The following is a 55754-nucleotide window of genomic DNA, read 5'->3' as shown; positions in this document are numbered from 1 at the left end:
CGGCGGACAAGCGCTTCGTCACCCAGCCGGCCTTCAGCCGGCGCATCCGCAGCCTGGAGGCGATGCTCGGCCTGACCCTGGTGGATCGCTCCTGCACCCCCATCGAACTGACCGAGGCCGGGCGGCTGTTTCTGGTCACCGCGCGCAGCCTGGTCGAGCAGCTCGGCGAAGTGGTGCGTCATCTGCACAATCTGGAGGGCCAGCAGGGCGAGGTGTTGTCGATCGCCGCTGCCCACTCGCTGACCCTGGGCTTCTTCCCCGAATGGATCGCCCGCCTGCGCCGCGAAGGCCTGCCACTGACCACCCGCCTGGTGGCGACCAACGTCGGCGAGGCGGTGCACTCGCTGCGTGAAGGCGCCTGCGACCTGATCCTTGCCTACTACGACCCTGACGCTGCATTGCAGATGGACCCGGAGATCTTTCCCTCGCTGCACCTGGGCACCACCTCCATGCTGCCGGTGTGCGCGGTTGGCGAGGCCGGCGCGCCGCTGTTCGACCTCGACGGCGGGCAGAGCGTGCCTCTGCTGGCCTACAGCGCCGGTGCCTTCCTCGGTCGCTCCGTCAATCTGCTGCTGCGCCAGCGCGCCCTGCGCTCGACCACGGTGTACGAGACCGCCATGGCCGACAGCCTCAAGAGCATGGCGCTACAAGGCATGGGCGTGGCCTGGGTGCCGCGGCTGTCGGTGACGGCGGAACTGGGCCGTGGCGAGCTGGCGATCTGCGGCGGCGAACACTGGCAGATCCCGCTGGAAATCCGCCTGTACCGCTGCGCCCTGGTACGCAAGGCGGCGGTGCGCCTGCTGTGGCGCAAGCTGGAGGGTGGCCTGGCCATGTAGGTGAGCGGCGGGAGCCGGATAGCTGGTGCGCGCGGCGCACCCTACGGCCTGGCGCCTAGGTCGCGGCAGCACGCTCTCGTAGGGTGTCGCGGGGCCGCCTAGGCCATGTGCACCACAGGCGACCGGATATTCGCCCCGGACTACGCCGCCGTGCAGGCGGAACCTGCCGCGGCGCCCAGTTGGCCATCGAGAAACTCCAGCACCCGCCGCGCATAGGCCTCCGGCTGGGCGACATAGGCCAGGGTATGATCGGCGCCCGGTACCTGCCAGAACTCGCAATGGGTGGCGGCGGTCAGCGCCGCGTGCAGTTGCTGGCCGTCCGCGAGCGGGGTGTGGCGATCCGCCTCGCCGTAGATCAGCAGCAGCGGCGGGCGGCCGACCAGGCGCTGCGCGGCATGCAACGGACGCAGACGCCGTTCGCCGGCCGGATAGACCAGGCGGCTGAGCTGGATGCCCAGGCGCGGCAGCGGATAGGGCCGCCAGAAGTGCAGCAGGGTGGGGAAGGCCGACTCCAGCACCGCCGCCTTGAACGGATGCTGCGCCAGCGCCAGGGCGCACAGGCCCATGGCCGCCCCCATCGAGGCGCCGAGCAGCGCCACCGGCAGGTCCGGGTAGCGCGCCTGCAGCGCCTGCCCGGCGGCGAGCACGTCGAGCGGGTAGTCCATGGTGGTGGAACTGCTCTCGCCGAAGCCGTTGAGATCGAACAGCATCACGTGATAACCGGCCGCACGCAGCAGTTCGGCATGCCCGTGCTTGAGCCAGAAGCCCTTGGCCGCGGTGCCCATCGGGTGGCACAGCAGCACCGCGCCGCGCACCTGCCCCGCGTGCGCCTCGCCCAGCAGCGCGGCCAGGCTGGCCCCCGATTCGCTGGTCAGCGCCAGACGCTGCCAACGCGCCGCATCGACCTGTTCGGGCCAGCGCCAGGGCTTCATGAAGCGCCCGAAAAAGGGTTTTTTGAAGAGCCGGTAGGCTGTATGTTTCATCGCCGCTGTTCTCCTGCCTGATGGGTCGCGGGCCGCCAGTGGCGCCCGGGTGAGGCCATGCTAGGAAGCGCAGCGGCGCCTCACCATGGGCAAAAACGACCAATAACAGGCGGATAATTCCGCCAGCGGGGCGGGAAGGATGAAGGTCACGGTGGTGATGGCCGAGCGCTGCTCGGCCACCAGCGTCTCGGCGGCGCTGGAGTTTCTCGAATGCGCCAACGTGCTGCAGCGCTTTCTCACCGGCGACCCGGCGGCGACGCCGTTCGAGGTGCACAGCGCCTCCCTCGACGGCGCCCCGGTGGAGTGCACCGGCGGCTTGCGCCTGACCCCGCAGCGGGCGCTGAGCGAGGTGCCGCACAGCGACCTGGTGATAGTGCCCGGCTTCATGTTCAACATCCTCGCCGTACTGCCGGCCCTGGAGCCGCTGAGCGCCTGGCTGCGCGAGCGCCATGCGCAGGGCAGCTACATTGCCAGCATGTGCACCGGCACCTTCGTCACCGCCCAGGCCGGCCTGCTCGACGGTCGCCGCGCCACCACCCACTGGATCTTCAGCGAGCAGTTCGCCCGGCGTTTTCCGCGGGTGCTGCTGCAGGCCGAACGCAGCGTCACCGACGACGGCCAGCTGCTGTGCTCGGCCGGCTCCACCACCGGCAGCGATCTGCTGTTGCACATCATCCGCCGCTTCGCTTCGCCGCAGCTGGCCATCGAGTGCTCGAAGAAGCTCCTGGTCGACAGCGCCGAGCGCCTGCAGACGCCCTACATGAGCGCCTCGTTCAACAAGGCGCACCAGGACGCCGAGGTGCTCAGGGTGCAGATCTGGCTGGAGAAGCACAGCGCCGAGCGCATCGTCCTCGACGAGGTTGCCGCGCGCTTCGCCCTGAGCCCGCGCAATCTGATCCGCCGCTTCAAGGACGCCACCGGGCAGACGCCGGTGCAGTACCTGCAGAACCTGCGGCTGGAGCGGGCCAAGCACCTGCTGGAGGCCAGCCAGGAGAACTTCGAGCGCATCACCCAGCAGGTCGGCTACGAGGACGGCAGCTCCTTCCGCCGCCTGTTCAAGGAACGCGTCGGCCTGTCGCCGGGCGCCTACCGGCGACGCTTCAACCGCCCTGCCTGAGCGCCCCGCCAGCGGGGCGCCCGGCCGACGCTCACTTGCCCGACTTGATCGATGTCCAGGCGCGCGTACGCACTCGCTCGATCTTCTGCGGCAGCGGCTGCACCACGTACAGCGACTTCTGCAGCTCCGGCGTCGGCGTCAGGTCGGCATCGTCGGCGATCTCCGCGCCCACCAGCTGCATGCCCGGCACGTTGGGGTTGGGGTAGCCGAGAAAATCGCTGATCGGCGCGATCACCTTGGGTTCGAGCAGGTGGTTGATGAAGGCATGGGCTTCATCGACGTTCTGCGCGCTCTTGGGGATGGCCCAGGTGTCGAACCAGATCGGCGCGCCTTCCTTGGGCAGGCGCCAGTTGATCACCACGCCGTTGCCGGCTTCCTTGGCGCGGTTGGCGAACTGGTAGAAGCTGCCGGAGTAGCCGATGGCCACGCAGATGTCGCCGTTGGCGATGTCGGTCATGTACTTGGCCGAATGAAAGTAGGCCACGTAGGGGCGTACCTTGAGCAGCAGCTCGGTGACCTTGTCGTAGTCGGCGGGATTGCTGCTGTTGGGGTCCAGGCCCAGGTAGTGCAGGGCGATGGGGATGATCTCGGTGGGCGAGTCGAGCATGGCCACGCCGCAGGATTTCAGCTTCTCCATGTACTCGGGCTTGAACACCAGGTCCCAGCTGTTGACCGGCGCATCGTCGCCGAGCGCGGCCTTGACCTTGTCCGGGTTGTAGCCGATCAGCACGGTGCCGTACATGTAGGGCACGCCGTACTGGTTGCCGGGGTCGTTCTTCTCCAGCAGGCCGAGCAGTACCGGGTCGAGGTTCTGCCAGTTGGGCAGCTTGGACTTGTCCAGCGGGGCGAACACGCCGGCCTTGATCTGGGTTTCGAGGAACTGGTTGGAGGGGATCACCAGGTCATAGCCGGAGTTTCCGGTGAGCAGCTTGGCTTCCAGCGCCTCGTTGGTCTCGAAGGTGTCCCAGGTGATGCGGATGCCGGACTCCTTCTGAAAGTCCTTGGGCACCTCCGGGAGGATGTAGTCGGCCCAGTTGTATACGCGCAGCTCCTTGGCCTGCACCGCGCCGCTGAGCAGGGTGGCGCCGCACAGGGCGACGCCGAGCATCTGTTTGATGGCTTTCATCGTTTCTCACCCCTGAAATGTTGCTCTTGTTTGGCAGGTTCTTGATCGCTGACGAGGCGCCATTCAGGCGCCCTCGAAGCCTTCCAGCACGTTGACCGCGTTGACGCCGATGGCCTCCACCGCGTAGCCGCCTTCCATGATGAACAGCGTCGGCAGGCCTAGTGCGGCGATACGCCGGCCCATGGCCAGGTAGTCCGGGCTGTCGAGCTTGAACTGCGAGATCGGGTCTTCCATGTAGGTGTCCACGCCCAGCGACACCACCAGCACCTCGGCGCCGTAGTCGGCGATGCGCTGGCAGGCCTGTTCCAGCGCGGCGTTCCAGGTGTCCCAGGAACTGCCCATGGGCAACGGGTAGTTGAAGTTGTAGCCCTCGCCGGCGCCCTCGCCCAGTTCGTCGGCGTAACCGAGGAAGAACGGGAACTCCTCGGCCGGGTCGCCGTGGATCGAGGCGAACAGCACGTCGCTGCGCCGGTAGAAGATGTCCTGGGTGCCGTTGCCGTGGTGGTAGTCGACATCGAGGATGGCGACTTTTTTGCGGCCCTGGTCGAGAAACGCCTGGGCGGCAATGGCGGCGTTGTTCAGGTAGCAGTAGCCGCCCATCAGGTCACCGGCGGCATGGTGGCCTGGCGGGCGGCACAGGGCGAAGGCGCTGTGGGCACCGTTGGCAATCTCCTGCTGGGCGCTGAGCGCGACCTGGGCAGCGCTGTAGGCGGCCTGCCAGGTGCCGGCGGTGATCGGCGCGCCGCCATCGAAACTGTAGTAGCCGAGCTGGCCGTGCAGGTCGTTGGGGATCATCGTGCGCAGGGTGCGCGCCGGCCAGGTGAACGGCAGCAGATCGCCCTTGCCGCCCTGCTCCTGCCAGCGCGCCCAGGCGCCCTTGAAGAATTCCAGGTAGGCCTTGCTGTGGATGCGCTCGATGGGCGCCAGGCCGAAATCCTTGGGTGCGCGGATTTCGCCGAGCTGGCGATCCTTGACCCGTTGCAGGATATGGTCGGCGCGCTGCGGCTTCTCGAAGCAGGGCATCAGCTGCCCGTCGATCAGCTCGCATTTGCCGTGGTGCAGGTGGTGGTCGTCACTGTAGTAGGTGAGCATGCGAAGCGGCTCCGGTCTTGTTGTCGTGCCCGGATTGTTCGCCCGCGCCGCGCCGTCGGAAACGCTGGCAACGGCCAAAAGGGGATCGAAATGGCCAAAAATTGCCGGAGGTTCTTGTCAGGGCCACCGGGGCCGGCAAGCCACGAACGCCGGCCCGTAGGGTGCGCTGCGCGCACCGCCTGGCAACGCAGCACCGAAAGGCATGCTCCGGATCCGGGAAAACCGCGGTGCGCACGGCGCACCCTACGCCCGAGTGCAATCCGAGGCAGGGCCTGGGCTCCGGCTCTACGGTCGTCTCAAGCAACGAACGCTGGTGCATGCCGTAGGGTGCGCTGCGCGCACCACCTGGCAACGCAGCACCGAAAAGCATGCTCCAGATCCAGGAAAGCCGCGGTGCGCACGGCGCACCCTACGCTTGGATGAATCCGGCATTCGGCGTCTCAAGCGCGAAAGCGGCTCGGCGGTACACCGCTCCAGCGCTGGAAGGCATGGCGGAAGCTGGCGGTCTCGCTGAAGCCGAGCACCTCGGCGATGCGGTACACCGGCCATTGCTCCTCGCTGAGCAGCGCCTTGGCGCGCTCGAAGCGCAGCTCGTCGAGCAGGCCCTGGTAGCTGGTACCCAGCTCCTGCAGGTGGCGACGCAGCGTGCGCGGTGAGCAGTGCATCTGCTGCGCCAGATTTTCCAGCCCCGGCGGCTCGGCCAGTTGCACGGCGAGCAGCTGGCGTACCCGTTCCAGCCAGGCCTGGCGGCTGCTGAACTCGGCGTTCAGGCGGCGACAGCGTTCCACCATGTCGCCATGGGTGACGCTGTCGGCCAGCGGCAGGCGGCACTCCAGCAGCGCCGCGGGAAAGGCGAAGGCATTGCGCCGCGCCGCGAAACGCAGCGGACAGGGAAAGCTCTGCGCATAGCGCTCGACGTAATGCGGCTCGGCATAGCTGAATTCGGCGCGCGCCAGCGCCAGCGGCTGGCCCAGCAGCTCGTCACCGATCAGTTTCAGCGAGGCCAGGCACATTTCCACGTTGAACACTTCCAGTGTCGCGGCATCGCGATAGCCACCCGCGCAGATCCAGGCCAGCTCGCCCTCCACCTGCAGCTCCAGGCGGAAGTATGTGCCGAGCAGCGCCGGGTACTGCAGCAGCAGGCGCCAGGCGTCACCAAAGGTGGCAGCCGAGAGCGCGGCGTAACCAAGCAGCCCATAGGAGGAAACATGCAGACTGCGCCCCAGCTCCAGCCCCATGTCGGCGCGCAGGGCCAGGGCGTTGGCACAGACCTGCAGCTCCTGCACCCGGGTGATGCGAGCATCGGGGCACTCCAGCTCGGCCGCACCGATGCCGCTGCCGGCCAGCAGTTGCGGCTGCAGTTCGGGCTGGTCGGCGAAGCGTTGCAGGATCAGGGAAACCACGTGCAGGGTGGTCAGCGGGGCATGCAGCATGATGCGTTCCGTGTGCGCAGGTGCGCATAGCAACGCAAGAAACATGCCGCGGGATGGGGAGCGCACCCGCTCGACGCAATCAGCGATTACGCAAAATGGCGTTGATGAAATCGCCCTGATTCGGTTCGTCCTTGAGGGTGGTGAACGAGAGTTGGCCATCGTGCTCGCGCAGCTTCATGCTGTCACCGAATCGGCATTCGACGCCCTTGATGGTGCTGGCCTCGCTCTTGTAGCTGTCGGCGCGGCCGCAAAGGCTGGCCATCTGGCTGACCACTTCGCCGCAGAAATGCGGCACGCTGACGCTCATCAGCAGGTCGTCGTTGAAAGCGCTCCAGTCCACCCTGGTCGCCAGCGGCGTGCCACAGGCCTGGGTCGCTTCGAGGTCCATCTGCTGCAGGCGTGCGCTGTAGTCCTGCACCCGCTTCTTGCGATCGAAGGCAGCGAGGCGAGCCTGCAGGCCGGCCTTTTCCTGGCGCTTGTACAACGCCAGCAGCTCGCTCTGCTTGAGGGCCTTGGTCTTCGTCTCGTTGTAACCCAGCTCGAAGCCTTCGGTGCCCGGCAGGTTGAGCTGAAAACTCTCGCCGCTCCAGGCACGACGCTTGTTCAGCAGGTTGTAGTCACGACCGTCGAGGCGAATGCCGTAGTCGCGCTGCTCGTTGCCCAGCTCGCGCACCTGGGTGAGGAACACCACCTCGTCGAGCGGATGGTTGATGCCCTTGACCTGCACCAGGGCCTGCTTGCCGTCGGCGGTCGGGGCGAGGGTCAGGCTGACGCCCTGGCCGGCATCGAACACCTGAGGATGCCTGGCCAACTCCAGGGCGGCGGCCTGCAGCGAGAGCAGAAAAAGGGCAACGAGCGAAACGTACTGTTTCATGGCGATACGTCCTTGTATGGATGAAAAGTGAGCAGTATAGACCGCAGCCCGAACTGCGGTCTGTGCGACGCTCGGCACCAGAATCTGTAGGAAAACGGCTCGCGCTAGAACTGCAGCACCATGCGTCCCTCGATCTGCCCCTGGCGCATCTGCTCGAAGATGGCGTTGATGTTGTCCAGCCTGTCGCGGTGCACCGTGGCCCTGACCAGGCCTTCGCCGGCGAAGTCCAGCGCTTCCTGCAGATCGGCGCGGGTGCCGACGATGGAGCCGGTGATGCTGATGGCCTTGAGCACCACGTCAAAGATCGGCGTCGGGAAGTCACCCGGCGGCAGGCCGACCAGGGCCACCGTACCGTGCCGACGCGCCATGCCGATGGCCTGGCCGAAGGCGGCGTTGGACACCGCGGTGACCAGCACGCCGTGGGCGCCGCCGATCTCGCGTTGCACCACCTCGGCCGGATTTTCCTGGCGTGCGTTGATGGTCAGGCTGGCGCCGAGCCTGCGCGCCAGCTCCAGCTTGGCGTCGTCGACATCCACCGCGACCACGTGCAGGCCCATGGCGCGGGCGTACTGCACGGCGACGTGACCGAGGCCGCCGATACCGGAGATGGCCACCCACTGGCCGGGCCGCGCCCTCGTTTCCTTGAGGCCCTTGTACACCGTCACCCCGGCACAGAGGATCGGCGCGATCTCGAGGAAGTCGACGTTCTTCGGCAGGATGCCGACGTAGTTGGGGTCAGCCAGCACGTACTCGGCATAGCCGCCGTTGATCGAGTAGCCGGTGTTCTGCTGGCTCTCGCAGAGCGTCTCCCAGCCGGTCAGGCAATGCTCGCAGCAGCCACAGGCGCTGTACAGCCAGGGCACGCCGACACGGTCGCCCTCCTTGACCCGGGTCACGCCGCTGCCGACCGCCGCCACGTAGCCCACCCCTTCATGGCCGGGAATGAACGGCAGGCTCGGCTTCACCGGCCAGTCGCCCTCGGCTGCGTGCAGGTCGGTGTGGCAGACGCCGGAAGCCTCGATCTTCACCAGAATCTGCCCCGGGCCGGGTAGCGGGGTTTTCACCTCCTCGATACGCAGCGGCTGGCCGAAGGCGTGGACCACTGCGGCTTTCATGGTCGGGTTCATGCGCGGTTCCTCCTGCATGCGAGTGTCTGCCCAGTGTGCGCGCGCAGCCTGCGCGGGCATTGCTCCAGAGCAAGGTTTAGGCGGTTTTGCCGCATGCCCGGGGCCTGCATGACAAACGGTCGTCGCCACTGCCCGCCAACGGCGGCTTTGCGTTATACTGCGCGGCCTTCGGCCGGCAGCACCCGGCCAACGAATCATGACAAGCCACGCTGGCCCGCCCGCGTGGCTTGTTGGTTTTTGATGCGCCGTGAGGCGCCCAAGAGAAGAGGCACGACGATGAGCGCACTGGTTGGCGTGATCATGGGCTCCAAGTCCGATTGGTCCACCCTTAGCCACACCGCCGAGATGCTGGACAAGCTGGGCATTCCCCACGAGGTCAAGGTGGTCTCCGCCCACCGTACCCCGGACCTGCTGTTCCAGTACGCCGAAGAGGCGGAAGCCCGCGGCATCCAGGTGATCATCGCCGGTGCCGGTGGCGCCGCTCACCTGCCGGGCATGTGCGCGGCCAAGACCCACCTGCCGGTGCTTGGCGTGCCGGTGCAGTCGTCCATGCTCTCGGGCGTCGACTCGCTGCTGTCGATCGTGCAGATGCCGGCCGGCATCCCGGTCGCCACCCTGGCCATCGGCAAGGCCGGCGCGGTCAACGCCGCCCTGCTCGCCGCCAGCATCCTCGGTCACCAGCACCCGCAGTTCCACGCGGCGCTCAAGCAGTTCCGCCAGGAGCAGACCGATACCGTGCTGAGCAACCCGGACCCGCGCGAGGCATGATGCGATGAAAATCGGTGTGATCGGTGGCGGCCAGCTGGGCCGCATGATGGCCCTGGCAGGTACGCCGCTGGGCATGAACTTCGCCTTCCTCGACCCGGCGCCGGACGCCTGCGCCCAGGCGCTTGGCGAGCATATCCGCGCCGACTACGGCGATCAGGATCACCTGCGCCAGCTGGCCGACGAGGTCGATCTGGTCACCTTCGAATTCGAGAGCGTGCCGGCGGAAACCGTGGCCTTCCTCTCGCAGTTCGTGCCGGTCTACCCGAGCGCCGAAGCCCTGCGCATCGCCCGCGACCGCTGGTTCGAGAAGTCCATGTTCCGCGAACTGGGCATTCCCACTCCGGAGTTCGCCGATATCCAGTCGCAGACCGACCTCGATGCCGCGGTGGCCAGCATCGGTCTGCCGGCAGTGATGAAGACCCGCACCCTGGGCTACGACGGCAAGGGCCAGAAGGTCCTGCGCAAGCCGGAAGACGTCACCGGCGCCTTCGCCGAGCTGGGCAGCGTGCCGTGCATCCTCGAAGGCTTCGTACCCTTCAGCGGCGAGGTGTCGCTGATCGCCGTGCGTGCCCGCGACGGTGAAACCCGCTTCTACCCGCTGGTGCACAACACCCACGACAGCGGCATCCTCGCCCTGTCCATCGCCAGCACCGATCATCCGCTGCAGGCGCTGGCCGAAGACTATGTCGGCCGCGTGCTGGACAAGCTCGACTACGTCGGCGTGCTGGCCTTCGAGTTCTTCGAGGTGGACGGTGGCCTCAAGGCCAACGAGATCGCCCCGCGCGTGCACAACTCCGGGCACTGGACCATCGAGGGCGCCGAGTGCAGCCAGTTCGAGAACCATCTGCGTGCCGTCGCCGGCCTGCCGCTGGGCTCCACCGCCAAGCTGGGCGAGAGCGCCATGCTCAATTTCATCGGCGAAGTGCCGCCGGTGGACAAGGTGATCAGCATCGCCGACTGCCATCTGCACCACTACGGCAAGGCCTTCAAGGTCGGCCGCAAGGTCGGTCATGCCACCCTGCGCAGTGCCGATCGGGCCACCCTGAATACCGGCATCGCAGCGGTTCAGGCCCTGATCGCCAAGGGCTGAAAGGGCGATTCAGAGCTAGACTCCTGAACGACGGCCGTCGTCCAAGAGCCTATTCATGAAGCGCCTGCTTGCCTTCCTGCCCATGCTCTTTGCCCTGACCTGCGTCGGGGCGCAGGAGGTTCTGCGGGTCGACTTCCGCGAACGCCCGCCGGAAATGCGCGCAGTCGACGGCATCCCCAGCGGCCCGCTGATCAGCGTGCTGGAAACCGCCGCGCAGCGCATCGGCGTGCGCCTGCACTGGCGCCAGGCGCCCTTCCTGCGCAGCCTCGACGACCTGCGCTCGGGCCGCGTCGATCTGGTACCGCGCGTGCTGCTCACCGACCAGCGCCGCGAGTACATCCACTTTCTGCCGAGCATCGGCAACCAGCAGCTGAACATCCGCTTCGTCGTCCATCCGGGGCGCGAAGCCGGGCTGAAACGCTATGAGGATCTGCACCGTCTCTCGGTAGGGGTCAAACGCGGCACGGTCTATTTCGAACCGTTCGACAGCGACGAGCGCCTGGCAAGGGCCTATGCCAGCGACGATGCACAGCTGGCCGCGATGTTTCGCGCCGGACGCCTCGACACCATTGCCGTGCTGGACATGATGCCGATGGAGGCGCAGTTCACCGCACTGGGCTTTGAGGACTTCAGCTATGCCCATTACGCGCACCGCCAGGTGCTCGGCAATCACTTCGGCGCCTCGCTCAAGCGCTACCGCAGCGACCGCCGGGAACTCTACGACCGTCTGGCCGGCGAGCTCGAGCGCATGCGCGACGAGGGAGAAGTCGCCCTGATCTACCGACGCTATGGCGTGCTGCCACCGGATGAGGCGAACTGACGGCCACCCCTGCCTGTCCCATGCAGCGTCTGCCGCCTGCGCGGCTTCATCCAGGAGATACGCCAATGGGTATTATCGGCACCATTTTCATCGGTCTGATCGTCGGCCTCGTCGCTCGCTTCCTCAAACCCGGCGATGACAGCATGGGCTGGATCATGACCATCCTGCTCGGCATCGGCGGCTCCATCGCCGCCACCTACGGCGGCCAGGCGCTGGGCATCTATGAAGCCGGGGAAGCCGCCGGTTTCATCGGTGCGGTGATCGGCGCCGTCGTTCTGCTGGTAATCTACGGCGCGATCAAGAAAGGCTGAGCCCTCTTGCGGAGCCGGTCCGTCAGCACCTTCCGGGCGCCGACGCGCCGGCCCCGATCGTCTCCCGCCGTCACGAGATACCACACACCATGCACCACCTGCTTCTCGCCCTGCTGCTGTGCACCGGCCTGGCCCACGCCGAACTGCCGGAAACCGACTGGCTCGACCTGATGCCGCCCGAGGACCGCAAGGCCCTCGAGGAGATGCCCGAAATCAGCCACGACAGCCCGGAGGGTGACAGCACCTTTTACAGCGAAGGCGGCCTGCGCCAGCAGGATCAGGATCTGCCGGCGGTGATGTACTCGACCAAGACCGTGCCCGAGCTCGATGGCCAGGCCATTCGCCTGGGCGGCTACCCGGTGCCGCTGGAGAACGACGAGAAGGGCAACAGCACCCTGTTCTTCCTGGTGCCCTACCCGGGTGCCTGCATTCATGTCCCGCCACCGCCGCCCAACCAGCTGGTGCTGGTGCGCTACCCCAAGGGCATCCCGCTCGAGGACATCTACGCCCCGCTGTGGGTGAGCGGCACGCTGAAGGTGGAACAGATCAGCAACGACCTGGCCGACGCCGCCTACGCCATGGACGCCGGCGAAGTCCGCCTGGTGACCGACGAAGACCTCTACTGATCGCTCTGGAGCCCGTACCGTAAACCGCGCAGCGGGCCGCCTGACTGTCACCGCCTCCCATGCGGCTCGGCCTCCGTTGCGCGTCGTCGATTCGCCATGCAACTGCCATCACTCGGTCATTTTGCCGACATGCGCCTGTCCCATCCTGCTCCCTCCAACCAGCAAGGGAGCCTTCCATGCACAAGTCAGTTCTCGCCGCCGGCCTGCTCGCCTGCGGCCTGGCCCACGCCGCCGCCTCGCCCAAAACCATCCAGCTGACGCCGCTCGGCAGTTACAGCAGCGGCCTGTTCGGCCAGTCGGCAGCGGAGATCGTCGCTCATGACCCGGCCAGCCAGCGGCTGTTCGTGGTCAACGCCGCCAGCGGCCTGATCGACGTGCTGGATATACGCGAGCCGAGCCGGCCCACGCTACTGTTCAACCTCGACCTGTCTGCCCATGGCGGAGCGGTGAACAGCGTCGCGGTGCGCGACGGGTTGATCGCCGCAGCGGTGGAAAACCGGGTGAGAACCGAGCCCGGTCGCGCCGTGTTCCTCAATCGCGACGGCCAGGTACTGGCCTCGGTGCAGGTCGGTGCCCTGCCGGACATGCTCGTCTTCACTCCGGACGGCAAACACCTGCTGGTGGCCAACGAAGGCGAGCCGAGCGACGACTACCTGACCGATCCGGAAGGCTCGGTGAGCATCGTCGACCTGCCGAAGGACATCACCAAACTGACCCAGGCCCAGGTCCGTACCGCTGACTTCCGCGCCTTCTCCCGCGCCGACCTGGACCCGTCGGTACGCATCTTCGGCCCCAATGCCAGTGTCGCCCGGGACCTGGAACCGGAGTACATCAGCGTCGCCCACGACTCCAAAACCGCCTGGGTGACCCTGCAGGAAAACAACGCGGTGGCCGTGCTGGATATCAAGCGCGGCCAGTTCAAGGCCATCCACGGGCTCGGCTTCAAGGACCACAGCCTGGCCGGCAACGAACTGGACGCCAGCGACCGCGACAACCAGATCAATATCCGTAACTGGCCGGTGCTGGGCATGTACCAACCCGACGCCATCGCCAGCTACCAGTACCGCGGGCGCACCTACCTGGTCACCGCCAACGAGGGCGACGCGCGCGACTACCCCGGATTCAGCGAAGAGGTGCGCCTGGGCAGCGCCAACTACCCGCTCAGCCCGCTGCACTTCCCGGATGCCGCCAGCCTCAAGCAGAACGCCAACCTTGGCCGCCTGACCGTTTCCACTGCCAGCGGCTACAACCCGGCCAGCGGCCACTACGAAGCCATCCACGCCTTTGGTGGACGTTCCTTTTCGATCTGGAGCGAAGACCTCACCCAGGTCTACGACAGCGGCGCCGACTTCGAGCGCATCACCGCCGCGGCCAATCCGCAGTTCTTCAACTCCGACCACGCCAGCAACAGCTTCGACAACCGCAGCGACAACAAGGGCCCGGAGCCGGAGGGCGTGACCCTGGCCAAGCTGTGGGGCAAGACCTACGCCTTCATCGGCCTGGAGCGCATCGGTGGAGTGATGGTCTATGACATCAGCCAGCCGCAGGCGCCGCAGTTCGTGCAGTACTTCAACAATCGCGACTTCGCCGCGACTCCAGGCAGCGCCACCGCGGGCGATCTGGGCCCCGAGGGGCTGATGGTGATCGAAGCCGAACACAGCCCGATCGGCGTGCCGCTGCTGGTGGTAGGCAACGAAGTCAGCGGCACCACCAGTTTGTTCCGTATCGATCGTCAGCATCGCTGAACGGAGCCGGCGGGCACACAAAGGCCGGTCGCGCGACCGGCCTTTGCACTGACGAGCAGAAAGGGGGACGGTTCTCGTTGAGTCCGTCCCCTTTTTCTGTGGAATCAATCCCGCCCGGGGGCACTGCCGTGGTTGAGTTGGAGGATGGGCGATTGGTGGAACAGAAGATGTGCAAGGAGGTGGAAGTGTTGAGGGGCGCGCTGGAAACGGTAGAAGCGGAAACCTGCAAACCAAAAGCAGCGGAGCAATGATGCTCCGCCGCCTTTGCTCCTAACCGGCGAACTCCTTGGCCATCCCTTTGGCCTGATCCAGCCAGCCCGGAGACTGCAGCCCTGGCTTGGGATCTCCTTTATCCATGAGGTCCATGGCCTGCCCCAGCAGACCGCTCATATCGCCGGAGTCATTGGCTGCTTTCACCGCCTTCGCCGCTTCGGCGGCTTTAAAGATGGTTTGCAACTCCGGGGTGTTGGCGGTTCTTTCGGTGAGCGGTACAGGCGGTGGCATGGTATTGAGCAGGGCCACCACGTCGCCTGGATTTCGAGTAAAAGCACGTACGGCCTCCATACCCTCCATCATTGGCAGGGCGATGCCGGTCAAAGGGTCGTATGCGCTGATTTCCGGGAAAGCAGGCAACCCTGGGCGGCCGGTTAAGACAGGAGTCGCCAGGGACGGCAAGAATAGGCCTAGCAAATAGCGAGGGTTTCGCTTTTTGATCGATAGCCCGATGCTGCTCAAAGCGATACCCATCCCAACAACGCGTCCAGCATTCATCAATACCGACAGACGCTTGTTCGATTCATTGTCGAAATGGACCAGGCGGTAGCGGAAATAGTCGGTAAAAAGCTCGCGCTCGCCAAAAAAAGAAGAGTTCATAAACCAGGCACGTGAATCGTGCACATGATCATCAAAAAGCGCGACCAGATCCTGCTGCCCATTGGCGATAACACCCGGCATAGTAAATAGCTTGCCATGGCGCTGCCTGCCATTCTGGTAAAGCTCGGCATACTCCTGAGCTTCATCTTCTTCGTTGATTAGGTAGACAGTGCCACCGAGCAACAGATTGATTACACCACCCCATGCGAATGTATCCTCGAGAACGCCCCAGTTACGGTCGTAGTCACGCTTGAACTCAGCGGCGGCACGGCGCAATTGCCGATCATCCAGGGCCGGCTCGAATGTCTTGTTGGTATTGATACGCGCATAAGCATCAGTACCCCCGACCAACTCAAGATCCGCCTCGCGCTGTCGTTGCTCGCGGGCACTGAGCACAGGTGGTTCCTTGCCCTGCGCGGCCGCTTTGTTTTCCGCCAGTTTCTGGGCATGCAGGCGTTTCAGGGCATCCTGTTGCTCATCACTCATATCCTGGCCTTTCACATGGCTGTAGAAGCCCTGCTTGTCGATGCCGCCGGCATAGCGGTCGATACGCCAGGCTGTGATCAGGGCCAGTTCTCGCTTGATCATATCCTCAAGCGGCTCTTCTTCAGCCTGTTGCTGCCAGGCATTGAAGCGGGTTGTGAGTGCGTCACCTACAGCAAACTCGCCGAATGTCTCAGGATCCATTTTTCGCCAGTCTTCGAGGCCCTCTGCAACGGTTTCGGGAACCTGTAACGGTGCGCCTGCGGCGAAGGCCGATCGGTACATGTGGTGCAAAGGGATCTGTGACAACAGCTCGCCTTGGCCACCACAGGCCTTGCCCTGATCGCCAGGTGGGTAACCACCACCTACGTCGGAGTGCATGCCTGGATAGACGTATTCCCAAGTGTCCTTGCGATAGGCGGACGCTCGTTTGTCGTCACGTTTTCCATCGGCGTTTTTTTCTCGGCGGCGAATGGAGTCCAGCGGGAAGCTGGCGCGCTGCTCATGAGCGGAAACCAAATGCACGCAGCGTTTGAGAAAAAGGCAATCTTCAGGCAGGCCGGTTGGCATGCAGGCTTGCACCTGGCTTTCGTCCGGCAGACGCATGGTACCGCTGGCCCAATCCATATGACCGGCAGCGAAAGGTACGCTATCGGCCAACCCCACTGCGGCCACTGTATCGAACAGGCCAAGGAACTCGATGGAAATAGGCAGCCCCGCGAAACGGTATTCGCTGGTCTCACCATTTTGCCGGCGCGTCAGCTCCATCAGCCAGTTAGCGAAAGTGCGGGCCTGAGCGGCGCCGCGGGAAAAACCATAGACATAAAGACGCAAGGCCAGGATTTCCGGTTTCTCGCCAGCGCTTCGCCGTTGTTCCAGCAAACTGGCCAGTTCGTCCTCGTAGGGCTGTATCGCGGCCTTGCGTTTGTGTGCGCCATTCTCCAATTGGCCTCCGCTTAGCACGGAGGCTGCCCAGTTAGTGCCCATGGCTTCGACCAAGGCTTGGGTCTGAGCAATAGAAAGCGGCTCCTGTCCTGCCCCCTTGAGGGTTTCCTTGAGCGCTGCGATTAATCGAGTAAGCCCCCAATTGATGCGATCTTCGCCCCCACTAGCGCCGATCAGGCCTAGCTGACTAGGCAAGTACTCTTTGATCTCCTCAAAAACAGTGCCGACCCCAGGACTGTAATATCGAAAAAAACCTTTTCCCGTTTGCTCGATACTTGCATGGTAAAGACGCGCCACATTGCTCGTACAAATTGGGTCGGCAATAGAGTCCGAAGGCTCGTGATTATTGGTACCGTCGAAACACAAGCTGATATATAGAGTTTTACAGCAAGGTTCAGGCGTTTCGTCGCCTTGCTTCGCAGCATCCTTGACTGCCTTGCTCCAGGCCCGTTTTTCGTCGCGGCTCTGGCTTCGGATATTTGTGGCGACCTCTGCCGAATTAATTGGCAGACCTGTGCGTTCAAACGGGCGCGCCTTTAAGGCCCTAGCGGGCGGTGGGCTCAAGGTTTGGGACATTCCGTATCCTCCATCTTGCGGGGAAAGTTATAGGGGTAGCCGGAAACCCCGTAGAAAATATTGTCCGCTGACACTCTCACCTGATCGCAAGGGAGAAAGTGCACTTTCAAAGTTCCAGCTTCCTGATATTGAGGGATTTCCACCACCACCCGGTGACGGGTGTAATGACTGCGGTGTTTCTCCATACGTTTGTTCCAGGCGTCGGAGTATGGTCGCTCCGGCCAGCTGCCATATCCTCGGGGATTTGGATCTTTCTCCCACTCCACAATGGCTCTTAACCCAGGCCGCCAATAACGAGGCACCGAGCCACAGCAGACTTGTCCACCGCCACCGCTATAAGGGCCTAGATTGGGGCCCCCAGCACCGTTGACGGTAAAGCGGTTGATGGCAGCGGACGTATGGTTATAGCCCTCGACAGGAGCACCGAGCATTTCGGACTCCTTGGCCATGCAGCCGCTGATCAGTAATAGCGCTAGCGACAAACCAGCGAACTGATATCGACTTATAGGATTGCGAATAAGCGACAAGCTCAAAGGGCGGGACATTCCGTATCCTCCATCTTGCGGGGAAAGTTGTAGGGGTAGCCGGGGATCCCGTAGAAAATATTGTCCGCCGAGACCCTCACCTGATCGCAGGGGAGAAAATGCACTTTCAATGTCCCGGCTTCCTGGTACTGAGGAATCTCCACCACTACCCGGTGGTGGGTGTAATTGGCCGCGTGTTTCTTATATGCCTCTCTCCATCCATCCGTGCCATGAGGTGGCCATCCAACAGAGGCACCAGGATTTGGATCTTTTTCCCACTCCACAATGGCCCTCAATCCTGGCCGCCAATAACGAGGCACCGAGCCACAGCAGACTTGTCCACCGCCACCACCATAAGGGCCTAGATTGGGCCCCCCAGCACCGTTGACCGTGAAGCGGTTGATAGCGACAGAGGTATGGTTATAACCCTCGACAGGAGCACCGAGCATTTCGCTTTCCCTGGACATGCAACCGCTCAGCAATGAGATCGCTAGAAGGCAGGGCAAAACTCTGTTGATCATGCCCACACCTCTACGGACTCTTCAGGCGGCGCGACTGAGGAGTTCTTGGCCAGCCAGACGCGGATAAAGGCGTCACGCTGGTCGAGGTCGTGCAGCCCTTCGCGATTCGCTGCCAACTGCCCATGCATCAGGTGGCGCATTAACGGTTCCTGTTGACCCATGCCGTAGTCCTGCGGCTGCACACCCCAACTGCGCCGATAGTCTTCCGCCGCACTCCAGGCCAGCAGGCTGGCCATCTGCGCCTTCGTCAGCCGCAAGACCGGCAGCGGCGACGGCAATTCCGTTGAGCCCAAGAGGTTGCCTGGCAGGCTACGAGGCTGCCGGTCACGATCCTGCCAGTGCCAGGCGATGACCGGGGCGTGGAACCATATCTGGTGCGGATCCAGCGCTTCACTGGTGGGAACCAGCATGCGCGGATCATAGAAACGCAGCAGGCCACTGCTCCGGCCATCGTTCCACTCGACCTGAGTGCAGTGGCTTAGGTGGCTGGCAAGCTGGGTGAAGGGCCAAGGACTGAGTAGTGCCAGAAGATGCTGGTGTGCATTCTTGCTGGCCAGCAATTCTTCGAGCCAGTGTTGTTCGAGCTGATCGACTCCTACTCGCAACAGTAGAGGCCCTTTGGCCGCGATGGCCCCTTCTGGTGTGCCTTCCAGAAGCATGGCAATTTCCGGGGGCTGCTCAAGTTCATCGAGATGTGAAAGCAGCGGGTAGTGCAGATTGCTGGCATCGACCAGCAGATCGAAATACTGCAAACGTTCTTGCTCCGCATGCTCGCGGAGCAGATTCAGCCAAGTGTGAGCCAAGGATTTCATAGTGTTCCGGTGCCTCTCAACGTGCGACTAGCGCTTGGGCTTTACTTTGCGCACGAAGCAGACACTCTTCACACACGGCTTTCTGTGGCTTGTCCACACAGTTGCTGACGGCCTGCTCCAACAAACTCCCCGCCTTGTCGCTATCGGCCATACCCGGCAGCACGGGCGGCTTGATCTTGAGCCCCGAGCCCTTGCCTGGCAAACCCCCTGCGTTGATCCTGGCCAGCGGGCCGGAGATGGTGATGCCGCCGGGGTCGAGTTTGATGAAGCTGCCGCCGGCCTTGATGGTCAGTTCGATGCCGGCTTCGATGACCATTTTCTGCCCGGCCTTGAGGTGGATCTCACGGCCTGCCTTGGTCAGTTGTGCGGTGCCCAGTTTGATGTGCTGGTCGGTGGCCACCGTCAGGTGATCCTGGGGTTTGACCTCGACCTTGCGGTCGGCGGTGACGGTGAGGTGTTCCTCGGCCAGCAGTTCGGTGTAGCTGTTCTTCTCCACGGTGTCGTGGCGTTCGTTGCCGACGCGGATCTTCTGGTCGTGCTCGATGTTTTCGTCCCAGTCGCGCTGGGCGTGGACGTATATCTGCTCGGCGCCCTTGCGGTCCTCGATGCGCAGTTCGTTGTAGCCGCCACCACCGGGGCTGCTCAGGGTCTTGAACACGCTGCGGGTCTTGTTCGTCGGCAGGTCGTAGGGCACGACGTGTTCGGCGTGGTACAGGCAGCCGGTGACCAGGGGCTGGTCGGGGTCGCCTTCAAGGAAGGTGACCAGCACTTCCATGCCGATGCGCGGGATGGTGATGGCGCCGTAGCGATCGCCGGCCCAGCTGGAGCTGACGCGCAACCAGCAGCTGGTTTTCTCGTCGGCCTGGCCTTCCCGGTCCCAGAAGAATTGCACCTTTACTCGACCATATTCGTCGCAGTGGATTTCCTCGCCGGCAGGGCCCGTGACCACGGCGCTCTGGCTGCCGAGGACGCGGGGTTTGGGGTGAGCGAGTTGCGGGCGGTAGGGTACGTCCCAGGGCGTTGCGAGGAAGCGGTTGCGGTAGCCTTGGGTGAAGTCGGCGTCGTCCTTTTCCCCCTCTCCCCAGCCCTCTCCCCGAAGGGGCGAGGGGGCCGATCTGCGTCGTGTCAGATCGCTCGTGATCGACTCCTCCAGCACCTGCGGTTGCTTGCCTTCGTGCAGCACTTCGGTGAGCAGCCAGAGGTCGTTCCATTCGCGGCGCGGGTGTTCGGAGATTTCCAGCAGATGCCCGGTGACCAGCCGCGGCTGGTCGCTCTGGCCCTGCAGTTGCTGGTAGTCGGCGCGGTGGCGTTCCAGGGCGCGCTTGGCCAGGTGCTTGCCGCGGGTGCGGTCGGTGTAGCGGCCGGGGTAGTCGTAGTCTTCCAGATCGGGCAGGCCGTCGTTCTCGCCGGCCTGCTCGCCCTGGTAGGCCGCCTCCAGCAGCAGGCGCGGCTGCTCGAAATCGTAGTCGCGGCGGGTGGTGCTGCGGGTGCGGGTTTCCAGGCGCAGGGCCAGGCGCTTGATCACCGGATCGTCGGCGGTCATGCCGCTGTCCTGGATATAGGGCGTGGGCTGGCCGAGCTTGGCGAAGGCGGTCTGGTCGTCGCCGAAGGTCAGCACATGGCCGCTTGCGCTGTGCTGGAAGTGGTAGTGGATGCCTTCTTCCTCGCACAGGCGCTGGACGAAGTGCAGGTCGCTCTCGTCGTACTGCACGCAGTACTCGCGCTGCGGGTAGACGCTGGGGCCTAGCTGGAACTGATAGCGGCCCTCCACGATGCCATGTTCTTCCAGTACCTGAGCGATGATCTGCGGCACCGTCAGGTGCTGGAAGATGCGCTGGTTGGTGCGGTGCGCCAGGTAGGCGAGCTGCGGCACGATGGCCAGGCAATAGCGGGTCAGGCGTTTGCCGGACTCGCCCTGTTCGACCCGGTGGATCAGGCCGTGGATGCCGTCGCCATTGGGGCTGAAGGCGAGGAAGGCGCGCTGGTGCAGCAGGCTGGCCAGATCGAGATCCGGGCGTTCGCTGATCAGCTCGACGTCGAAGCGATAGGGCTGGCTGATGGCCTCACGGCCGTTGAATTCGAGCACCTGCAGATCGTGCTCGACGCCTTCGATGGTCAGGCTGAAATGGGTTTCATTGGCCGGGTTAAACATGTGCGTATCCTTTCGATTAAGTCCTTATGCCTTGCCCAGCCAGCGGCGCAGACGCGAAGCCGGTGGCCGGCGAAACGCGTCGAGCAGCTCGCTGCAGTCGATCTGCCGCTGGCTTTCGTCGAAGGCCAGCGCGGTGCGCAGGGCCTGCCAGCAGTGCAGCGGCACCTGCGCCGGGCGTTGCAGCTGCCTGTCCAGCTCCATGCTCTTGGCCTGCTTGGCGCTGAGGCGGCGGAACGGGTGTTGCCCGCTGGCCAGCTCGACCAGCACGCAGGCCAGCGCATAGACATCGGCAGCCGCCGACAGCGGCGCGCCTTCGAGCAACTCCAGCGCGGCGTAGCGCGGTGTCCAGGCGGCGATGCGGCTGCGGCACAGGCGCGGCAGACCGGGCAGCAGGCCCTCCACCGGCTGGCCGAGACCATAGTCGAACAGGCGCAGGCCGTCTTCGGCCAGCATCACATTGCTGGGCTTGAGATCGCCATGCAGCACGCCCAGCTGGTGCGAATAGCACAGGGCTTCGAGCAGCGGGATGGCGATGCCGCGCAGCTCCTCCCAGGGCAGGCCCTCGGGGCGTTCACAGAGCAGCTGATCGAGGGTCAGGCCGCGCAGCAGTTCCAGGGTGATGAAGGCGCGCTGGCTGGGAATGTCCACCTCGAAACCGAACAGACGCACCACGTTGGGGTGGCTGAGCCGTGCGGTGAGGGCGAACTCGCTGTAGAGCAGGGCGTTGGCGTCCGGGTATTCGGCGAAGTCGTCGCTCAGGGTCTTCAGCGCGACATAGGGCTCGGGGTCACCGAACTGTTCGCGCAGCAGATCGCGCGCGCGATACACCGCGCCCATGCCGCCGACGCCGAGCAGACGCTCGATCCGGTAGCGGCCGCCGAGCACTTCCGGCAGCTCGCCGGGAGCCTGGCGCGGCGTTTCGCGCACAGGCTCCCTGGCGGCGGTGGCGGCCAGGGCGAAGTAGGTGAGGTCGCTGGCTTCGGCGGCTTCGATCATTGGCGGATCACCACGGCACTGAGGTTGTCACGGGCCGGGCCGTCGAGCACGCGCTGGAACAGGCGCTCCACGGCCAGGTGCGGCGAAGGCAGGTTGAGGCAGGCGCCCAGCTCGTCGGCGGAAACGCCCTGGTAGAGGCCGTCGCTGCACAACAGGAAGACGTCGCCGGGCAGCACGTCGAGTTCGAGGATGTCCAGCTGCAGGGTTTCGCTGGCGCCGATGGCGCGGGTCAGGGCATGCGCCGCCGGGTGACGCGCGGCCTCCTGCGGCGTCAGGCCCTGTTCGTCGATCAGTTGCTGCACCAGCGAATGGTCGCGGCTGAGCTGATACAGACGCGCACCGCGCCACAGGTAGCAGCGGCTGTCGCCGGCCCAGACGCAGGCGGCGCGGTCGCCGTCGAGCAGCAGGGCGACCACGGTGCTGCCGATCACCGTGTCCGGGCGGTCGGCGGTTACCGTCAGCTCCTGACCGAGGCGATGATTGAGCCGGTGCAGCGCCTGACGCAGCGCCACCAGACGCTGCTCCAGGCTACCCTGCGCCAGCTCGGCCAGTTGCTCGACGATCAGGCGGCTGGCCAGGGCGCCGTTCTGGTGCCCACCCATGCCGTCGGCCACCACCCACAGGCCCTGCTCGGGCAGGGCCAGGAAGGCGTCCTCGTTGCGCGCGCGCACCTTGCCGGTGTCGGTGCGCGCCGCGCTGCGCCAGGCGTTGGCAACTGCCGGCATCAGAGCGTCGCCGGCAGCTTGAAGCTGCGCAGCAGGCCGATGTCGAACGGGTTCGGCGAACGCTGGCTGTGCAGCAGGTAGTTGGCGTGCAGGCCGCCCAGGTTGGCCTTGAGGATCAGCACGTCACGACCGCTGTGGTAGTCCACGTCCATCAGGTCGAGCAGGCGGAACAGCGACCAGGGGCCGGTGTTCTTCTCGATGCCGACGCGGCGACCGCCGAGTTCCTCGACCACCAGGCTGGTGCGGTCTTCCTCGCTCGCCGCCGGCCAGCGGAAGGCGGTGGCGACGATCGGGCCGTGGCGGTATTCCAGCTGTTGCTTGCCGAAGCGGAAGTCGGCGCGGCTCAGGCTGGAGTCCAGCGAGTAGGGCTCGAGCTTGAACAGCACCTGCGGCTCGGCCGGGTTCTCGGCGAAGAAGCTGCGGCGGATCACCTGGGCGCGGCTCATCTGCAGGAGGAACTCGCGCGACAGCGGCAGGCCGCGGTCATCGACGCGGCGCAGGCGATACTCGTCGGAGCTGCCGCTGACGAAGGGGCGCAGGTACTGGTCGAAGAAGCGCTCGGCAATGCCCTGGGCCTTGAAGAACTCGCGGAAATCCGCCACTGCCACGTCGCTCTCGCTGTGCGCGCTGAACGGATAACGCTGCTTCAGCGAGTTGTCGTAGGCGGCGTACAGCTCGCTCTGATAGCGCTGGTTGAGGAAGTGGTAGGCATCATTGAGCACCAGCGTCCAGCTGTCCTCGGCGAGCAGCGCCAGCCAGTTGCCCACCGGCTGTGGCAGGCGCGCGGCGGCGCTGCGCACCTGGTTGATCGCATCGCGCTTGCCGGCCATGCGCGCCTTGGCCATCTCGAACGCGGCCTGGTCGCTGGCACCGGCATTGGCCAGGCTGGCCAGCTGGCGCTGCAGTTCGTCCAATGCCTGCAGGCTGGCGGCCAGTTCGACGCCGGCACCGCCGTTGTCGTCGAGCAGCTTGTGCAGCACCTCGAAGCGGCGCTCCAGGGTCTTGCGCGCGGTGTCCGGGGTGTTCTTGGCCAGGGCCTGCTGCGCCTGTTCGGCAGCGGCGCTGGCCAGCTTGGCGGCCTTGCCCAGCTTGCCCTTGGCGCCCTCCAGCGCTTCGGCGGCGGCACCGGCGTCATCGGCGGCCTCGGCCAGGCCCTTGAAGCGGGTGTTGTCGCGCACTTCCACCAGCAGTTGCAGCAGCGGCGAGTTGGCCGCGGTCAGGCCGCCGAGCAGGGCAGCACCACGGCCGGCACTGCCGATCGGCTCCAGGCTGAGCTGGGCAATGGCCTCGCCCCAGTAGTTGCCGTAATCGCGGAAGTACAGCTGCTCCAGCTCTACCATCAGGCGGCCGAGGTCGCCGGCGCTGAGGCTCTCGCCCTCGCCCAGCACCCAGTTGTCGCGCAGGATCTCGCGCACCAGGTTGCCGCCCTGGGCGGTGAAGGTCTTGCTGTAGCCGGCCTGGGTGTAGAAGCCGGGGATGGCGTAGTCGCTGCCATTGATCAGCCCGGCCTGCGGCCCGAGCTTCTGGCTCAGGCGGTAGTCCGGCAGGCTGCGCGCCTGTTCACGCAGCATGCGATAGACCACGTTGGCCAGCGACTCGCTGCGCAGCACCTGGCGCGCCTGGGCGACCAGCTGGGCGTTGAGCGCATAGGGCGCGAAGGACTCGTCGAGCAGACGGGCGAAATGGGTGTTGAGGCCATGTTGCGCCGGGCTGTTGCCGGCATAGCGCAGCGACCAGTCGGCGGCCACCCACTCCTTGAGGAAGGCGGCGTCGCGGCGCTCTTCCAGGTTGAGCATCAGGTAGGCGCGCAGGCTGCCGAGCAGGCGCTCGCGGTCGCCGAGGTTGGCGCGGATCTGCGCCTCCAGCTGCCGCGCCACACGTGGCAGCAGCAGGGTTTCCAGCTCGGCGCGGTAGGTCGAATAAACAGCCGGATTGACCGCCTCACCCTGGAACAGGCCGGTACGCTGCAGGTAGGACACCTCGCCCTTGGGCGGGAACACCAGGGTGGCGGCGTAGCTGCTGTCCAGCGCCTTGAGGGTCTGCAGGGCGTCGTCCTGCGGGTTGATCGCCTGGTGCTCGCGGGTGAGCTTCTGGGCGATCTCGCGCAGCTGTTCCAGGCGCCCGTGGTTGGCCGAGAAGCCGCTGGCCCAGAGCACGCCGAACAGCGCCAGCACGGCGAAGGCGGTGGCATACATGGCGCGCTGGCCCCAGTCGATGCGGCGCACTTCCTTCTGATCGAGCCCGGCCAGGTCGGCCTCGGGGAAGATCACCCGGCTGAGCAGGTGGTTGATGAAACGTGCACGGCCCGTGCGGAAGGTCGGCAGCGCGCTGCCGGCCAGGCCGAGGTTGCGGCCGATACCGGCGGTGAGCGGGTCGAGCTGTTCGTTGAGCTGCGGCGCGCTGGTCAGGTAGAAGCCGCGCAGCTTGCTGGCGCGCTGGTAGCGGTTACCGGCGAAGGCCAGCTCGATGAATAGGCACAGGCGCTCTCCGATCTGACCGAGCTGGTGCGGGAAGTCGAGGATGCGGCCACGGCGCTGGGTGTCGCGCTCCTGGTGCATGCGCAGGATCACCTGGCTGTTGAGGCGGCGCAGCAGCTCTTCGAACTCCTGGCGCACCACGGCCACGTCGCTGGCGTTCTGCTCCTTGCGGAAGCTGGCGCCGAGCACCTGCTCGCTCTCCTCGCGCGACAGCTGGTCGAAGAACTCGTCGAAGCCCAGCACCTTGTCGGCCTTGCTCAGCACCAGGTAGACCGGCACGTCGGCGCCCAGGCGCTGATGGATCTCGTGCAGGCGCTGGCGGGTCTGGCGGGCCAGGGTTTCCAGCTCCACCTCGCTGCCGCCCTGCAGCTGCTCGACCGGAATGCTCACCAGCACGCCGTTGAGCGGGCGCGCGCGGCGCTGACGCAGCAGGCCGAGCAGGGTGCCCCAGGCGCGGCCGTCGACCTGCGCGTCTGGCTGGGTCAGGTAGCGCCCGGCGGTGTCGATCAGCACGGCGTGATCGGCGAAGTACCAGTCGGCATAACGGGTGCCGGAGACGTCCTTGGTCAGGCGCTGGTTGTCGCCGCGGTTGAGCGGGAAGTCCAGGCCGGAGAAGTCCAGCAGGCTGGTCTTGCCGCTGCCCTGCGGGCCGAGCAGCAGGTACCAGGGCAGATCGTTGCGCCACTTCTCGCTGCGCCCGCGGTACAGGCTGGAGCGCTTGAGGGTGCGCAGGGCGTCCTTGAAGCGGTGGCGCAGCTCATTCTGCTCCTCGCCGATCTGCTCCTCACGACGCAGGCGCTCCTGCGCCTCGGCGTCGTTCTCCTCGGCCTTCTTGCGTGCGGTGGCGCGCCAGCTGGCGAACACCATGGCCAGGCCCCAAAGCAGGAACAGCAGGCTGATGGTCAGCAGGCGGCTGGTGGCCGACTCCCAGAACTTGTAGTCGTCGACCGCCAGCAGCGGGCCGACGAACCACACCAGCAGGGCGAGGACCAGCACCAGCAGCAGGCTCCAGACCCAGGTCTTGCGGAAAAAGGCGCCAAGTTTGGCGAAGAAGCTCTTCATTTCACGTCATCCATGCTGACACCCGAGGCCGGGTCGAGTTGCTGATACGGCTTGAGGACGGTGTCGCGCTGCTCGCCGAGCACCCAGGCGAAACCGGCGTACATCATCACCAGGCACATCAGGGTGAACAGCGCCACCAGCCACCACGGCACGATGCGCACCAGGCGCCGGCGGGTGTCCTTGAGGCCCTGCCAGTGCGGCGAAACTTCGCGCGGCACGTCGCCGCGTAGCTGACGGATCTGCCGGTAGAGGCTGTCGCGCACCGCTTCCAGCTCGAGCATGCCGCGCGGCAGCACGCGGTACTTGCCCTCGAAACCGAGCGACAGGCACAGGTACATCAGCTCCAGCATCGGCAGGTGCTTGACCGGGTTGCGCGACAGGCGCTCGAGCAGCTGGAAGAACTTCTCGCCACCGAAGGTCTCGTTGTGGAAGGAGGACAGCAGGCTCATCTGCGACCATTGGCTCTCGTTGCCCCAGGGCGTGGTCACCACGGCCTCGTCGACCACGGTGCACAGCACGTAGCGCGCGGCCATCACCTGGCTGCTTTCCGCGCCGTCGTGCAGGGCGCGGTGTTCGAACAGCTTGATCTCGCGAGTCAGGCGCTGGTTGAGGGCGTCCAGGTCCTCGCTTTCGAAGCTGTGCTTGAGCCGCACCACCTCAGAGAGCAGCGCGGAGGCCGCCGCCACCAGCGGGTTGAGGCTGATGTTGAAGCTCTCTGCCGGGCGCAGGCGCGCGGCGAAGATCATGCGTTCTTCCAACTGCTCGAATTTCGGCGGCGCGCTGAAATCGGTCAGCGGGCTTTCGGCGCGGGCTTCGCCCTTGCGGTTGAGGATGACCGTCTTGTCATCCTGGCCGTATTCCATTTCCTTGATGGTCATCGTCAGTTCCTGATCGCCCAGAATTTCAGCTCAAGCCCGGAGAACTCGCCGGACACGTGGAAGGCGAAGCCGCCGGAGCGTTCCAGCTGCGCCAGTTCCTCGGAGCTGAGCTCCAAGGCGAAGTAGGTCTTGCCCGAATGGAAGGGGATCTGCCGCGGTGCCACCGGCAGCGGTTTGACCTTGATCCCCGGCAGGTGCAGGTTGACCAGCTGGCGGATGCGCTCCACCGGGCCGACCTTGAGGTGTGCCGGCAGACGCTGGCGCAGCTCCTCGGAATCGCACTGGGCGCTGGCGGCGAGCACGAAGCTGGAGGTGCCGAGCAGCTTGTGGTCGTGCAGCGGCGACACCTGAATGCCGTACTGGCGCTGCTGCAGGAGCATCTCGATGGCGTGCTGTTCGAGCACCATCGACAGCACTTGGCGAATGGCGTCCATCAGCTTGCGGAAGCTCATGCCCTGGTCGCTGTGCAGGTAGCGGCCTTCCAGGCGTGGGCGCTTGGTCTCGCTGGAGAAGGTCGCCAGCTCGCCGAGCAGGCCGACCAGCTCGCGGTAGATCTGCTCCGGATGCACCTGCTCGACGCCCAGGTGGTGACGCAGGATCGGTTCGTAGCGGTTGATCAGCTGCAGCATCATGAAGTCGCCGACCTCGGCACCGCCCACCTTGCCGGTGGCGCGGATGCGCTCGGCGAGGATGTCACCGCGGTGGGCGAGCATGCTGATCACTTCCTTGAGGCAGCTCAGCAGGTAGCCGGAAGCCTGGAAGTTGACGTAGGTCGGGCTGAATTCCGGGTCGAGGCTGATCACCCCGTCCGGCGTGGTGTCGAGCACCTCGCACAGCTTGAGCTTCACATAGGCCTGGTCGCTCTGCTGCTCGCCGAGCAGCAGGCGGAAATCCGGGCGGCCGGTGCTGACCTGACTGTGGCTGCTGTCGCCGGCGTTGCAGTCGGCGACTTCCTCGTCGAAGGCGACGTAGCGTGCCAGCACATCCTTCTGCTCCGGGCGGCGGCTCTCGATATGGTTGCCGGTGACCAGCGGCAGCGCCAGGTACACCGGGGTGTTGCCGGTGTTCGGCGGCACGTCCAGGCCCAGCGGCTCGCGTTCGGCGCCGAGGTCGAAGAGGCTGCCGTCGGGCAGCACGCCGCTGGCCTTGCTCACCACCAGCTTGCCCATGTTGAGGAACTGGCGGTCGATCTCCAGTTCGAAGAAGCCCCAGGCGTAGCTGTCCAGTTTCTGCGTGCGCACCTTGAGCTGGTGCTCGAAGTAGCGATCGTTCTGCTGGAAGTGCTGCGGGCGCAGCAGCATGCCTTCCTGCCAGATGACTTTATGCTGGCTCATCGGCTGCGCTCCTGCTCGGCATCGAGGTTGCGGATGCCGCGCTCGTCGAGGCGCAGGCGCGCCTGGTTGCGCTGCTGCTCGTCGATGGCGATGACGTAGCGCCAGTTGGCTTCCGGCAGGTCGCGGTAGGCGGCGAGCACGCCGACGTAGCGGCTGCCTTCACCCACCGAGAGTTTCAGCTCGCGGGTCTCGCCCGGGCGCAGCTCCAGTTCCTCGAGGGTCACCAGGTCGGGCGCCAGGGCCTCCTTGGGACGCTGGTAGAGGGAGAAGAAATCGGCATTCTCGAAGGCCACCGGGTGCTTGAGCTCCATCAGGCGCAGCACGATGGGCGAGGGGCGGCCGTGCAGGTCCGGGTTGAGCTGGTCGCTGCCGGCCAGGCTGAGGTCCAGCTTGGTCATGCTCGAATAGGGCGACAGCGCGGCGCAGCCGGCCAGGCTCAGCAGCGCGGCGATGAAGGCGAGGGAAAGCAGGCGAGGCATGGGCATCATCCTTGAAGGTCGGTATTGAGGGTGGCGATCAGGCGAACCTGCTCTTCGTAGGCACTGGCGAAATCGCGGGTGAACAGGCGGTCGCTCCAGTCGTCGTTCTGCGCCAGATCCGCATGCAGGCGGCGGTAGGCGCGCCAGCGGCTGCCGGCGGTGGCGAGCAGCGGCTTGCGGCCGTTGCGTTCGAAGCGCATGGCCAGCTGCTCCGGGGCGAACTGCTCGAACATGCCCTTGACCGCCGCGCGGCTGGCGGCGAGCAACGCCACCTGGTGCGCCTGCAGGTCGCGAAAGCCGCGGCTGATGGCCTGCTCGGCAGGCAGCTGACCGGGTTTACCGCCGCGCAGCAGGGCGGTCAGCGTCTCCCCGCTATCCAGGCCGTGCTTGAGCGGGTTGTTGCCGGCGCCCTGCACGGTGGTCAGGGCCAGACGCAGCTCGTTCTTCAGCTCGCCGCGCGTGCGCAGGGCCTGCTGCAGGCTGCCGACGCTCTGCCTGAGCAGCTTGGCGGCGTTGAGCGCCAGGGCTTCGCGGGCATCGTCGTCGAGATCGTCGAGGCGCACGCCAAGGGCATCGGCGAACTTTTCCCAGAAGCTCGGCGGCAGGCGCTCAGGCTCCGGCGCGGGTTTCGGCTGCGCTGGCGGCGTCGGCATCACCAGCTCGGGTACCAACAGGTTTTCCTCGTCGATCTGCGCGTAGTCACGCTGCTGCGCCTGGGCGGTGCTGGGGCGCAGCACGGCGGTCAGATCGTCCACCTCGGCGTAGACGCGCTCCTGCTGCTCCAGCGCGGTGAGCGGATCGAGGTCGAGGAAGGCGTCGTCGGGGATGATGCTGCCGGCTGCCTGCGGCAGGCCGATATCACCCTCGAACATGGCCGGATCCTGGATCAGCCGCGCGCGAATCTCGAAGTCGCCCAGGCAGTACACGCTGCCGTGCTCGATACGCTGCGGGCGGCCCTTGGCCAGGCTGGCGCCGCTGTCCTTGAGGGCGATGCCGTTGCTGCTGGTGTCGGTCAGGTAGAAGGCGCCATCGCGATAGCTGACCTCGGCGTGACGGCTGGAGAGGATGCGCTTGCGATCGGGAATCACCCAGTCGCAATCCTCGGCGCGACCGATCACGCCGCCGGCCTGTTTGAAGGTCTTGGTGGTCAGCAGACCCGGCACGAACTGCTGTGCGCTGACCATCTCGAATACCAGTTCCATGGTGACTGTGCTCCTCGCGGTCAGTGGCCGCGCTTCTCGGCTTGCGGATCGCCCAGCGGGCGGTATTGGTCGTCGCTGAACTTGTAGTTGCCAGTGCAGCCGGCCAGGACGAGGGCCAGGGCCAGCAGGGCGGCGGTCCGGTAGCGATGCAGCATGGAATGCGCTCCTTGAAGAGAGGTGAAAGTGAACATGTCAGGCCGCTCCGGCTATCTGCGTGGCAGCGGAACGTTTCAACACAGGAGGACCGTAGCGATTGGCCTGGCGTTGCCCAGGCCAGATCAGCAGCAGCGGCCAAATCAGACTGATCAGCAGTACCCAGTAGCCGCTCCGGCCCAGGTCATGTAGGCGACGAACACCGGCAGTCAGCGTGGCGATCCACCAATAGATCAGACCGAAAACGACGAGAACCGAGAGCACGTACTGCATCCACAACGGAGAGTTTTTGTTGCTCAAGGCCATAACCAGGAAAAGTGGCCAGGCGCTCCACACATGGAGCAGCAGATACTTGATTCGCCCAATTCGTCCGCTGGAGATCATGGGCTCCAGCACGAATGACGCTACACAGCCCAGTAAATTCTTCATGGCCTCTCCCATCACACTTCGCTCGGGCTGATCTTCAGCCGTTGCATGCGGTACAGCAGGGTGCGCCGGGGCAGGCCCAGCTCGTTGGCGGCATTGGTCTGGTTGCCGCGGTTCTTGCGCAGGCAGTCGAGCAGCAGATTGCGTTCGACCCGGTCCATGCGCTCGCGCAGGCTCAGCGGTGCGCTGCCTTCGCTCGGCGTCTGCTCCAGGCTGAAATGCTCGGGCAGCAGCTCGCCGCCCTCGCACAGCAGCACGGCACGCGCGATCAGGCCCTTGAGTTCGCGCACGTTGCCGGGGAAGGCGTAGCCGGCCAGGTGCTCCAGCGCCGCTTCCGACCAGCGATAGGCATCGCGCTGCAGGAAGCACGCGGCCTCGACGGCGAAGTGCCGCGCCAGGCGCAGGATGTCCTCACCGCGGGCGCGCAGTGGCGGCAGCTCGATGGGAAAGTGCGACAAGCGATAGAACAGGTCTTCGCGAAAGCGTCCGTCCTCGACCAGGCTGCGCAGATTGTGGTGCGTGGCCGAGACGATGCGCACATCGACCTTGTGCGTGCGGGTCGAACCGAGCGGGCGCACTTCACCCTCCTGCAGCACGCGCAGCAGCTTGGCTTGCAGGCTCAGCGGCATATCGCCGATTTCATCGAGGAACAGGGTGCCGCCATTGGCCGCATCGAACAGGCCCTGATGGTCGCGGTCGGCGCCGCTGAAGGCGCCCTTGCGGTAGCCGAACAGCTCACTCTCCAGCAGGTTCTCCGGCAGCGAGGCGCAGTTCTGCACCACGAAGGCTTTGCTGCGACGGGAGCCACAGTCATGGATGGCACGTGCCACCAGCTCCTTGCCGGTACCGGTTTCGCCCGTCAGCAAAACGCTGACCGAGTTGTGCAGCACCTTGCCGATCAGCTGGTACACGCTGCGCATCGCCGGGCTGTCGCCGATCAGGCCGTAGCCGCTGGCGCAGCTTGGGGTGGGTTGCGCTGCGGCCTCGCTCTGCGGTGCTCGCAGGCGCTGCAGCAGGTGCAACTGGGCAATGGCGAAGCCGCCGAGCTGGCCCAGGGAGCCGGCGAAGCCCTGCAGCTCGCGGGGCTTGTGGCTGGCGATGAGGAGCAAGCCGTTGACCTGCCGGTGTTCGTCCAGCAGCGGCTGGCACAGCAGGCTGCGCCAGGGCTGGCCGCTTTCCGGGAGGAAGCCGATGCTGTGCAGGCTGCTATCCAGCTCGGTGAGGCTGAGCAGCTGGTTCTGGCACAGGCAGTACTGCAGCAACTGTTCGCCGTCATAGTCGCTGGGCAGGCTGGCCTCGGCACGGCGCTGCAGTTGGCCGTCCTGCCATTCGGCGCTGAGGGTCAGGCGGGTGTGGGTGGCGTCGAGCAGGTACAGCTGGCTCAGCTCGCTGGCAGACAGCTGCGCGGCGGCTTCCACCAGCCCGCCGAGCAGAGCGTCGGCGCTGGCATGGCGGGCCAGTTGGGCGAAGCGCTGCAACAGCGCCTCGGCATAGCGCAGCGGCTGGGGGATCTGGCTGAACATCAGCGAGGGGTTAAGCGAACTCACAGACCACCGTTCCTTCACCGTTCAGGGTGGCGCGTACCTGCTGCAAGGTCTCGCCGCTCGCCATGGCGTCGAGCAGGCGGTCGACCACCAGCGGCTGCAGGTGCTGGTCGATCAGGTGGTCGATCAGACGGGCGCCACTGTCGCCATGGGTGCAGCGCTCGGCCAGGTGCTCGACCAGGCCGTCGCAGTGGCTGAAGGCGAGCTGGCGACGGGCCAGGCGCTCGCCGAAACGGGCCAGCTTGAGGCCGACCAGCTGACGCAGCAGGTCGCCGTCCATGGGGTAGTAGGGCACCACGCGCATACGGCCGAGCAGGGCCGGCTTGAAGTGCTGGGTCAGTTGCGGGCGGATGGCCAGCTCCAGGTCCTCGGCGGCCGGGCGTTCGCCGCCAGCACAGAGGCTGGCGATGCGTTCGCTGGCCAGGTTGCTGGTCATCAGGATCAGGGTGTTGCGGAAGTTGATCTCGCGCCCTTCGCCGTCGTTGGCCACGCCCTTGTCGAAGATCTGGTAGAAGACGTTCATCACGTCCGGGTCGGCCTTCTCCACCTCGTCGAGGAGGATCACCGAGTAGGGCTTCTGCCGCACGGCTTCGGTGAGCATGCCGCCTTCGCCGTAGCCGACGTAGCCGGGCGGCGCGCCGATCAGACGCGAGACGGTGTGTTTTTCCTGGAACTCGGACATGTTGATCACGGTGAGGAAGCGCTCACCGCCATACAGCAGGTCGGCCAGGGCCAGGGCGGTCTCGGTCTTGCCGACGCCGCTGGGGCCGACCAGGAGGAACACGCCCACTGGCGCATCGGGCCGGTTGAGGCCGGCGGCGGTGGCGCGCATGGCCTTGTCCAGCGCCTGGATCGCCTGCTCCTGGCCGCGCACGCGCTGGCGCAGGTCGTCGGCGAAGGTGATGACCTTGGTGTTGTGCTCGCGCGCCAGCTGGCTCAGCGGCACGCCGGTCCAGTGGCTGATCACCTCGGCCACCAGGCGCGGGCAGACCTCGAAGCTGACCAGGCGCTCGCTGGCCTGAGCCGCGGCCAGCTCGGCCTGGAGGGCGCGCAGCTCGGCTTCCAGTTCCTCCAGGCTGGCACGTGGCTCGTCGGTTTCCTCTGCGTCGCCAGCAAGACGCGCCGCGGCGCACTGCTTGCGCTGCTCGAGCAGGCGCTCGGCCAGGTCGCGCTGGATCGCCCAGCGGGTTTCCACCTGCTCCAGTTCGGCGCGCGCGGCGACCAGGCGGGTTTCCAGGGCATCCAGCGCTTCGCCGTCGATACTCAGACCGGCGTCCAGGTCGCGGCGCATGGCCTCGCCCTGGCGCTCGCCCTCGGCGATCTCGCCGCGCAGGCGCTCCAGCGCCTCGGGTGCGGCGGCCAGGCTGATGCGCACGCGGGCGCAGGCAGTGTCGAGCACGTCCACCGCCTTGTCCGGCAACTGGCGACCAGCCAGGTAGCGCGCCGACAGCTCGGCGGCGGCGACCACGGCGTCGTCGCGCAGGTAGATGCCGTGGCTCTTCTCGTACACCGGCGCCAGGCCGCGCAGGATGGTCACCGCCTCGTCGACGGTCGGCTCATGCAGCTGCACCGGCTGGAAGCGGCGGGCCAGGGCCGGGTCCTTCTCGAAGTATTTCTTGTATTCGCTCCAGGTGGTGGCGGCGATGGTACGCAGCTCGCCACGGGCCAGCGCCGGCTTGAGCAGGTTGGCGGCATCGCCGCTGCCGGCCTGGCCACCGGCGCCGATCAGGGTATGGGCCTCGTCGATAAACAGGATGATCGGCTTGGGCGAGGCCTTGACCTCGTCGATCACGCCCTGCAGGCGGCGCTCGAACTCGCCCTTGACGCTGGCGCCGGCCTGCAGCAGGCCGAGGTCCAGGCACAGCAGCTCGACGCCCTTGAGCACCTGCGGCACCTCGCCGGTGGCGATGCGCAGGGCCAGGCCCTCGACGATGGCGGTCTTGCCCACGCCGGCCTCGCCGACCACGATGGGGTTGTTCTTGCGCCGGCGGGCGAGGATATCGACCATCTGGCGGATCGCGCCGTCGCGGCACAGCACCGGGTCGAGCTTGCCGTCGCGGGCCTGCTGGGTGAAGTTGTGGGTAAAGCGCGCCAGGTTCGACTCGCCCGGCGCCGCCGCTTTGCCGCCCGCGGCCTGCGGCTGCTGGCTGAGGGCGAAGTCGCGCAGACGCTCGGCATTGAGCTTGCTCAGCAGCGTCTGATAACGGCTGCCGGCGTAGCGCATGGGGTTGCGCAGCAGGGCGAGGATCAGCGCGGCCTGGTCGATCTGGCTGGCGCCCAGCTCCAGGTTGGCCACCAGCAGGGCGTCCTGCAGCCACTGCACCAGCTCGGCAGAAAACACCGGGTTGCGCGACTCGCTGTGCTCGCCGCGCGGCTGCAGCGTCTGGGCCAGCTCGCCGGCATCGATCTCGGCATCCTGCAGGGCGCGCGCCAGCAGGCTTTCCGGGCGCTCAAGGAGGCCCAGCAGCAGATCCTCGACGAGGATCTTGTTGCCGCCGCGTACCACGCAGCGTTCGGCGGCCATCTCCAGGTCGCGCTTGCTCGCAGCGTCCAGAGCTTGAACCAGTTGTTGCAGGTCGACGTTGATCATTTCATCTGTCCTTAATGAATCTTGCTGCCGAGGGTGACCAGACCGTCGGCGTTCTCACGGCCGAGCCAGGTGGTCCAGCCCAGCAGGCAGGGGTTGCCTTCGCCGATGCGCAGGTCGCGGATTTCGTCCTGACGCAGCTCCAGGCGGATGTCGTAGTCCAGCGGATCGCGCAGGGTGAAGCGCACCAGCGCGCAGAGCGGCTGGTAACCCGTGCCGATCGGCAGGAACTCGTGAAAGCGCGTCCAGCCCAGCTGGCGCACGTGGATGCGGAACTTGCCGCCGCGGTCGCGGACGCGCTCGCCGAGCACGGTGTCTTCGCCGAGCAGGCTGTTGGCGCGGCCGAGGCGGTTGCGCTGTTCTTCCAGCACCACCACCTGGCGCTCCAGGCACTGCTCGATGAACAGCTCGGCGTGCTTGAAGTAGTAACGCAGCACCGACTCGATCAGCGCCGCCGAATGGGCGCGCAGGCTGAGCAGGCCGAGGTAGGGCAGCAGGCGCTTCCAGTTCAGCTCCTGGGCCTGGCGGATCTGCTCGCTGCCCAGGCCGATCAGGGCGAACAGGTGCGCGGAGAAGGCGTCCATCGCCCCGCTCTGGAAGCTGGCGCGGTAGCGGTACTTCTGCCAGATCGGCAGCAACAGGCGCTGCAGACGGTTGTTGAACAGGTCGAGGAAGTCGCGGGTCGGGTTGCCGTCCTCGCTGTCACCCAGGGCCTGTTCGCTGTAGAAGGCCGGCAACGGCGAGCCGCCGCCGAACAGGCCGACCAGGTTGACGCGCATGCGCGCGCGCAGCTCGCCGTGCTCCTCGAAGAACTGCACGCGATCGATATCGCTGCCGGGGAAACCCAGGCTCGGGTTGGCCTGGAACTCCAGGTACTCGTAGAGGCGCTCGTCATCCAGTTGCGGATGGGCGACCTTGAGGCGCTCCAGCACCAGCTGTACGGCCTGGAACAGGCTGTACTCGCGGATGCCCCGGCTGAGCCGGTTCAGAGCAGGGGCTGCTGCCCCATGCGTGGCGTCCATTTGTACAACTCTCCCTGTGTGCTCTGTACGTGCAGCTCGTGGTAGCTGTTGAGGCTGGCGTAGAGGGCGAAAAATTCATTGAGTACCGAGGCGAAGAGGAACAGGTCGCCTTCGCCCAGGTAGCCGTCCGGGTTCATGGTCAGTTCGGTGCGCACGCCGCGCACCGGCAGGCCGCGGTGCAGGCGGTCGACATGGCGGTGGCCGATGCTCTTGAGGCCACCGAGCAGGCGCTTGCTGACGCGCTCGGCGTGCTGGTCGTAGTAGCGCGGCAGGTCGTAGGTCTCGAGGATCACCTTGAGCGCCTCGACGTTGGCCAGCGACAGGTAGTTCAGCGACATGTTGGAAATCAGCTTCCACAGGAAGTCGCGGTGCAGCGGCGGCGCATAGCAGGGGGTGACCGCGCTGATGTTGCGGAAGCTGAGAAAATCCGGAGTGTCCTCGCTGGGCAGGCAGATATCGCCCAGGCTCAGCTGACGCGGCAGATTCTGGTTGGTGCAGGTCAGCTCGATGGACAGCGTCTCGTGCTGGTCGAGGTTGCGCAGGCCGAAGCTGAGCCAGGTCTCCAGGCCGTCGCCGAGCATCGACGGCTGCTGACGCACGCTGTAGTGCGGGCGCGCCACCGGCACGTCGAAGCTGGGGTCGTGCTCGAACGACTCGAACGGCACGTACTCCTCGTAGCCCATGCCGCCCGGCTTCCAGCCGGTGACGCGGTCCACCGAGAACACGCCGCAATGCTGCGCGTCGAATTCGGCCGGCAGCAGCAGGTACTGGTCCTGCTTGCCGTCGAGGCGGATCGGGATGGCGTCGTGCTGGAACAGGTTGACCACCGGCGTGCAGTACAGGCGCACGTTTTCCAGGGTCGGGCGGATGCGCTGCACCCCGGCCTTGTGGATATCGAAGCGCAGCTCCAGACCGCGCGCCTGCTTGAGCAGATCCTCGGGCAGGCCATGGATGGCATCCAGGCCGAGCAGGTCGACGAAGAGGAACTTGTCCTGGAAGGCGAAGTATTCCTGCAGGTAGCGGTAGCCGCGGAAGGTGTTGAGCGGATAGGGGATCAGCGCCTCGTCTTCGGCGAAGCCCACCGGCTGCACCTGCTCGGGCTTGAGCTGCAGGGTGCCGAGAGTCTGGCCGAAGGCATCCTGCATGGGCTTGCCGGCCGCATCGAGCAGCACCAGCTGGATGCCGCCGAGGTTGCGCAGCAGCGCCAGGTAGAGCATCTGGCCGATATAGCGCTCGCCGGCCAGGTGCAGACGCAGCTTGTTCAGGCCGATCTCGCCGAGATGGCCGTCGGCGCTCATGCCCAGACGCAGGCTGAGCAGCGCGCCGTCGCCCTTGACCGAGTAGTCCAGGCCGTTCAGCGCCAGCGGCAGCACCTCGGTGGGGTAGCAGGTGCGAAAGCGGCAGGTGACGCCTTCGATGGCCTTGGCTTCCACCGGCGTGCCGCGCTTGACCGGCAACGCCGGGCCGGGGCGGGTCAGCGGGTCGAACTGCAGCATGCTGAAGGCCGGCAGCGGACGCATATAGTTCGGCCACAGCAGGTGCATCAGCGAGTGGGTCAGCTCCGGCAGCTCGTCGTCGAGCTTCTGCCGCAGGCGCCCGGTGAGGAAGGCGAAGCCTTCGAGCAGGCGCTCGACATCCGGATCACGCCCGGCCTGGCCAAGGAACGGCGCCAATGCCGGGCTGCGCTCGGCAAAGCGCTTGCCCAGTTGGCGCAGGGCGGTGAGTTCGCTTTGGTAGTAGTGGTTAAAAGACATGCTGTTTGCTCATCCCTGGGCGTGTTGCCGTTATGGACACAGAGAGGTGTCGTTGATCGTCCATATCGTTATGGCATTGCCTTTTTGTTCAATTGGCGAGCGCTTCAGATGAGCAAGCAGGCGCTGCTTGTCGAGCGATACCGACTTGCCATGTGCCGCGATATCCAGGCGATAAGTGCCTGGTACGCTGTCTTCCAGTGTTTCGTTGAACACGATGTAGGACAGCACCTCGATGGAGTCGTCAGCGGCCAGCCGCTGTCCAGCAGGGAATGAGCCTTTTCCGTTGGAGTAGTCATGGGTGGAAACTTCGACCGTGTAGCCACACACATTTTCGAAGTTGGCGATAAAGACGCTTTTCTGCTGGCTGCTGCAGCCAGCAAGCAGAATCGAAAGTAGACACAGCACGTGCTTAGTCATCGAATTTCACCCGGGTAAGCCACAACAGGCCCTTGACGTCGTTCTCCGAGGCGATGGAACGCTGCCAATAGTCCTGGTAGTTGCGTGGGCTGTGGGAGTGGTAATGCATAAGGTCTATCTCCCCTGCCGCTGGAATGGGGTGATTGTCCACAGGCGCCTGAGTGAGGATCGTGGAGGTCGACTTGTGGCTCCACGAGTACGCAGGTATCAAGCCACCATCGCCGTACTCGTTGAGGATGAGGTGACCCACCTCATGCGCAGCGGTGTGCGCGAAATCCTCATCGGCAAAATTGGCGGGATAGTTGGCAGCCGCCCACATGCCCAAGTTGTGGTAAATCTTTTTGAACATCGCGAAGCTAGTGGAACGACCGAAGTCATCACCGATTGAAGCAATGAGCGGGAAATTCTTGGCGCTGGGCTTGGCATGCACATCAGCGATGACCTTCACCTGAAACGCGCCTTTGGCTGTCTGAATCGGCTTGTCGATGCCGCCTGCACGACTGCCCTCACGCGACCAGTAGTATTCGACCCCCGCCTTGGCCAATACCTTCAGTTCATCGAATGTGCGGGCCGTCAATTGGTTGTTCCTGCCGGATACACCACCATCAGAGAAGCTGGGGCGCAGGGTGATCTCGACGGAGCCAGCGTTGCGATCAACGCGGGCATCGACCCACGGTGCGGCTGCAGCGCTATTGTCCAGCCGCAGCTCCGATACCTGCTCTTCAGCACCTTTCTTCACGGTCAGACGCACAAGCAGGTTGGGGCTTTTCAAAACACGAGTATCGAGAACGCCAGATCGGTCGTAGCCGTCCCACTGCCACTGGTGCTCACCTGTCGGAAGCAGCGCCGCTGTATCCGCTTCGCTATGGAGCAGCGTCTCGCCATCGTATACCTCCAGGGTCAGGCTATCGGCCGGATGTTTGCGGTTACGGATCTGGAAATCGATGGTCTCTCGATTGTTCGTTGTGCCTTGTCCAATTTCCTCGTAATCGGGAATCCGCAGAGGCGTGAGCACACGATTGCCTCCACGCTGCAAAGCAATGGTGTAATCCAGCGCGCGCTCTTCGGCCGCTTGAGCCGGAGGCACCAGAACATTGATGACGCTAGCTGCAGCAGCCACCAGCGACAGCGGCGCAACCGGGCTGAACGCCGCCCCACCGCCACTCGCGCCAATCAACACGGTGCCGGAGCCAGCCACCACGGTATTGCCATGACTACCCACCGAGCCCACCACCGCCGCCGGCTTGCCATTGATCAGCACGGTGGGAATCACCGCGCCGGCCATGGCGCCGCCGCAGGCGGAGGCGTCGCCCATGCGCGCGGCGGGCAGACTGTCGAACAGCACGTCGGGCGAGCCGGCGGCGATCGGGTTGGTGCCGTGGCCGGGAATCGGGCAGGCGGTGGGATCGCCGAGGCGGGCTGCGGGTTTACCGGACATGTGAGGCTCCTGGGTTGACCTTGACCTGACCGCTACCGTCCAGGCTCGCGGAGAAACTGACCTGACGCCTGACGCCATCCATCTCCAGCATCGCGTCGATGGCGAAGGCCTGGCGCAGCGGATCATGGGTGCGCGGCAGGGAAATCACGCGCACCTGGGTCAGACGGGGTTCGTACGCTTCGATAAAGCGTTCGATGGCGATACGCGCCTGCTGCAGCGAGTCGTGCAGCGACAGGCGCATATCGTTCAAATCGGGCAACCCGTAGTCGGGCAGCGTCTGCACGCTGCCCGCACGGGTGCTGAGCATCTTGGCCAGATGGGCAGCCACCGAGGCCATGGCGGCGACCTCGCGGCTCCAGCCGGCACGTTGGCCGGCCTCGCCACCGAGGCGCTCGAACAGGCTGCCGTAGGCCATGGCTGCTTACTCCTTGTCCAGCTTGCCGACCAGCGACAGGGTGAAGTCGGCACCCATGTACTTGAAGTGCGGGCGCACGTTCAGGCTGACGCGGTACCAGCCCGGCTCGCCTTCGACATCGCTGACGATGACCTGGGCGGCGCGCAGCGGACGACGGCTACGCACTTCGGAGCTGGGGTTCTCCTGGTCGGCCACGTACTGGCGGATCCACTTGTTCAGTTCCAGCTCGAGGTCGGTACGCTCCTTCCAGGCACCGATCTGCTCGCGCTGCAGCACTTTCAGGTAGTGGGCCAGACGGTTGACGATGAACATGTACGGCAGCTGGGTGCCCAGCTTGTAGTTCAGCTCGGCGGTCTTGCCTTCTTCGCTGATGCCGAAGAACTTCGGCTTCTGCGCCGAATTGGCGGAGAAGAACGCGGCGTTGTCGCTGCCCTTGCGCATGGTCAGGGCGATAAAGCCTTCCTCGGCCAGCTCGTACTCGCGACGGTCGGAAACCAGCACCTCGGTGGGGATCTTGGTCTCGATCTCGCCCATGCTCTCGAAGTGGTGCAGCGGCAGGTCTTCCACCGCGCCACCGCTCTGCGGGCCGATGATGTTCGGGCACCAGCGGAACTTGGCGAAGCTGTCGGTCAGACGGCTGGCGAAGGCGTAGGCGGTGTTGCCCCACAGGTAGTGCTCGTGGCTGTTGGCCACGTTTTCCTTGTAGACGAAGGTCTTCACCGGGTTGTCTTCCGGATCGTACGGGTTGCGCAGCAGGAAGCGCGGTACGGTCAGGCCGACGTAGCGGGCGTCTTCCTGCTCGCGGAAGCTCTGCCACTTGGTGAATTGCGGGCCTTCGAAGTGGTCCTTGAGGTCCTTCAGGTCCGGCAGGCCGGTGAAGGTTTCCAGGCCGAAGAATTTCGGGCCGGCCGAGGCGATGAACGGGGCGTGGGACATGCAGGCCACCGAGGCGACGTACTGCAGGGTCTTGACGTCCGGAGCGCTCGGGTCGAAGTAGTAGTTGGCGATCAGGGCGCCGACCGGCTGGCCACCGAACTGGCCGTACTCGGCGGTGTAGATGTGCTTGTACAGGCCGGACTGAACGATTTCCGGGCTGTCTTCGAAGTCATCGAGCAGGTCCTGCTTGGAGGCGTTGAGGATCTCCAGCTTGATGTTCTCGCGGAAGTTGGTGCGGTCCACCAGCAGCTTGAGGCCGCGCCAGGAGGATTCCAGGGCCTGGAAGTCCGGGTGGTGGAGGATCTCGTCCATCTGCCGGCTGAGCTTGGCGTCGATCTCCGCGATCATGCGGTCGACCATGGCCTTCTTCACCGGCTCGTTTTCGTTCTGCGGCTTGAGCAGCTCTTCGATGAAGGCCGATACGCCGCGCTTGGCGATGTCGTAGGCCTCGTCATCGGGGGTCAGTTTGGTCTCGGCGATGATGCGGTCGAGAATGCCGAGTTCGGCGGCGCTGTGGCTGCTTTCTACGGCTGCGCTAGTCGTGCTCATGAATATGCGTCCTTGTCAGTGAGAATCAGGAATCCAGCTTGTCTTTGGCGGCCAGGCCCAGTTCGCCGAGCACGCGATCGCGCGAGTCGTCGTCGGAGAGCACGCTTTCGATCGCCTTGCGGAAGGCCGGGGCGTTGCCCAGCGGGCCTTTGAGGGCGACCAGGGCGTCGCGCAGTTCCATCAGCTTCTTCAGCTCCGGTACCTGCTCGACCAGGTTGGCGGGGTTGAAGTCCTTCATGGAGTTGATGCGCAGCTGCACGGCCAGCTCGTCATCGGTCTGCTCGTCCTGCAGACGGTTCGGCACGGCGAAGGTCAGGTTCAGTTCCTGCTTGGCCAGCACTTCGTCGAAGCTGTTCTTGTCGATGCTGATGGGCTTGCGGTCTTCGATCTTGCGATCGTCGGCACGCTGGGTGAAATCGCCGAGCACCATGAGCTTCAGGGGCAGTTCGATTTCTTCCTGGGCGCCGCCGGTGGCGGGTTTGAAGGTGACGTTGATGCGTTCCTTGGGGGCTACCGAGCCTTCTTTGGCCATGGCTGTTCTCCTTTGCGTTGATGGCCCGGAGGCCTTGATTGGCGTGTTGGCGCCTTACTCCAGCACCACCTCGAGATCGAGGTGGCACAACCTGCGATAGATCTCGTCCTTGCTGTCGCGCACCGCATGGTTCTGCGGCAGCAGCTCGCAGCAGTGGTGCAGCAGGCGCAGCACGTCCAGGGCGAGATCGGGTTCCCACTCGCCGAGGCCGGCGGCCTGCAGCGTCTGGTCGAGCGATTCGAGTTGGGTCTTGGCCAGGTCGTACTTCTTCGCGGCGAAGCACAGGCGGGCCAGGGTCAGTTGCCAGAAGAAGCGTTCGCGGCCGCCACGGGCGCGCGACATGCCCTGCTTGAGCTGCTGCACGGCGGCCTTCAGGCCGTCCTTGCGCAGGCCGGGCAGCACCTGCTGCAGCGCCTCTTCCCAGGGCGGCGTGGCGCCCTGCTCGCTGGCGGCAGGCTTCTTCTCCACTTCCGGGGCCTGCAGGTGCGGCAGCACATGGGCACCGATCCAGGCACGGGTCTCGGCATCGGCGAAGGGCACGCCGTCATGGAAGCGCAGCTCGTCGAGGCCGGGCACGCGCTGCAAGAACAGGGCGAGCTGGATTTCCACTTCGCGCATGGCCTGCTCGGCCTTGAGCTCCTGCAGGCATTCCCAGACCAGGCGCTGGCCATCGAGCCAGAACGGCGCGCGGGCGATGCTGGCTTCCAGATCGGCGAGCAGGTCGGCGTAGGCGCCCTGGGCGAAACGTTCCTTGTAGGAGGCCAGCTTGTCGGCCGGCAGGCCGCGCAGGGCGGTGATCTGTTCGGCGTTGCGCTCGGGCAGCGACTCGATGGGCAGCCACAGCAGGGTACGCGCCAGGCGCAGCGGCTTGAGGTCGGTGGCCTTGTTCTTCAGCCACCAGGCGCACAGCGGGCGGGCGGCGTCCTGCTGGCTGCGCAGGGCCTTGTGGGCATCCTTCTCGCTTTCGATGGGACCGCTGCCGGTGATGATCTGGGTGGCGACCTGCTTGACCTGGGCAATGGCGGCGCCGACTGCGCCCGGCTCGGCCTGGCCCTGGCTGGCCCGCTTGATCTGCTCGTCGAGGCGGCGGCACAACGGCAGCAGCAGCGGCGAGTCCTCGCCGAGGTGGCTCGACAGGGTGGCTTCCAGACCGTGCAGGTGTTCGGCCAGACGGCGAAACAGCGGCAGCTGCTCGCTGATCGGCACGTGTTCGGCCAGCGCCTGTTCCAGGCGCGGCAGCAGCCAGTTGATGGCGGCGGTGCGGGTCCGCGCCTTGCGCGGGTGCAGCTCGTGCCAGTGGTGTTCGCAGAGGTAGTGCAGCAGGTTCAGACCGGCCTGCAGGCCGGCGAAGGATTCGCGCTGGAACAGGCCCCAGGTCAGCCAGGTGGCGGCGCGCAGATCCTTGGATTGGGTGGTCAGCAGGTTCTCGCTGCCCTCGCGCACCTTCTGCCAGTCGATGGCGCCGGTTTCATGCAGCGAGGAGGCCTTGCCCAGCTCGGTTTCCAGCATTTCGTATTCGCTGGAATAACGCACGTCTTCACCGGCGAAGTTCCCTTCATTAATAGGGGATTTAGCCAGATTGAGATAATGAGCGGTGAGCTTGCTGGAGTACGTCATTCCATGACTCGACTTCTAAGTGGGCAACTTCCGCAGGTGTAGCACTTGGCTATCCAGCCAGGGCAAAAACACCGCAGTGCGCAACTTTTTGCGCAGTTGTTTGTGCAACAACTTGCGCAAGATCCTTATAGGTCGGGCATCCTAGCCCCATGATCGAAGGGGGGCAACCGCCGGAAGTGTGAAATGCCTAACATTCGAGGACATCTTTCAAATTATTACCGGAACGTCAGTACCGGGTATTTGTCACGAACTTCCGACAAGTTGTCATCGATGTTTCAGGGCCGCGGAGATGTTCTTCCGTACTTGTAGGAAATAACTTACTAGCAAATTAGTGGCGCATCACATTTGATGGCACATTGATATTTGCTTATGTGACGCCGGCCGCTGTTTATATACTGGCTTTGTGCCAGGTCGGCTAGCGTCAGGCAGCGTCGATCAGTGCCCGAACGAGTCGCTGGAAAGCCGCAAATCGAGGCGGTGCCATTCGTCGGGTTTCACCTGCACCACATCCTCCAGCAGGTTGGCGGTCTCGATGCACAGCATGTTTTGCCAGGCGTCATCCGGGAACTGGGAAAGGCGCCTGGCCTTGTCGACCCAGGGATTCCACAGCACGGCCGAGCGCGAGCCGCTGCAATCGAGGTGAATGCGCCGCCCCCAGCCCGGATCGACGATGCTCAGGCGGGCCGGCGTGTCCATATAAATGCGGTCGGTCTCGCCGACGAAGCGCAATTCGGCATCCTGCCGCAGCTCTCGCCAGTCCTGCAGCGTGTCGACGTAGCGGCAGCCCCGCAGGCCATCGACGCTGACCTGGCGCACGTCGCTGACGGCGAAGTAGGTATGCAGGGCCTGGCTCAGGGTCAAGGGCGCTTCCCCACGGTTGTGGGTCTGCAGGCTCATAGCCAGATCGTCCGCCAGACGAATCTCGAACTGCAGGAGTGCCGCATGCGGCCAGCCCGCCAGCGGCTCCTTCTGCGTATCGAAGGCGAACCGCAGCGTCACCTGCTCGCCCTCCTCGTCGATGCCCAGCAGCTGCCAGTCCAGCCCGCGCACCAGACCATGGGCAGGCGCTTCGACCTGCTGGTAGTGCGCCTGCACCGCCTGGGGATTGCGCCGCAGGTCGCCGAACCAGGGCCAGCAGATCGGCACCCCGCCACGCACGCTCTGCGCGCGCTGATAGGCGGCCTCGGGGCTGAGCCAGATCAGCGGCGGCTGGCCGTCGCGCTGGTAAGCGAGTATCTGCGCCCCCTGCTGGGCCACCAGCAGCTCGCTGCGCTGGGTGCGAATGCGCCAGCAGATCAGTTGATCCAGTTCCACACGTTCGACTTGGGTATTGCTCATGGCGGCTTCTCGCTCTGCGAAATGGCTTCTATTGGACGCTCAGACGGCGCACAAAGCAAAACGCCCGTCACTAGGACGGGCGTCTGGCAACTGCGAGGTATGACCTACTTGCCGTAGACCTGTTCCGGCAGCCAGGTGATCAGCCCCGGGAACATGTAGGCGATCACCAGCAGCAGGATCTGGATCAGGATGAACGGCACTACACCCTTGTAGATGGTGCTGGTGGCCACCGATGCCGGCGTCACCCCGCGCAGGTAGAACAGTGCGAAGCCGAACGGCGGGGTGAGGAAGGAGGTCTGCAGGTTCAGCGCGATCATCACGCCGAGCCAGATCGGATCCAGCCCCATGGCCAGCAGCACCGGCCCGACGATCGGCACCACCACGAAGGTGATTTCGATGAAGTCGAGGATGAAGCCGAGCAGGAAGATCACCAGCATCACCAGGAAGAAGGCGCCAAGCACGCCGCCCGGCAGCTGGGCGAACACTTCCTCGATCATGTGCTCGCCGCCGAAACCGCGGAATACCAGGGAGAACAGCGAGGCGCCGATCAGGATCATGAAAACCATGGCGCTGATCTCGGTGGTGCCGTAGGCCACTTCCTTGAGCTGGCCGAAATTCAGCTTGCCCTTGCTCGCCGCCAGCAGCATCGCACCCACGGCGCCCAATGCCGCGGCCTCGGTGGGCGTGGCATAGCCGGCGAGGATCGAGCCAAGCACCGCGCCGATCAGGATCAGCGGCGGTACCAGCGCCTTGATCAGCTTGCCCCACTCGATCGGCCCCAGCTCTTCCTGCGGCAGCGCCGGCAGCTTCTTCGGCTGGAAGATCGCGGTGCCGACGATATAGAGGATGTACAGGCCGACCAGCAGCAGACCGGGCAGCAGGGCGCCGACGAACAGGTCGCCGACCGAAACGGTTTTCGGCGAGAAGATGCCCATCTTCAGCTGCGCCTGCTGATAGGCGCTGGACATCACGTCGCCGAGCAGCACCAGCACGATGGACGGCGGGATGATCTGGCCCAACGTGCCGGTAGCCGCCAGGGTGCCGGTGGAAATGGCCGGATCATAGCCGCGGCGCAGCATGGTCGGCAGCGCCAGCAGGCCCATGGTCACCACGGTGGCACCGACGATGCCGGTGGAAGCGGCCAGCAGGGCGCCGACCACGCACACGGAAATCGCCAGACCGCCACGCAGGGTGCCGAACAGGCGCGACATGGACTCGAGCAGATCCTCGGCCACTCGCGAGCGTTCCAGCATCACCCCCATGAACACGAACAGCGGCACGGCCAGCATGGTCTGGTTGTTCATGATGCCGAACAGACGGTTGGGCAGGGCGCTCAGGTAACCGGCATCGAAGGTACCGGTGAGCACGCCGATACCGGCGAACAGCAGGGACACACCGGCCAGGGTGAAGGCCACCGGATAACCGGCCATCAGCGCCAGGCAGATGCTGACGAACAGCAGAATCGCCATCAACTCAGCCATGTTTCACCTCCGGAGCCGGCAGGCGACCGCTGATGACGTAGAGCGCCTTGATCAGATTGGAAACGCCCTGCAGCGCCAGGCTGACCACCAGCACCAGGATGATGCTCTTCTGCAGGTAGACGAACTTCAGACCGCCGGACTCCCCCGAGGCCTCGCGGGTCGCCCAGGAGTTGCTGACGTAGTCCCAGCTGGCCCAGCCGAGGAACAGCGCGACCGGCAACAGGAACAGCAGGGTGCCGAGAATTTCCACCAGCGCCTGACGGCGACCGCTGAATTTCTGGAAGAAGATGTCCACGCGCACATGGCCGTTACGCTGCTGCACCCAGGCCGCAGCGCCCATGAATACCAGCGCATGGGCGTAGAGCACGGCTTCCTGCAGCGCCGTCGCGCCGATACCGAAGCCGTAGCGCAGTACCACGACGATGGCGGTGCCGATTACCAGAAACAGGGTGAGCCAGGCGCAGGCCTTGCCGAATAGGGCGTTGCACGCATCGATGAAGCGTGCCAACCCAAGTAAAGGGGGGGGATTGGGCATGGCAGATCCTTATTCTTATAGCCAAGGGGCTCGGGATTCTAGGTGGCCGCTCGAGAGCGTCGCAACCCGCAATACTACGTACGTAGTCGCTGCGCTTGAGTGATGCCATTGCCTATGATAGTCAGAACGCTCCGAATGCTGGCGATCCCGGTGTTCGAGTCATCACAACAACAAGGAGCATTGCATGAAACGTCGCGACATACTCGCCGCAGCCGGTGTTGGCCTGGCAGCCACCGCACTGGTGGGCTGCAAAGAAGAGGCAAAAAGCGCCGCTGCGCCCCAAGAGGGCTCGAGTTCCCAGACCTTCAACTGGAAGATGGTCACCTCCTGGCCGAAGAACTTCCCAGGCGTCGGCGTCGGCGCCGAGCGCTTCGCCAAGCTCGTCGAGGAGATGAGCAACGGCCGTCTGAAGATCAAGGTCTACGCCGCCGGCGAGCTGGTTCCGGCGCTGGAAGTGTTCGATGCAGTCTCTCGCGGCACCGCCGAAATGGGTCACGGCGCGCCGTACTACTGGAAGGGCAAGGTCCCGGCCGCGCAATTCTTCTGCGCCTCGCCGTTCGGTCCCAACGCCCAGGAAATGAACGCCTGGCTGCACCGCGGCGGCGGTCAGCAGCTGTGGGAAGAGGTGTACAAGCCGTTCGGCGTCCTGCCCATGGCCTGCGGCAACACCGGCGTGCAGACTGCCGGCTGGTTCAACAAGGAAATCAACTCGGTCGACGACTTCAAGGGCCTGAAGATGCGCACCCCCGGCCTGGGCGGCGAAGTGCTGACCAAGATGGGCGGTACCGTGGTCAACATGCCGGCCGGCGAGATCTTCACTGCCATGCAGACCGGCGCCATCGACGCCACCGAGTGGATCGGCCCGTACAACGACCTGGCCCTGGGCCTGCACAAGGCTGCCAAGTACTACTACACCCCGGGCTGGCAGGAGCCGAGCGTACTGTTCGAGCTGGACGTCAACCTCAAGGCCTGGGACACCCTGCCGGCCGACCTCAAGGCCATCGTTCGTGCCGCCGCTCGCGACGTCAACGGCGACATGCTCGACGACTACAACGCCAAGAACATGGAAGCCATGGAACAGCTCAAGGCCGATGGCGTGGAAGTCCGCCGCCTGCCGGACGAAGTCCTGGCCCGCCTGAAGGAAGTGGCGGCCGAGGTGGTCGATGCCAGCGCCGCGGCCGACCCGGCAGCGAGCAAGGTCTGGGAACACCAGAAGGCCTACCTCAAGCGCCTGTACGAATACGCCGAAAGCAACGAGAAGGACATCTACAACATCCGCGGCTGATTGCCGAGCCATGCAAAGCTCGGCGTCGCGCGGCGAGCCGTTCGCCTAGCGCGGCGACTATCGCAGACCCGGTGCAATCGCCGGGTCTTCTCTTTTGAGCCAAGGCAGATGGCCGCTGTCTGGCCCCTTCGCTGGGTATCGAGCGGTTTCCCGACCCGACTCGGGCTTTACCCGCTGCATCCTCGACCAGTCCCACTAGGCTCAGGCTTCGCTGCCGACGCGATTGCGCCCGGACGCTCAGGAGACACACCGCCTTCACCGGGAATCGTCAGCACTCGACATGGCCAGCGAGAGCCGTGGTGGATATCTCCTGATCGCCGACGAAGTGCGCGTCTTGGCCAGCCACACGCCACAAAGCACAGCGCAAATCCGGGTATGATCGACTGCCTGCAGACAGGCACCGAATACACACGGATGCGATGCGCCGTTCCAGCGACGCCGGTCATGCCGCTGGGCGGACGAGTCAGGCCAGCGCCGCTCGACCCCGCCAACCCGGCGACGACCCGGGTACTCTGCTGCGCCAATTTCGCATTCAGCTGGCTGTGTTCTTTCCGGAATGACCTGACCCATGCAGCTCAAACACAAGATAGTCGCACTCAGCGTGCTGCCGTTGCTGCTGGCCGTGGCGGTGGTCTGTGTTCTGGTGTTCTTCCAGAACCAGCGCCTGGGCGAGCAACAGGCGCGCCTGATCGAAGACAGCATCCTGGCGAGCAAGCGCGTCGAGCTCAAACACTATGTCGAGATGGCCCTGAGCATCATTTCGCCGCTGTACGAAAGCGGCCGCGACGATGCCGAGATCAAACAGCAGGTGTTGGGGGTGCTGGCCAGAATCAGCTTCGGCAGCGACGGCTACTTCTTCGTTTACGAGAGCAACGGGCGCAACCTGATGCATCCGCGTCAGGGCGAGCTGGTCGGGCAGGACCTCTGGAACATGACCGACCCGCGCGGCCTACTGGTCATTCAGGCCCTGATGCAGAGCGCGCAGAGCGGCGACGGCTTCCAGCTTTACGCCTGGCAGAAACCGTCCACCGGCGAGGTGACCGACAAGCTGGCCTACGTGGTCATGCTCGAGCGCTGGGGCTGGATGCTCGGCACCGGCATCTATCTGGAAGACGTCGACCAGGCGATTGCCCAGGTGCACGACGAGGCCAGCAACGGCATCCATGCCACCATGCTGGCGATTGCCGGCGTGGCCTTGGTCGCCGTGCTGCTGGTGTTCGCCGGCGGCCTGGCGCTGAACCTCAGCGAGCATCGCCTGGCGGATCGCAAGCTGCAGTTGCTCACCCAACGCATCGTCAGCCTGCAGGAAGAGGAGCGCTCGCGGGTCTCGCGCGAGCTGCACGACGGCATCAGCCAGCTGCTCGCTTCCATCAAGTTCCAGTTCGAGCTGGCCAGCCTGGAGCTGGCCTCGGGCAATGAGCAGGGTCTGGACACGCTGCACAAGGGCACCGAGCGGCTCGCGGGTGCCATCGGCGAAGTGCGACGGATTTCCCACGACCTGCACCCCTCGCTGCTCGACACCCTCGGCCTGCCCGCCGCGATTGCTCAGCTGGTCGCCGAATTCGAGCAACGCAGCGGCCTGCTGATCGACTACAAGAACGACCTGGGCGATACACTGCTCAACGATGGGATGGCGGTTGCGCTGTTCAGGATCCTGCAGGAAGCCCTGACCAATATCGAGCGCCACGCGCAGGCGAACACCGTTGCCATCAGCCTCGACGGCCGGGCGCGACGGGTGCGTTTGCGGGTTCGCGACGACGGTGTCGGTTTCAGCTCCCGGCATTTCGACACCCTGACTGGCGGTATCGGCTTGCGCAACATCCGCCAGCGTGTCGAACATTTTGGCGGGCGCTTCGCCCTGACCTCGCAACCCGGCCACACGGAGCTGATGGTGACGCTGCCACTACCGACACCCTAGCTCTCGACTGAAACGACCAAAACAACAAGAGCGCGCATCCATGACCGCTGCCACCATACGAATTGCCCTGATAGACGACCACGCTCTGGTGCGCGAAGGTATTCGCGCGCTGCTCGAGGTGCTGCCTCATTTCCAGGTCGTCGGCGAGGCCGGCAGTGGCGCCGAGGCGTTCGACCTGCTGCAGCGCACCCCAGTCGACATCCTGCTGATGGATGTGGGCCTGCGCGACATCAACGGGCTGGAACTGACCCGCCAGCTGCGCGAGCGCTACCCCGCCATAAAGGTGTTGATGCTGAGCATGTACGACAATCAGGAGTACGTGAGCAGCTCGCTGGCGGTGGGCGCCAGCGGCTACGTTCTGAAGGAAGCGCCTTCCCGGGAAATCGTCGCGGCTATCGAAGCCATTGCAGCCGGCGGCAGCTTCTACAGCGGCGATATCGCGCGCAAGCTGGTCAAGCCGGCCCCCAGCGAAGACGAACTGACGCCGCGCGAACGCGAGGTGCTGCTGATGCTCGCCCAGGGTCTGAACAACAAGGTCATGGCCCGCACCCTGCAGATCAGCGTGCGCACCGTGGAAACCCATCGCCTGAGCATCAGGCGCAAACTGGCTATCGACAAGCCGGCAGACCTGCTCAAGCATGCCCTGGCCCATGGCTGGGTACCCTACGACTAGCAGGCCGTCAGGTGGATAGAGCCCTGCAGCCCCCAAGCGCCGGAATGCGGCAGTCGACGGCGAGTAGCCTCAGCTTCAGCGGCGTGCCGGTACCGGGCGGGTACGGCCGCTGCCGTCGATGGCGACGAAGACGAACACCGCCTCGGTGACCTTGCGCCATTCGTTGGACAACGGATCGTCGCTCCACACCTCGACCATCATCTGGATCGAGCTGCGCCCCACTTCCAGGGCCTGGGTGTAGAAGGACAACTGCGCACCCACCGCCACCGGCACCAGAAAGGCCATGCGATCGATGGCCACGGTCGCTACGCGGCCCCCCGCGACCTTGCTCGCCATGGCGGTACCGGCGAGGTCCATCTGCGAAACCAGCCAGCCACCGTAGATATCACCGAAACCATTGGTCTCGCGCGGCAGCGCAGTGATCTGCAGGGCGAGGTCACCCTGAGGGATCGGATCTTCCTGTTCGTAGTCGTTCATCGGCTCGAGACTCGCGGCGCGGTTGTTGTTCTGAGGCGCGGAACCCGCATGGCACACGGGCGCAGCGAGTATACCGACTGAGCGGTCGGCGGGCGACCACATCAACGGCCCCCGGCGCCTGGCCGTCGGGCAAAACGCACGACCGGCAAACGCCCGTTCGGGCAGGATGCCCGTCACCGGTCACCCCAGCCAATATTCAAGTCACTGATTTTAAAAGGATTTACTTCCAGCAAAAGACTGGCACGGGCGCTGCAATGCTTTGGTTGAGTGATCGGTGATGCACCGGTCACGAGGTTGGAAAAGGAAGGGGCGGACATGCCATTCGCCCCAATGCGACAGGAGAACCGCCATGTGGATAGTCGCTTTGGTGCTGGCAGCCTTGCTGCTACTGCTGAGTCTGATCCTCGCCAGCGTCCTGCTGGTTGGCCAGACCCTGTGCGCCAGCCGCAACACCACCGCCGAGCTGGACCTGCCCGAGGGCAGCCCGCGCCAGCCGGCCATCCCGAGCAACCCGCAACACCCCTGGCCCGCCTGGGCCGCTACCCATTGAACCACCGAGGAGAAACGCCATGCTGAGTTGGGCACTTACTTTTCTGATCATCGCCATCATCGCTGCCGTACTGGGCTTCGGTGGTATCGCCGGCACCGCCGCAGGTATCGCCAAGATCCTGTTCGTGGTGTTCCTGGTGCTGTTCATCATCTCGTTCATCATGGGCCGTCGCCCCCGCATGTAAGGAGACGTCGATGCAGTTGATGCACGCCATTGCCGCCGCCCTGTTGATGGGTGGCGCCCTGGCGGCCCAGGCCGCCGATCGAGATGCCGCCTTCCACCCGGGCGAGCTGCTGACCAGCAACGCCGAATACCGCGAGGCCTGGCAGGGTCTGGTCAAGAACGAGGAACGCCTGCCGGACTGGCTGATCAACCTCAGCGGCCTGTCGACGCCGATGCAGGCCGTGGAAGCCGACAGTGACCGCTATCTGGTGGGCCAGGTGTGCGAAGCGCACAACTGCTTCAGCCAGCGCGCGTACATCGCCTTCGAATGGCAGGACGACGATGCCTATGCGCTCTACGTCCAGGTGCCCGAAGGCCTGCCGGAAGATCGCGCCCCCAGCGAGCACGCCAGCCTGCGCTGGCTGGGCGAGCCCAGCGAGGAAATCCAGCAGATGCTGATGGAGCAGCTGCGCAACGACCCCAACTGGTATTGAGTGACGGCTCATTGCCGGCGGTCCCCTACAACCTCGTCGGCACGCTATCATCCCCCGCCATAACGGCATGCCCTCCCTATCCGGCGCCTGGCGCCACCTTCTCCTGAGGGAGAAGGGCAGCAAGGAAGGCGTCGCTTCGCGACTTCGAGCTAAGGGGGATCGCAATGCTCAACGGCCTTTGGCTGAGTTTTTTCCTGCTGGGTGCGATCGCCGCCCTGGCCCGCTGGCTGATCGGTGGCGACGCCACCGTGTTCGGCGCCATGGTCGAGAGCCTGTTCGCCATGGCCAAGCTCTCGGTGGAGCTGATGGTGGTGCTGTTCGGCACGCTGACGCTGTGGCTCGGCCTGCTGCGCATCGCCGAGAAGGCTGGTCTGGTGGATCTGCTGGCGCGCCTGCTGGGCCCGCTGTTCGCCCGCTTGATGCCGGAAGTGCCGCGCGGCCACCCGGCGCTGGGACTGATCAGCATGAACTTCGCCGCCAATGGCCTGGGCCTGGACAACGCCGCCACGCCCATCGGCCTGAAAGCCATGCGCGCCCTGCAGGATCTCAACCCCAGCGCCACCACCGCGAGCAATGCGCAGATCCTGTTTCTGGTGCTCAACACCTCGTCGCTGACCCTGCTGCCGGTATCGATCTTCATGTACCGCGTGCAGCAGGGCGCGGAAGACCCGACCCTGGTCTTCCTGCCGATCCTGCTCGCCACCAGCGCCTCGACGCTGGCCGGGCTGCTGGCCGTGGCCCTGGTGCAACGCCTGCGCCTGTGGGACCCGGTGGTGCTGGCCTACCTGATCCCCACCGCCTTGCTGCTGGGCGGCTTCATGGCATTGCTGGCCGGCATGAGCGCCACCGCGCTGGCGGCGCTGTCCTCGCTGCTCGGCAACCTCACCCTGTTCGGCCTGATCATGCTGTTCCTGCTGGTCGGCGCCCTGCGCCGGGTGGCGGTGTACGAAAGTTTCATCGAAGGCGCCAAGGACGGCTTCGACGTGGCCAAGAGCCTGCTGCCGTATCTGGTGGCCATGCTCTGCGCCATCGGCGTGCTGCGTGCCTCCGGCGCCCTGGATTTCGGCCTCGACGGCATCCGCTGGCTGGTCGAGGCGCTGGGCTGGGATACCCGTTTCGTCGACGCCCTGCCGACCGCGCTGATGAAGCCCTTCTCCGGTGGCGCCGCGCGCGCCATGCTGATCGAGACCATGGAGAATTTCGGCGTCGACAGCTTCCCCGCCCTGATCGCCGCCACCGTGCAGGGCAGCACCGAAACCACCTTCTACGTGCTGGCGGTATATTTCGGCGCCGTCGGCCTGCAGCGCGCCCGTCACGCCGTGGGCTGCGCGCTGGTGGCCGATGCGGCTGGGATTATTGCCGCCATCGGCGTGTGCTACTGGTTCTTCGGCTAGACGGTCTACCGCCTCCGGCCGGGCTTCTGGGGTGTCCGAGGCCGCCGAGGTCGTGGCGATGCCCTCCGATCCGTAAACGAGTGGTGCGCACGGCGCACCCTACGGGGCGGTGGACGTCTTCGTCATCGGCGTGTGGTTGAGGGCGGGCGGTCGTCGGGTGCGCCGCGCGCACCGCTCTTACAGGCATTCCCAACCATGGCCAACCCGGCCGCGAGACGGGAACGATTGGTGCGCGGCGGCGGCTATTCGTCGAAACCGAGCGTCCTGCCAGCCCAGGTCAGCAGCGGATCGTCGTGCTTGTACTGACGCAGGGCGAGCAGCTTGGGCGCGACGAAGGCCTCGAAATCCTCGGCACGCTCGAAGTAGACGCCGGTGAAGATGGTGAACATCGACTTGTTGCCGACCGTGGCATAGAACAGGTTGCCCACTGGCTCGCCGTCCTGGGTCAGCAGCTTGAGGCTGGCGCGCGCGGCCAGCTTGGTTTGCAGCGGCAGCTCCTGCTCGACCAGACCGCTGCCGCGCAGGCCGAACGAGGCGCCGAAGGTTTCCGCGTAGCTGGTCATCAGTGCGTCGCTGGCACGCGGATAGAGCGAAACGCCGCTGTAGAGATAGAACCAGTCGCTGCCTTCGCTCTCGAAGCTGAGGTCGATGCTGCGCGCCGCATAGGTCACCAGCTTCTCGTAGCGACCGCCATCCGGCGCATCGTAGGCGGAGAAATCCTCCCCGCTGAGCAGCAGACGGCGCTCTTCGACCAGCGGCGTTTCGCTTTCGATGCAGCCGCCCAGCGCCAGCGCGGCCAGCAACATCAGCATTGATCTGAACATGACATTCCTCCCTGAACATGCGCCCTCAGCTTGCCCGAATCGCACCCTGCTCGCCAGCGGCCGCCCTGCGGGCTGTGCACGGCGCCACACCACTGGTCGGCTTGGCACGCATCATCATGGCCAATGGCCATTTTCGCCACTACCTGGCGGCGCGCTCCGGCCTAGACTGGCAAAAGGCTTTCAACAACAACTACGAGGCCTGCTCAGCGCGCTCAGCAAGCCCCGGCGCGCTTGCCGCAATCGACCAGGCCAGGCGGCCGCCAAGCGCCGCGGGGAGACAGCCATGCGCGTTCTGATCACCGGCGCAGCCGGCTTCATCGGCCACCAACTGCTCGACGAACTGGCCATTCAGCATCCGCAATGGACGCTGATCGCCGCCGATATCCGCGCGCTCGACAGTCGCGGGCTGAAAGCCAACGTCGAGCCGGTGTTGCTGGACATGGGCCGCCCCGCGCAGGTGCGGGCCTGCGTTGCCGGCTGGAAACCGGACGCCATCGTCCACCTGGCCACCATGATACGGCCACCGCGCGACATGAGCGAAGCACACCTGCACGCCATCGAAGTGGGCGGCACCCAGTGCCTGGTGGACAGCGCCATCGCCAACGGCGTGCGCCAGCTGATCGTCACCAGCTCCGGCGCCGCCTATGGCTATGCCCCCGAGAATGCCGAGTGGATAGACGAGAATCAGCCGCTGCGTGGGCACCCGCATTTCGTCTACGCCAGGCACAAGCTGGAGATCGAGCAGCTGTTGGCGCGCAGCCGCGCCCAGCACCCGCAGCTGCGTCAGCTGATCCTGCGTCCCGGCACCATTCTCGGCCGCCGTCTGAACAACCCGATCAGCGACCTGTTCAAGAAACGCGCCGTGCTCGGCGTCCGCGGTCATGACAGCCGCTTCGTGTTCATCTGGGAGCAGGACGTGGTCGGCATCATCCGCCAGGGGCTGGAGACCGCTCGCGAAGGCATCTACAACCTGGCCGGCGATGGCGCCCTGAGCCTGGCGGAGATTGCCGAGATTCTAGGCAAACCCTACCGGCCCGTGCCGGCCACGCTGCTGGCCGCTGCGCTGCGCCTGCTCAAGCCGCTGGGGCTGAGCCAGTACGGCCCGGAGCAACTGGACTTTCTGCGCTACCGGCCGGTGCTGGCCAACCAGCGGTTGAAGGAGGAGTTCGGCTATCAGCCGCGCTACACCAGCCGCGAAGCCTTTCTCGCCTTCCTCAACGCACAGGGCATCAGCTACCGCTCAGGC

General features: G+C 65.2%; 52 protein-coding genes (3 of these 52 running past the window's edge). 16 read left to right on the top strand and 36 right to left on the bottom strand.

All coding sequences use genetic code 11. The features are described 5' to 3' along the window. On the top strand, nt 1-836 hold the 3' portion of the coding sequence (locus L1F06_RS00500) for a LysR substrate-binding domain-containing protein (protein WP_003242125.1). 67 nt of this gene lie to the left of the window's left edge; 836 of the gene's 903 nt are visible here — the last part of the coding sequence; its start codon lies beyond the left edge, outside the window; the stop codon is at nt 834-836. 140 nt (nt 837-976) lie between these two features. On the opposite strand, the gene L1F06_RS00495 is transcribed toward L1F06_RS00500, so the two are convergent. Beyond that, a complete protein-coding gene (locus tag L1F06_RS00495) occupies nt 977-1819 on the bottom strand; it encodes an alpha/beta hydrolase family protein (RefSeq protein ID WP_129483220.1) in 843 nt (280 codons plus the stop codon). A 139-nt stretch (nt 1820-1958) separates the two neighbouring features. Between L1F06_RS00495 and L1F06_RS00490 the strand changes: the two genes are divergently transcribed. Further along, nucleotides 1959-2936: a GlxA family transcriptional regulator gene (locus tag L1F06_RS00490; protein WP_129483219.1), complete on the top strand. Its 978-nt coding sequence runs from the start codon at nt 1959-1961 to the stop codon at nt 2934-2936. 31 nt (nt 2937-2967) lie between these two features. Here L1F06_RS00490 and L1F06_RS00485 read toward each other — a convergent pair whose 3' ends face one another. The 5 genes from L1F06_RS00485 to adhP form a co-directional block, all read right to left on the bottom strand. Continuing rightward, entirely contained in the window at nt 2968-4062 is a 1095-nt protein-coding gene (locus L1F06_RS00485; RefSeq protein ID WP_129483218.1) for a polyamine ABC transporter substrate-binding protein, read from the bottom strand. A 63-nt stretch (nt 4063-4125) separates the two neighbouring features. Beyond that, a complete protein-coding gene (locus tag L1F06_RS00480; RefSeq protein WP_129483217.1) occupies nt 4126-5154 on the bottom strand; it encodes a histone deacetylase family protein in 1029 nt (342 codons plus the stop codon). Nucleotides 5155-5594: 440 nt separating this feature from the next. After that, a complete protein-coding gene (locus L1F06_RS00475) occupies nt 5595-6587 on the bottom strand; it encodes an AraC family transcriptional regulator (protein ID WP_129483216.1) in 993 nt (330 codons plus the stop codon). A 79-nt stretch (nt 6588-6666) separates the two neighbouring features. Continuing rightward, entirely contained in the window at nt 6667-7461 is a 795-nt protein-coding gene (locus L1F06_RS00470; protein ID WP_129483215.1) for a hypothetical protein, read from the bottom strand. A 104-nt stretch (nt 7462-7565) separates the two neighbouring features. Next, nucleotides 7566-8588 (bottom strand): alcohol dehydrogenase AdhP, encoded by a 1023-nt coding sequence (gene adhP / locus L1F06_RS00465; RefSeq protein ID WP_129483214.1) that lies wholly within the window; start codon nt 8586-8588, stop codon nt 7566-7568. 276 nt (nt 8589-8864) lie between these two features. Between adhP and purE the strand changes: the two genes are divergently transcribed. From purE to L1F06_RS00435, 6 genes are all read left to right on the top strand, one after another. Further along, on the top strand, nt 8865-9356 hold the full coding sequence (gene purE, locus L1F06_RS00460) for a 5-(carboxyamino)imidazole ribonucleotide mutase (RefSeq protein WP_003242109.1): 492 nt from the start codon (nt 8865-8867) through the stop codon (nt 9354-9356). 4 nt (nt 9357-9360) lie between these two features. Continuing rightward, nucleotides 9361-10446, top strand: coding sequence for a 5-(carboxyamino)imidazole ribonucleotide synthase (locus tag L1F06_RS00455; protein WP_129483213.1), 1086 nt, complete (start codon nt 9361-9363; stop codon nt 10444-10446). 55 nt (nt 10447-10501) lie between these two features. Next, entirely contained in the window at nt 10502-11266 is a 765-nt protein-coding gene (locus L1F06_RS00450) for a substrate-binding periplasmic protein (RefSeq protein WP_129483212.1), read from the top strand. Nucleotides 11267-11331: 65 nt separating this feature from the next. After that, nucleotides 11332-11577, top strand: a complete 246-nt coding sequence (locus L1F06_RS00445; RefSeq protein ID WP_003242102.1) for a GlsB/YeaQ/YmgE family stress response membrane protein — start codon at nt 11332-11334, stop codon at nt 11575-11577. An 89-nt stretch (nt 11578-11666) separates the two neighbouring features. After that, a complete protein-coding gene (locus L1F06_RS00440) occupies nt 11667-12203 on the top strand; it encodes a DUF3299 domain-containing protein (RefSeq protein ID WP_129483211.1) in 537 nt (178 codons plus the stop codon). A 176-nt stretch (nt 12204-12379) separates the two neighbouring features. Continuing rightward, nucleotides 12380-13948 carry a choice-of-anchor I family protein gene (locus tag L1F06_RS00435; protein ID WP_129483210.1) on the top strand — a complete coding sequence of 523 codons (1569 nt, stop codon included), beginning with the start codon at nt 12380-12382 and terminating at the stop codon, nt 13946-13948. A 270-nt stretch (nt 13949-14218) separates the two neighbouring features. Here the strand turns inward: L1F06_RS00435 and L1F06_RS00430 are convergent, their stop codons facing one another. The 27 genes from L1F06_RS00430 to L1F06_RS00300 form a co-directional block, all read right to left on the bottom strand. Further along, nucleotides 14219-16825, bottom strand: coding sequence for a T6SS phospholipase effector Tle1-like catalytic domain-containing protein (locus L1F06_RS00430; RefSeq protein WP_129483209.1), 2607 nt, complete (start codon nt 16823-16825; stop codon nt 14219-14221). Further along, a complete protein-coding gene (gene tli1a, locus L1F06_RS00425; RefSeq protein ID WP_129483208.1) occupies nt 16810-17370 on the bottom strand; it encodes a Tli1a family immunity protein in 561 nt (186 codons plus the stop codon). The genes L1F06_RS00430 and tli1a (L1F06_RS00425) overlap by 16 nt, the downstream gene beginning before the upstream one ends. Beyond that, nucleotides 17355-17870 (bottom strand): Tli1a family immunity protein, encoded by a 516-nt coding sequence (tli1a, locus tag L1F06_RS00420; protein WP_129483207.1) that lies wholly within the window; start codon nt 17868-17870, stop codon nt 17355-17357. Before tli1a (L1F06_RS00420) ends, tli1a (L1F06_RS00425) begins: the two co-directional genes overlap by 16 nt. Then, complete coding sequence (tla1, locus tag L1F06_RS00415) at nt 17867-18682, bottom strand: toxin Tle1 chaperone Tla1 (RefSeq protein ID WP_129483206.1); 816 nt, start codon at nt 18680-18682, stop codon at nt 17867-17869. The genes tli1a (L1F06_RS00420) and tla1 overlap by 4 nt, the downstream gene beginning before the upstream one ends. A 16-nt stretch (nt 18683-18698) precedes the next feature. Continuing rightward, a complete protein-coding gene (locus tag L1F06_RS00410) occupies nt 18699-20834 on the bottom strand; it encodes a type VI secretion system Vgr family protein (protein ID WP_129483205.1) in 2136 nt (711 codons plus the stop codon). Nucleotides 20835-20858: 24 nt separating this feature from the next. Beyond that, nucleotides 20859-21830 carry a serine/threonine-protein kinase gene (locus L1F06_RS00405; RefSeq protein WP_177491194.1) on the bottom strand — a complete coding sequence of 324 codons (972 nt, stop codon included), beginning with the start codon at nt 21828-21830 and terminating at the stop codon, nt 20859-20861. Continuing rightward, nucleotides 21827-22555, bottom strand: a complete 729-nt coding sequence (locus tag L1F06_RS00400) for a PP2C family protein-serine/threonine phosphatase (protein ID WP_129483204.1) — start codon at nt 22553-22555, stop codon at nt 21827-21829. Before L1F06_RS00400 ends, L1F06_RS00405 begins: the two co-directional genes overlap by 4 nt. Then, nucleotides 22555-26094 (bottom strand): type VI secretion system membrane subunit TssM, encoded by a 3540-nt coding sequence (tssM, locus tag L1F06_RS00395; protein WP_129483203.1) that lies wholly within the window; start codon nt 26092-26094, stop codon nt 22555-22557. The genes L1F06_RS00400 and tssM overlap by 1 nt, the downstream gene beginning before the upstream one ends. Next, entirely contained in the window at nt 26091-26972 is an 882-nt protein-coding gene (gene icmH, locus L1F06_RS00390; protein WP_003242082.1) for a type IVB secretion system protein IcmH/DotU, read from the bottom strand. The genes tssM and icmH overlap by 4 nt, the downstream gene beginning before the upstream one ends. 2 nt (nt 26973-26974) lie before the next feature. Further along, entirely contained in the window at nt 26975-28306 is a 1332-nt protein-coding gene (gene tssK / locus L1F06_RS00385; RefSeq protein WP_003242080.1) for a type VI secretion system baseplate subunit TssK, read from the bottom strand. After that, a complete protein-coding gene (gene tssJ, locus L1F06_RS00380; protein WP_003242077.1) occupies nt 28303-28785 on the bottom strand; it encodes a type VI secretion system lipoprotein TssJ in 483 nt (160 codons plus the stop codon). The genes tssK and tssJ overlap by 4 nt, the downstream gene beginning before the upstream one ends. 5 nt (nt 28786-28790) lie before the next feature. Then, nucleotides 28791-29987, bottom strand: a complete 1197-nt coding sequence (tagH, locus tag L1F06_RS00375; protein WP_011920433.1) for a type VI secretion system-associated FHA domain protein TagH — start codon at nt 29985-29987, stop codon at nt 28791-28793. Nucleotides 29988-30007: 20 nt separating this feature from the next. After that, complete coding sequence (locus L1F06_RS00370) at nt 30008-30142, bottom strand: hypothetical protein (RefSeq protein WP_011920432.1); 135 nt, start codon at nt 30140-30142, stop codon at nt 30008-30010. Between the two features lie 37 nt (nt 30143-30179). Continuing rightward, nucleotides 30180-30569, bottom strand: a complete 390-nt coding sequence (locus L1F06_RS00365; RefSeq protein WP_177491191.1) for a DUF805 domain-containing protein — start codon at nt 30567-30569, stop codon at nt 30180-30182. 11 nt (nt 30570-30580) lie between these two features. Then, on the bottom strand, nt 30581-32089 hold the full coding sequence (locus L1F06_RS00360; RefSeq protein ID WP_129483316.1) for a sigma-54-dependent Fis family transcriptional regulator: 1509 nt from the start codon (nt 32087-32089) through the stop codon (nt 30581-30583). Between the two features lie 10 nt (nt 32090-32099). Continuing rightward, nucleotides 32100-34700, bottom strand: coding sequence for a type VI secretion system ATPase TssH (gene tssH, locus L1F06_RS00355; RefSeq protein WP_129483201.1), 2601 nt, complete (start codon nt 34698-34700; stop codon nt 32100-32102). 11 nt (nt 34701-34711) lie between these two features. Next, nucleotides 34712-35719 (bottom strand): type VI secretion system baseplate subunit TssG, encoded by a 1008-nt coding sequence (tssG, locus tag L1F06_RS00350; RefSeq protein ID WP_003242069.1) that lies wholly within the window; start codon nt 35717-35719, stop codon nt 34712-34714. Continuing rightward, nucleotides 35683-37473 carry a type VI secretion system baseplate subunit TssF gene (tssF, locus tag L1F06_RS00345; RefSeq protein WP_003242068.1) on the bottom strand — a complete coding sequence of 597 codons (1791 nt, stop codon included), beginning with the start codon at nt 37471-37473 and terminating at the stop codon, nt 35683-35685. Before tssF ends, tssG begins: the two co-directional genes overlap by 37 nt. Nucleotides 37474-37503: 30 nt before the next feature. Further along, on the bottom strand, nt 37504-37890 hold the full coding sequence (locus L1F06_RS00340; protein WP_129483200.1) for a hypothetical protein: 387 nt from the start codon (nt 37888-37890) through the stop codon (nt 37504-37506). Continuing rightward, complete coding sequence (locus L1F06_RS00335) at nt 37883-39328, bottom strand: PAAR domain-containing protein (protein WP_129483199.1); 1446 nt, start codon at nt 39326-39328, stop codon at nt 37883-37885. The genes L1F06_RS00340 and L1F06_RS00335 overlap by 8 nt, the downstream gene beginning before the upstream one ends. Next, complete coding sequence (gene tssE / locus L1F06_RS00330) at nt 39318-39743, bottom strand: type VI secretion system baseplate subunit TssE (protein WP_003242065.1); 426 nt, start codon at nt 39741-39743, stop codon at nt 39318-39320. The genes L1F06_RS00335 and tssE overlap by 11 nt, the downstream gene beginning before the upstream one ends. A gap of 6 nt (nt 39744-39749) precedes the next feature. Further along, a complete protein-coding gene (gene tssC / locus L1F06_RS00325; RefSeq protein ID WP_003242064.1) occupies nt 39750-41228 on the bottom strand; it encodes a type VI secretion system contractile sheath large subunit in 1479 nt (492 codons plus the stop codon). Between the two features lie 25 nt (nt 41229-41253). After that, on the bottom strand, nt 41254-41760 hold the full coding sequence (gene tssB / locus L1F06_RS00320; RefSeq protein ID WP_003242063.1) for a type VI secretion system contractile sheath small subunit: 507 nt from the start codon (nt 41758-41760) through the stop codon (nt 41254-41256). 54 nt (nt 41761-41814) lie between these two features. Beyond that, entirely contained in the window at nt 41815-43377 is a 1563-nt protein-coding gene (tssA, locus tag L1F06_RS00315; RefSeq protein WP_129483198.1) for a type VI secretion system protein TssA, read from the bottom strand. Between the two features lie 435 nt (nt 43378-43812). Next, nucleotides 43813-44715 carry a D-hexose-6-phosphate mutarotase gene (locus L1F06_RS00310; RefSeq protein WP_129483197.1) on the bottom strand — a complete coding sequence of 301 codons (903 nt, stop codon included), beginning with the start codon at nt 44713-44715 and terminating at the stop codon, nt 43813-43815. 104 nt (nt 44716-44819) lie between these two features. Continuing rightward, the gene (locus L1F06_RS00305) at nt 44820-46196 is read right to left on the bottom strand and encodes a TRAP transporter large permease (protein WP_003242060.1); all 1377 of its coding nucleotides are present in this window, start codon (nt 46194-46196) and stop codon (nt 44820-44822) included. Continuing rightward, nucleotides 46189-46731 carry a TRAP transporter small permease subunit gene (locus L1F06_RS00300; protein WP_129483196.1) on the bottom strand — a complete coding sequence of 181 codons (543 nt, stop codon included), beginning with the start codon at nt 46729-46731 and terminating at the stop codon, nt 46189-46191. Before L1F06_RS00300 ends, L1F06_RS00305 begins: the two co-directional genes overlap by 8 nt. Nucleotides 46732-46915: 184 nt before the next feature. Here L1F06_RS00300 and L1F06_RS00295 point away from each other — a divergent pair, with 184 nt between their 5' ends. From L1F06_RS00295 to L1F06_RS00285, 3 genes are all read left to right on the top strand, one after another. Continuing rightward, a complete protein-coding gene (locus L1F06_RS00295) occupies nt 46916-48016 on the top strand; it encodes a TRAP transporter substrate-binding protein (RefSeq protein WP_003242058.1) in 1101 nt (366 codons plus the stop codon). Nucleotides 48017-48584: 568 nt separating this feature from the next. Continuing rightward, entirely contained in the window at nt 48585-49934 is a 1350-nt protein-coding gene (locus tag L1F06_RS00290; RefSeq protein ID WP_011920423.1) for a cache domain-containing protein, read from the top strand. A gap of 40 nt (nt 49935-49974) precedes the next feature. Further along, complete coding sequence (locus tag L1F06_RS00285; protein ID WP_003242055.1) at nt 49975-50607, top strand: response regulator; 633 nt, start codon at nt 49975-49977, stop codon at nt 50605-50607. A 75-nt stretch (nt 50608-50682) separates the two neighbouring features. Here the strand turns inward: L1F06_RS00285 and L1F06_RS00280 are convergent, their stop codons facing one another. Continuing rightward, entirely contained in the window at nt 50683-51084 is a 402-nt protein-coding gene (locus L1F06_RS00280; protein ID WP_003242052.1) for an acyl-CoA thioesterase, read from the bottom strand. A gap of 349 nt (nt 51085-51433) precedes the next feature. On the opposite strand from L1F06_RS00280, the gene L1F06_RS00275 reads away from it, so the two are divergent. The 4 genes from L1F06_RS00275 (at nt 51434) to L1F06_RS00260 (ending at nt 53684) form a co-directional block, all read left to right on the top strand. Beyond that, nucleotides 51434-51634, top strand: coding sequence for a hypothetical protein (locus L1F06_RS00275; RefSeq protein WP_041772774.1), 201 nt, complete (start codon nt 51434-51436; stop codon nt 51632-51634). A 19-nt stretch (nt 51635-51653) separates the two neighbouring features. Continuing rightward, nucleotides 51654-51818 carry a DUF1328 domain-containing protein gene (locus L1F06_RS00270; protein WP_003242048.1) on the top strand — a complete coding sequence of 55 codons (165 nt, stop codon included), beginning with the start codon at nt 51654-51656 and terminating at the stop codon, nt 51816-51818. Between the two features lie 10 nt (nt 51819-51828). Beyond that, nucleotides 51829-52290 (top strand): inhibitor of vertebrate lysozyme family protein, encoded by a 462-nt coding sequence (locus tag L1F06_RS00265; RefSeq protein WP_129483195.1) that lies wholly within the window; start codon nt 51829-51831, stop codon nt 52288-52290. Between the two features lie 164 nt (nt 52291-52454). Next, nucleotides 52455-53684, top strand: a complete 1230-nt coding sequence (locus tag L1F06_RS00260) for a nucleoside recognition domain-containing protein (protein WP_003242043.1) — start codon at nt 52455-52457, stop codon at nt 53682-53684. Between the two features lie 242 nt (nt 53685-53926). On the opposite strand, the gene L1F06_RS00255 is transcribed toward L1F06_RS00260, so the two are convergent. Beyond that, nucleotides 53927-54508: a hypothetical protein gene (locus L1F06_RS00255; RefSeq protein ID WP_011920421.1), complete on the bottom strand. Its 582-nt coding sequence runs from the start codon at nt 54506-54508 to the stop codon at nt 53927-53929. Between the two features lie 283 nt (nt 54509-54791). On the opposite strand from L1F06_RS00255, the gene L1F06_RS00250 reads away from it, so the two are divergent. Continuing rightward, on the top strand, nt 54792-55754 hold the 5' portion of the coding sequence (locus L1F06_RS00250) for an NAD-dependent epimerase/dehydratase family protein (RefSeq protein WP_129483194.1). It continues 15 nt past the right edge of the window; the window shows 963 of its 978 coding nt (coding positions 1-963); it begins with the start codon at nt 54792-54794; the stop codon falls past the right edge of the window. Further along, nucleotides 55738-55754, bottom strand: partial view of a dodecin gene (locus tag L1F06_RS00245; RefSeq protein WP_003242036.1) — the 3' portion only. Its footprint extends 199 nt past the window's final position; only the last 17 of its 216 coding nucleotides appear in the window; the start codon falls outside the window, past its right edge — the gene reads right to left on this strand; the stop codon is at nt 55738-55740. The genes L1F06_RS00250 and L1F06_RS00245 overlap by 32 nt on opposite strands.

Origin of the sequence: Pseudomonas hydrolytica (assembly GCF_021495345.1) — a bacterium.
Classification (GTDB): domain Bacteria; phylum Pseudomonadota; class Gammaproteobacteria; order Pseudomonadales; family Pseudomonadaceae; genus Aquipseudomonas; species Aquipseudomonas hydrolytica.
The sequence above is the reverse complement of the archived record's forward strand: the minus strand, read 5'-3'. Positions and strand labels throughout refer to the sequence as shown.

Bases quoted from the DNA above. Each gene is read 5' to 3' on its own strand.
- L1F06_RS00495 (WP_129483220.1), bottom strand. From the start codon at position 1,819: ATGAAACATACAGCCTACCGGCTCTTCAAAAAACCCTTTTTCGGGCGC.
- L1F06_RS00490 (WP_129483219.1), top strand. From the start codon at position 1,959: ATGAAGGTCACGGTGGTGATGGCCGAGCGCTGCTCGGCCACCAGCGTC.
- L1F06_RS00485 (WP_129483218.1), bottom strand. From the start codon at position 4,062: ATGAAAGCCATCAAACAGATGCTCGGCGTCGCCCTGTGCGGCGCCACC.
- L1F06_RS00480 (WP_129483217.1), bottom strand. From the start codon at position 5,154: ATGCTCACCTACTACAGTGACGACCACCACCTGCACCACGGCAAATGC.
- L1F06_RS00475 (WP_129483216.1), bottom strand. From the start codon at position 6,587: ATGCTGCATGCCCCGCTGACCACCCTGCACGTGGTTTCCCTGATCCTG.
- L1F06_RS00470 (WP_129483215.1), bottom strand. From the start codon at position 7,461: ATGAAACAGTACGTTTCGCTCGTTGCCCTTTTTCTGCTCTCGCTGCAG.
- adhP (WP_129483214.1), bottom strand. From the start codon at position 8,588: ATGAACCCGACCATGAAAGCCGCAGTGGTCCACGCCTTCGGCCAGCCG.
- purE (WP_003242109.1), top strand. From the start codon at position 8,865: ATGAGCGCACTGGTTGGCGTGATCATGGGCTCCAAGTCCGATTGGTCC.
- L1F06_RS00455 (WP_129483213.1), top strand. From the start codon at position 9,361: ATGAAAATCGGTGTGATCGGTGGCGGCCAGCTGGGCCGCATGATGGCC.
- L1F06_RS00450 (WP_129483212.1), top strand. From the start codon at position 10,502: ATGAAGCGCCTGCTTGCCTTCCTGCCCATGCTCTTTGCCCTGACCTGC.
- L1F06_RS00445 (WP_003242102.1), top strand. From the start codon at position 11,332: ATGGGTATTATCGGCACCATTTTCATCGGTCTGATCGTCGGCCTCGTC.
- L1F06_RS00440 (WP_129483211.1), top strand. From the start codon at position 11,667: ATGCACCACCTGCTTCTCGCCCTGCTGCTGTGCACCGGCCTGGCCCAC.
- L1F06_RS00435 (WP_129483210.1), top strand. From the start codon at position 12,380: ATGCACAAGTCAGTTCTCGCCGCCGGCCTGCTCGCCTGCGGCCTGGCC.
- L1F06_RS00430 (WP_129483209.1), bottom strand. From the start codon at position 16,825: ATGTCCCAAACCTTGAGCCCACCGCCCGCTAGGGCCTTAAAGGCGCGC.
- tli1a (WP_129483208.1), bottom strand. From the start codon at position 17,370: ATGTCCCGCCCTTTGAGCTTGTCGCTTATTCGCAATCCTATAAGTCGA.
- tli1a (WP_129483207.1), bottom strand. From the start codon at position 17,870: ATGATCAACAGAGTTTTGCCCTGCCTTCTAGCGATCTCATTGCTGAGC.
- tla1 (WP_129483206.1), bottom strand. From the start codon at position 18,682: ATGAAATCCTTGGCTCACACTTGGCTGAATCTGCTCCGCGAGCATGCG.
- L1F06_RS00410 (WP_129483205.1), bottom strand. From the start codon at position 20,834: ATGTTTAACCCGGCCAATGAAACCCATTTCAGCCTGACCATCGAAGGC.
- L1F06_RS00405 (WP_177491194.1), bottom strand. From the start codon at position 21,830: ATGATCGAAGCCGCCGAAGCCAGCGACCTCACCTACTTCGCCCTGGCC.
- L1F06_RS00400 (WP_129483204.1), bottom strand. From the start codon at position 22,555: ATGCCGGCAGTTGCCAACGCCTGGCGCAGCGCGGCGCGCACCGACACC.
- tssM (WP_129483203.1), bottom strand. From the start codon at position 26,094: ATGAAGAGCTTCTTCGCCAAACTTGGCGCCTTTTTCCGCAAGACCTGG.
- icmH (WP_003242082.1), bottom strand. From the start codon at position 26,972: ATGACCATCAAGGAAATGGAATACGGCCAGGATGACAAGACGGTCATC.
- tssK (WP_003242080.1), bottom strand. From the start codon at position 28,306: ATGAGCCAGCATAAAGTCATCTGGCAGGAAGGCATGCTGCTGCGCCCG.
- tssJ (WP_003242077.1), bottom strand. From the start codon at position 28,785: ATGCCTCGCCTGCTTTCCCTCGCCTTCATCGCCGCGCTGCTGAGCCTG.
- tagH (WP_011920433.1), bottom strand. From the start codon at position 29,987: ATGGAACTGGTATTCGAGATGGTCAGCGCACAGCAGTTCGTGCCGGGT.
- L1F06_RS00370 (WP_011920432.1), bottom strand. From the start codon at position 30,142: ATGCTGCATCGCTACCGGACCGCCGCCCTGCTGGCCCTGGCCCTCGTC.
- L1F06_RS00365 (WP_177491191.1), bottom strand. From the start codon at position 30,569: ATGAAGAATTTACTGGGCTGTGTAGCGTCATTCGTGCTGGAGCCCATG.
- L1F06_RS00360 (WP_129483316.1), bottom strand. From the start codon at position 32,089: ATGTTCAGCCAGATCCCCCAGCCGCTGCGCTATGCCGAGGCGCTGTTG.
- tssH (WP_129483201.1), bottom strand. From the start codon at position 34,700: ATGATCAACGTCGACCTGCAACAACTGGTTCAAGCTCTGGACGCTGCG.
- tssG (WP_003242069.1), bottom strand. From the start codon at position 35,719: ATGGACGCCACGCATGGGGCAGCAGCCCCTGCTCTGAACCGGCTCAGC.
- tssF (WP_003242068.1), bottom strand. From the start codon at position 37,473: ATGTCTTTTAACCACTACTACCAAAGCGAACTCACCGCCCTGCGCCAA.
- L1F06_RS00340 (WP_129483200.1), bottom strand. From the start codon at position 37,890: ATGACTAAGCACGTGCTGTGTCTACTTTCGATTCTGCTTGCTGGCTGC.
- L1F06_RS00335 (WP_129483199.1), bottom strand. From the start codon at position 39,328: ATGTCCGGTAAACCCGCAGCCCGCCTCGGCGATCCCACCGCCTGCCCG.
- tssE (WP_003242065.1), bottom strand. From the start codon at position 39,743: ATGGCCTACGGCAGCCTGTTCGAGCGCCTCGGTGGCGAGGCCGGCCAA.
- tssC (WP_003242064.1), bottom strand. From the start codon at position 41,228: ATGAGCACGACTAGCGCAGCCGTAGAAAGCAGCCACAGCGCCGCCGAA.
- tssB (WP_003242063.1), bottom strand. From the start codon at position 41,760: ATGGCCAAAGAAGGCTCGGTAGCCCCCAAGGAACGCATCAACGTCACC.
- tssA (WP_129483198.1), bottom strand. From the start codon at position 43,377: ATGACGTACTCCAGCAAGCTCACCGCTCATTATCTCAATCTGGCTAAA.
- L1F06_RS00310 (WP_129483197.1), bottom strand. From the start codon at position 44,715: ATGAGCAATACCCAAGTCGAACGTGTGGAACTGGATCAACTGATCTGC.
- L1F06_RS00305 (WP_003242060.1), bottom strand. From the start codon at position 46,196: ATGGCTGAGTTGATGGCGATTCTGCTGTTCGTCAGCATCTGCCTGGCG.
- L1F06_RS00300 (WP_129483196.1), bottom strand. From the start codon at position 46,731: ATGCCCAATCCCCCCCCTTTACTTGGGTTGGCACGCTTCATCGATGCG.
- L1F06_RS00295 (WP_003242058.1), top strand. From the start codon at position 46,916: ATGAAACGTCGCGACATACTCGCCGCAGCCGGTGTTGGCCTGGCAGCC.
- L1F06_RS00290 (WP_011920423.1), top strand. From the start codon at position 48,585: ATGCAGCTCAAACACAAGATAGTCGCACTCAGCGTGCTGCCGTTGCTG.
- L1F06_RS00285 (WP_003242055.1), top strand. From the start codon at position 49,975: ATGACCGCTGCCACCATACGAATTGCCCTGATAGACGACCACGCTCTG.
- L1F06_RS00280 (WP_003242052.1), bottom strand. From the start codon at position 51,084: ATGAACGACTACGAACAGGAAGATCCGATCCCTCAGGGTGACCTCGCC.
- L1F06_RS00275 (WP_041772774.1), top strand. From the start codon at position 51,434: ATGTGGATAGTCGCTTTGGTGCTGGCAGCCTTGCTGCTACTGCTGAGT.
- L1F06_RS00270 (WP_003242048.1), top strand. From the start codon at position 51,654: ATGCTGAGTTGGGCACTTACTTTTCTGATCATCGCCATCATCGCTGCC.
- L1F06_RS00265 (WP_129483195.1), top strand. From the start codon at position 51,829: ATGCAGTTGATGCACGCCATTGCCGCCGCCCTGTTGATGGGTGGCGCC.
- L1F06_RS00260 (WP_003242043.1), top strand. From the start codon at position 52,455: ATGCTCAACGGCCTTTGGCTGAGTTTTTTCCTGCTGGGTGCGATCGCC.
- L1F06_RS00255 (WP_011920421.1), bottom strand. From the start codon at position 54,508: ATGTTCAGATCAATGCTGATGTTGCTGGCCGCGCTGGCGCTGGGCGGC.